The sequence below is a fragment of the Capnocytophaga granulosa ATCC 51502 genome (genome assembly GCF_000411115.1).
GTDB classification, from domain to species: Bacteria; Bacteroidota; Bacteroidia; order Flavobacteriales; family Flavobacteriaceae; genus Capnocytophaga; species Capnocytophaga granulosa.
The window spans coordinates 933886-983603 of the sequence record NZ_KE150242.1 but is presented as its reverse complement, the minus strand read 5'-3'; the positions used below and the strand labels follow the sequence as shown (position 1 = coordinate 983603).

The window sequence follows — 49718 nt, the reverse complement described above, 5'->3', positions numbered from 1 at the left end:
ACCATCAGAAGAAGAATTACATCAAGCATATAGGTTCAGAGAATGCAGGTATACAATGGCTACTAAAAGGTATCTATGTACACAATAGCAAACTCTATGTAGACGTGCAATTGTCCAATCGTTCTAACCTGCCTTTTGAAGTAGATTTTATCACTTTTAAAATCATTGATAAGAAGACCACCAAAAAGAGCATTGTACAAGAAGTGCCCATTGAGCCCTTGCGCGTATACCAACCTATATCCCTACTAAAGGCTCATAAAGAAGCCCGCTCGGTGTATATGTTAGACCAACTCACCCTCTCTGATGACAAGGTTTTGCGGGTAGAAATCTTTGAAAAGAACGGCTCTCGTTACCAATCGTTCCTCATCACTAACGAGGAGATTATAGCCGCTCGCCCTATTGAACAGTTTAACCTTAAATTCTAATGCCAATGTTAAGAATTATCACTTGTATTTGTCTGTGCTTTTTAGGAGGCTCCATTGCCCAGGCACAGCGATTGTTACCCAAGCAAAAAGGTATCTCGCTCTCTTGGGTTGCACCTGCAGAGGCTTTTACTTCCTCTTTTTCTGATGATTTTGGGGTGCAGTTGGGCTATAGTATCAATGCTAAAAGGGGTAACTACAAGCATTTTGCCTTTGAATATCAAAGGCGATTGTACCCTTACAAGAGTCTGAATATACCTGTTGAGAGGTATATAGGTGCAGGAGGTTATAGCTTTGCCTTAGTCAGTGACAGCAGTAAAACGGTAGCTTTGAACTTGGGAGTAGAAGCTCTTTTGGGCTATGAGGTAGTCAATCACAGCAAAAGTCTCCTCCCTGATGGGGCACTATTAAAGAACGAAAATAATTTTCTCTATGGCGCACAAATAGGCTTGCAGGTAGAGACTTACCTAAGTGATCACTTTTTAGTGCTTTGCTCTGGCAAGGTAGCAGCTCTGTGGGGAAGTTCCTTTGAGCTACTGCGCCCCTGTGCTACTGTAGGACTGCGTTATATGTTTTAACCTTTAAAAAGACAATACGATGAAGAAAATAAATCAGAAAATTGTAATAGGACTCATCGCAATGCTATGTGTGAGCCTATTCACCTCTTGTAAAAAAGAGTTGGACGTACAACAAAATTTTCCTTTTGAGGTAAAGGTATTGCCTGTACCTAAAAGTATAGGTAAAACCGATACGGTAGAAATACGCTGTGAGTTGCGCTCTCCTTACCAGTACGAAGAGAACCGCTATTTTATTCGTTACTTTCAGTATGAGGGGAAAGGTAGTTTGCGTACCTCTCCACAAGGAGAAGCCCTGTTTGCCAATGATGTTTATCCACTTGCCTCCAAAGAAGCATTTAGGCTTTACTACACTTCTGTCTCAGAAGCTAACCAGTCTTTCTCCGTTTGGATAAGCGACTCCTTCGGCAATGAACAAAAACTTGATTTTGAGTTTAATGTGAAGAAAGAGTAAAAAGAAAAATCCCGTTAATTCGGGATTTTTTTGTAGCTTTGCAGTCTAAGAAAATATTTCTTGGACATTTGTAAAACAAAAAAATCAATATAAATAGTTTAAAATCAATTATTAACAAAAAATAAAGACATTGCAATTATAGTAACTATTATAAATAGCGAGGTATGACAACAGAAGACTACATAAAACAAAAAGGTCCCTTACTTTCAAGTCAGTTAATAAAGTACTATGAGGATGGAAGCACAGGTAAAGATGCTATAAGAAAAAGATTGGAAAGGCTTCCTAAAAGTATAGGGAGAATTAGAGGATTTTTCAAGGATAATCAAACTTTTTTTTATTATAAAGAGCAGCAATTTACAGAAAGGTATTTTTATGCATTGATAGAAAGTCTGAAAACAAGTGCAAAACAGCATTATTGTATTATTAACTCCTTACAATATCATAAAGGATATATAAAAAAAGATGAGTTAGCTTCTTATTCTTTTAGTCCTATAGAAAATTTGAAATCACATAAGAATTTTTCAAATGTAGTGAGAGACTTAAGTCGTATAGGTTTAATTATTGAAGAAGAGGACTATTACACGCTATCTCCTAATATTAGTTCCTCTAATAAGAGCGCTTACAAAGCAATTGAAATAGTGAAAAAGAATATCTTATCTCATTTTTATGATTTAAATAGAAACATAGGTTTTATATCGTATAATGGTGGTAATTTTAATTCTGAATTTTCAAAATTTCAGTTTTCTTTTACAGCTCCAAGCTATATTTGTGGTTTGAGTAAACCTTCTTTTGTTTTAGCTGATATTATGATAGGAGGAAGTAATGATGAAGAAAACATTAATTTCTTCCTTACAAAAATTAATACTATAAAAAAGACTCACAAGAAAAGTAATTTTATTCCCTATTTAATCACAGATTCTTTATCTAATGAAGCATTCAGTAAATTAAAGGAAAATGGAATAGTTATTGGTCTAATAGATAAACTTTTTGGGAGGGAATATAAAGAGTTAATGGAATCTTTAATAGATGTAATCACTAATATAAGTGTGATACTTAAAAAAGAACCTAATAAATTTATTGAAATAATAAAGAAATTTGATAAGCTAATAGATGGAAAAACAAATAATTTGAGAGGTGATTTATTTGAATTTATTGTTGGGTATTATCATAGTAATTTATGCCAAAGTATTGATATAGGTAAAATTTACAAGGATGATGGGAAAAAGAAAGAAGTTGATGTATATGCGTCCTACCAAGATAAAATAATTTTATGTGAATGTAAAGCTTACAAAACGCCTATAAGTTTAGATATAATAGAGAAGTGGAATGAAAAAATAGCTTTTATATATAAGGTAATTGAGAAAAATCGTAGTTTTACAAGCGATAAAAACAGAGATATAATTTTTGAATTTTGGTCTATTTCAGGTTTCTCAGAAGAAGCTACACAATACCTTCAAGAAAAGAAAAATAACTTAAAAAAATATAAAATTGAGTTTTATAAAAGAGATGAAATTCTAAAAAAAGCAAAGGATTCAAATGCTAATAAAATCACTGATATAATGAATGAATACTTTGCAAATGATGGTATTTAAAGCCAAAATCCTCCTTTCTCTTCCAAAACAAGCCTGCTTTTAAAAGTGGGCTTGTTTTGTTTTACCTTTGCGCAAAATAATGCAAATGGAAGTAGTAGTTATAGAAAAATCTGTTTTTGAACAGATACAAAAAGACGTACAGCAACTCAACAATTCTCTGCAAGTGGTAATGGATACTTACAAAGGTATTTGGCAAAAAGAAAAGTGGTTGGACTCTCAGGAGGTTTGTCTGCTTTTGGGCATTAGCAAGCGTGCCTTGCAGTATTATAAAGACCAAAAACTCTTGCCTTTCTCGTGCATCCACCGCAAGAACTATTTTAAGCGTAGTGATGTAGAACAGCTTTTAACCTCTAACCTTCAAACCCGATGAACTTACTCACAGAAACACACCAGGAACTAAGCTCTTACCTAAGTCAGCTTGAAAACCTAAAAGAACAAATGGACTTTATCCTTAAAAACTTCCGTCCTGTATTTGATGGCGAGGTATTTCTATCAGGAAAGGAGGTCTGTGAGCTGCTGCATATCACTAAAAGAACCCTACAGCAATACCGTGATGATAGGCTATTTCCTTATATCCAAATTGGTGGCAAAATCCTCTTTAAGCAAAGTGATATTCTAAAGATTTTGGAGGCTAACTATAAGAAATAGCTCCTTTTTTTATCTTTAATAGCTATCTTATAAGATTTCTCTCTATCCTAAACCAACAAAAAATCTATCTGTAAGGTCTTTCTTTTGCTTCTTTTCTTTCTCAAAGAAAAGAAGGTCGTGAGCCACGACAAGCAGTCAGTAGCACAGACAAACAATCATAAAAAACACCTCTTAGAAATATTCTAAGAGGTGTTTTTATTAAGGATTAAACCAATAAGGGTTGTGTACGAAAGTCTTTGAGGTTGAGGAAAAAGCCTCTGTAAGGAGTGAGCCCTTCTCTGAACAAGTTCCAAAGTAGGGTGCTTCCCATCTGTGAAAGGGTGGCGTTGATGAACAAATCTTGCTTGATTAAGGCTTCGGCAAGGGAGCAACTTGGGGTATTGTCATTCTGCTCGGCTTGCGTTAATAGTTCTCCAAAGGCTTGGGTAATAGTAGGCAGGGTGTCTATGGGAGTAAAAGTATCGCTATGAGGTTGCTCAATGGCTTGTAAAGTACCTAAAATCACTTGCCCTGAATGGGTGCTGTTGCCAAAATCTAACCAATACTTAGGGTTGTTGTGGTAGTGATGGGCTCGCTCTAAATGAGCGAGTACTTCCCCAATGTCAAAACGTGCCTTTACGCTATCTACACACGAAAGGTAAATGCTTCCTCTCATTGTTTCTTCTTCAGAGGAAAAGGTCTCAGTGCTGAATAGCTGTGTTTGCGCTCTCCAATCTGTACCAAAAAAGCGATTGATACGGCTTATTAGAGCAGTGGATTTGTACATTCCTAACTCACAAGCCGAAAAAAGCTGTCTACCAAGATTAGCAGGACTTACAAGGTCGTTATCCCAAAGGGTTACCAATAACCCTGCGTGTCCTAAAGCAACCAAAGCGTGGTTGATACGTGCTAAAGCAGTGGCTACTTGCGAGCCTGTGCCTCCTGCTCCTATCAGATGTACTTTAATAGGATTGGTAGTGTTGAGCAAAGCAGTATCAGTAAAATGTACCCGCTCTTTGTGTGTTTGGACAGAGGTATTGAAAGGGTTGAGGGTGTTTGAGGAGTTTAGGGTCTGTTTCATTGTTATAGGATTTGTTGTAAGGTGAGATGATTGGGATTAAGCAGTTCACAAGGAAAAGGCTTATTACTTTGAGTGAGTTCCTGCCAAAGGCTTATTAAGGGTATTTTGGTTATAGGATATGAGCCTAATTGATGAGAAAAATAGCTATTGAAAAAATAATCTTCCCATTGGGTGATAAAGTCTTCTAAGCAAGAGGCTTTACGCTCATTTACCTGCACTGACCCCATACACACATTGCCATTTTCATAAACGTTAAAAAAAGGCGCATAGCACAGAGGTGTATTAAGGTGTGGCTTTTGGTTTTTGGCTAAGGCATATATCCAAAGGCTCTTGGGGGTAGCTTTCCACAACAGAGGAGGTAAACTTACTTCTTTGCTTTCTATAGCAAGGGAGGAGGCAAAAAATAACTGCTTTTTTTGTGCTTTAGAGTACCAAACAGCCTGCCCCTCACCTTTATGGGATAGATGGAGCACCCTGCGAGGAATAATACCTTTGGGGACTAAAAAGGCTTGTGCTTGCTCTTTTTGGCAGGTGAGCGTTTTGGCAAGTGCTTGCGCTTGGTCGAGGGTAAGCGGTTGTGCGCTTGTAGGGTTACCATTGCTATCAAGGTGTAAGTACTCTACATAACTCTGTGGGTTGTAGCGGTTACTGCCTTCGTAAAAAACAAGTGCTGATGTAGGGCGATATACTTCCCCTACTTCTGGGGTGAGGTCTGTATATTTCATTTTAAATGCGGTTTAAAAGGGTTATAAGTTCAGTTAAGAGAGGAAAGAAACGCTGTTCAAAATCAAAGTTAGCAAGGGGTGTTGTGCTGTTGAAATGTTTGTAAATGGTAGGGAGTTCTATCTCACTACATTGGGAGTATTCTCCATTGAGCCAATCTAAAAGATAGGTATGGAATAGGTCGCTTTGGTCTTCATAGACAAAAGATAGATATTTCTCTACTTCAAAAAGTTCCTCTTCACCTTGCTCATAGCCCTCTGCTCTGTGCAAATGGGTATAGATAGAGTGGTTAGGAAAATCCTGCCACAAGGTATAAAAGGCTTGTGAGAGGGCAAGGCATTCGGCTTCTAAATCATTCTTAGGAATAAAGTGGTCTATACGCCTTTGAAAAAAGTCTAAATGGCAAGGGTTGCGTATCTTTTTGGAAAGAATAGTACCTATTTGTTGTGCCTGCTTTAAAAGGTGCAGGAGGTGGTCTCTTTCCGCTATTTCTTCATAGTCTTGGCTAATACAATCCTGCAACATTTCATAGGCATAAGCCACAAAACAATCTTCTTGTACATAGTTTGCTATAAAAGCACGTTGGTTTAGATAGGCATATACCGATAAAAATAGTTCATAAAGTGGTTTGTTTTTATGTACTTTCAGAAGTCTATAAAGTGGTTGCAGAGGGACAAAAAACACTTCGTTAGGCAAATAAAAACGTTCTTCGCAAGAGAAAAAAGCATCGCTATTGGGGGCTTTCAATACTTTTAGTTCACAGAAAGTACCTTTGGTATCTCTCTTTTTTATTTGCTCTTGGCTGTAAGAAAGGGCTAAGGCAATCCCACAAGAAAGGTCGTACCGTTCTATGGGAAAGGGAGTAAAGCCGTAATGGTCTGCCATTTGAGCAAGGGAACACTTGAGAGTGGTTTTTAGCTGTGCTTGCTCCTCTCCACTAAAAATGATGTGCTTGCTTGAATGATACACTTTAGGAGGAAAGGTCGTTTTTAAAAAACCATTGGCAAAAGAGTTTTCGGGGCTACTTGTTGCTGTTCTTGACGTATCTGTGAGCGGTCTTTGGAGCGTTGGATTGCTTTGGAAAACTCTCTTAACCTGCGGTAGAGTTCTCTCTGTGCTTCGCTTTGTATGGGTGCGAGGGTTTGTTGGGGTTGCTGTTGCATACATTTTTAGTTTGTTTTTAGTTTTTGATAACGTTTTTAATTTTAGCTACAAGCCTTGTTTTAAGCTGTTTTACAAGGCTTATAGCTTTAGAATTAATAGAGATTTAGCCTTTTGTACCCATTGTGATTTGTAGGGGATAGACAACGCTGTCTCCCTCTACGTAAGGTGTGCCAGCTTTGGCATTGGTGAGCAGGGGGTAATGGGTGCTGTAAAAATTCTTGACTTGCTCTACTGACCACGATGGATTAGGGTCGGCAAGGTGAATAGTTTGTCGGTTTTCTTCAAAGACAAACATTCTTTTCAGTTGGGTAGCTATGAGCATAACAATACTTTTTTTAGGGGTTAATACTTATTCTTCAAACAAGGTAGGGGCAAAGTGTGTGGATAGTTCTGACCTTTTTTTGCGGATTTTATCGGCATAGTTAGGAAACTCATCGGGAGGAGGTAGTTTTGACCACGCTTCTCGGTACTTGCCCTGCGCTTCTAAATCAGCTACTTTTTTCATAGCCTCATCGTATTTCTTTTGTTGTTTCTCGGCTTTTTCTTTCTCCATAGCTGATTGCCTTTGGGCTTGCTTTTGCGCCTCAATGTACTGCTCCATATTCACAAGCAGAGAGGAGGTTTCTTCTAAGGGTTGGGAGATGCTTTGAAAAAAGCCTGCATCTAATTCTTCGGCAGTGCCTCTAAGTACTAAGGGAGGCAAAAGGTGCTTGGCAGGGTCTGAACATTGTTCATTCTCAAGCAATACCGATACAACAAGCTGGCTATTTGCTTCTTGGGTTACAACTAAGTGCAGTTTGCCTTGTATGGCTAACTGAGCAATTTGATTGAAAAAATGGGTTTCCATTGGATACTTCGTTTTTAAATTGATACTTCTGTTTTTATATCCTTATCTTTTAAGGGGGCTTTTTTAATAGTGTTTTCAGTGCGATAACTCACTGTGTAGCCGTTTGCCTTTACGATAGCTTCTAAGGCTTGTCGGGCTTTAAGGGTTGCCTCTCGGTCTTGGTTGCTAAGGTTCATAAAGTGCAGTGGTTCAAAAGTTCGGATGATTATCCCTATATAGGATAGGGCTTGGGTGTCGGTTGTTAGGGGTTGTTTGAGTGTGTTCATTAGGATACTCTTTTTTAGGTTAAACTACTTCTTGGGGTTCTATCTCAAACTCAATGCTTCTTTTGCTACATTGGGTTTGGTCGTACCATTGCAAGTTGGTTAGGTCGTCTTGGGTAAAGGGTAGCTTGTACCGCTTGCAATAGGCTTTTATCACTTCGATTGCTTTGTACTTGCTTGTGCATACTTGCATAAGGACACGGCTACTCATATAGTGCCAGCTATCGGTTTTATAGACTAAGTAAACGCTTTCCATAGGCTGTTAGGTTTTATTAAGGGTTGAGTTTTGGTGGGCTTCTTTGAGTTGCTTTAGTTTAATATATAAGTCCTGCCAATAGGCTTTTAGCCTCTTGTCTAACGCCTTGTGGGTGTTGTCAGTATGCTTATAGCCTCTAAAGCTATCGGCTTGCGCTAAGGCTTTATCAAGGTCGGTTACCTCTATAGGTGCACCATTGAGGTCTGTTATTATCATTTTTCAAAGGTTTTAAAAAGTTCATCAAAACGGATGTCGTCCGTCCAATACTCATCAGAGGAGTATTTTCCATAGGCTTTTATATAGAAATCATCGTATCGAGTAAATACGCTTCGGTAAATATCCAAACGGCTTTCAGGCGCATTGAAAGAGGCTAATTCCTCCTCAGTGAGTTCCACAAAAGCCCAAGTACGTTCTTCCAAAAAGGATAAATCGGGCTGTTCCTCATCGCTGAGGGTATAAAAGTCGGTTCTTGCCTCATAGAAACTAAGGTTCACAAAATCGGGGTCGCTCTTTAGGGTAGATACTTGTTGGGCTACTTTTTTCACTTTCTCAAGCCATTGCTCAGTAAGGGTGATAAGGGCAAAGTAGCAACTATCCCATTCGCTATTGGTATAGGCACGCACCAATAGGTGTGTTGTAGGTGTTTTGCTGATATTCATTTTCTGTTCAATTTTAAAGGGTTATACATTTAGAAAGGCAAATCGTCCTCGTCTTCCTCTGCGACTTGCCCTGCTGTGACTTGGGGCTTTGGCAAAGGTGTTATAGCATTTGCGTTATTTGTCTCACTTGCAGAGGTATTAGGTGTTACTTCTGCTTTCTTGCTAAAGTGGAATTTGATTTTGGAGGTGTGAAAGTTCAAGCCTGCTTGAGGCTCTCCCTCACGATTGAGCCACGCTCGTGCCGATACTCATCCTTCCAATTCAACCAATGTGCCTTTGGTAAGGTACGGAGCAACCCCCGTACTGAGCCAATAAGCACAGTCAAAAAAGGAGGTTTGCTGTACGTTTTCACCTGCTTTGTTTCGGTAATTGTCGTTCACTGCTACAGAGAAATTAACGACTTGTTTGCCATTTGATAGGGTTTGCACTTGTGCATTTTCGGTAAGTCTTCCTACGATATTCATAAGCGTTCTATTTGTTATTAGGTTACTAAATTTCTACTATTTGGTCTATGCGCCCATAAAGATAGGCACGGAGGCTGGTGCGGTCGATAGCATAGTATTCATACCAAGTATTATACTGCTTTACAATGAACTTTCTCAGTACATCGGAAAAGTCAAATCGGTAGCCCAATAAGGGGATAGCATTTCTGAAAAAGCAGTTACTATTGACCGCTTGGGTAATCCAATTTTTCTCTATTCGGTTGAGTTTCTCACCACTATTGAGCTTTACACGGAGCTGATAGACTTGGCAGTCTTTCAGATGCTCTAAGGGACTTATTTCGTGAGACACGAATTTGGTTGCGATACAGGGTTCTTTTTTCATCTTGTTGCATTTTAGGAGTTTTATACGGCTTTACAGCTTGTTTGGACACGATACGCACGATTTTCGGCTTTTAGGTTGTCTTTTTGAAATTTTTTATTCGACAATGGGAGGAAAAGCGGTATTCGTTTCAAAAAACAATCTGTAAGAAGCGGCATTTTTCTCATATTTGACATTTTTTTTATTCGCTTAAAGGTCGGAATGAGCTGGTTTCGTTTCGAGTGCCATAAAAGGTCTGTGTTTAGCTTCTGCAAGGTTTTTCAAAAAATACTACCCGCAGGACAACGGACAAGGGCTGGAGATTTTTTTGAAAACCCATCGGGCTTGACCTTGCAAGAAGCGTTAATAACACAGAAATACCTTTGCACTCGAACAACGAACCGCCATTACGTGCCTTAAGTGTTTAAAACAGGGAAAATAGGTAAGCCTTAATGACGTATTTCTATTTGTGACAAACGAATACCCTTTTCCTTATTTGTTGAAGTCTTTTTCTCTTCTAATAGCTTTCTGTAAGGCAACAAAAAAATCCATTGACACATCTCTTTTTGAAATGTTATCAATGGATTTTAATTCTCAGAGGGAATTTGTTAGTTATCCTATCTTTAAGTTTTTTAATCGTTCGGCTGCAATTTCCATATCCTTGCTAATTTTCTCATTGGTGATTTTAGCATAAATCTGGGTGGTTTTGATATTCTTATGTCCCATCATCTTGCTAACGCTTTCCAAGGGAACCCCTTCTGTTAAGAACAGAGTACCAAAGGTATGGCGTGCCCAGTGAAATGAAATGGGTTTTTCACGAATGATGTTACAATCTTTCATCATCTTTTTGATCAGGAGGTTGCAATTAGTGTTGGAGGGCGTAGGAAATAGTGCCTCTGTACGAGTCGTACCCTCATATTTTTCAATAATTTTCTCGGCTATATCCAATAGGCGTACATTACAGGGCACATCAGATTTCTGACGGCGTTTGATAAGCCATTTGTTGCCGTCAAAGAACGATTGTAAGTGACTTTTTTTGAGCTGCTTGATGTCAATATATGAAAAACCTGTAAAGCAACTAAAAACAAATAAGTCTCGTACTAATTCAGCAGAAGCACTCTTAGGGTGATATTGTAGAAGAGCTTCTACTTCCTCTCTAAGCAAATAGCCTCTATCTTTCTCCTCCATAGAACTTATATAATTCTTAAAAGGATTGCGATAGATAATTCCTTTGTCTATGGCTATTTCTACCATTTTACAAAGGGGCATCATATAAACCCATATTGTGTTGTGAGTAAGACTTTTATTGACTCTAAGGTAAAAGTCAAAATCATTGATAAAGTCTTCTGTAAGCTCTTTGAAAGAAATATCACTTCTGTGGTATTTGTACTGGATAAACTCGCTCAAATGGGTGTATACATTCTCGTATTTATTAAGTGTTCTCGAACTTCTAACACCTTTTTCTACCATCAAGGCAAAGTCCTCTTTGAACTTCTCATAGACTTTTAGCAAGGAATCTTCCATTACTCCTATACCTAGGAAAGTAGCTTTTAGCTTCTGAGCAGTAACCACTCCCTCGTACTTCATCAGCTCCTCATAATGAGTAATCATACGTGAGCGGATCTCTTCCAGCTTTCGGTTGAGTTGGGTAGCTTCTTCTGTTTTACCTGTTACCCTTCCGTACTTCAAATCCCATTTCTGTGGAAGAATTTCAAGTTTGGTACTAAACTGAGCTACCTGATTGTCAATGGTAATACGCCCCATAATAGCAACCTTACCGTTCTTCTTTGGGGCATTCTTTTTAAGGTAGAATAATACCTTAAAGGTTGAGCGTTTTACTTTTTTCATACTCTAATTTTTTAATTTGCGAAAGTACTTTTTATCAAGTTACTGTACAATATGAAAAAAGGTGTAAAACACTGAAATATAACCTACTAATGAAAATATTTTTTCAAGTCATTAGGTAACGATTTAGAAACCTAATTTTGAAAAAACCTGTCCAAATCATCTAAGTCTCTGTCTTCTCTTATCTTCCTATCAAAAAAAATAATCCTCTTTGTATGAGTTAATTACATTATTTTTTGTAGTTTTGCATTTTAAATTAGCTTTTTATTCAAAATGTGATACATTGCCAAGATATATTCAGTATCATATAGATAAGTATAGATATATTTTGGGGCTGCTGCAAGGATTTGGGTAGCTATTTCAGGGTATTGTAATAACAAATCGATGAAAAAAGGTTCTTCACGATAGGAAACATTCTTGTGATAAAAGTTTTCAACGAACAATTTTTCATTAAAAGGTATCAAATCCATTTTATACAGCACCCAAAGCATCTCAAAAGAGATATATTTTGCATTTTCTACATACATTTGTGGCAATTCTTCTTTCAAGTAAGCCCCTTGAGGTGCTTGGATAAGCGCTAAAAGCTCTGGATAAAAAGCTGTGGAAAGGAAATCGTAAAACACCCCTTTTACATACCAAGGACAGATATTATTTTTTCGCTCAAAGTGGAGTATTTCTTCTCTTTGATCACTCAAACACATAAAGGCATAAGCCATTACTATATGATCGTTAGGCACATTCTTAGCCCAACTTTTGGGCAGATCATACATTTGAGTGATGGGCGTATCAAGGAAAAACACCTTTAGCTTTAGGCGTTCCTCCTCAGAAAGACCAAAGCAAATAGTACGTATCTCATTAAAATCGTGTGCTTTAATGGCGGAAAGTAAAAGTTCTTTCATAATTGAAAAGTTAAAAGTTTAAGTTTCGCAAGCTCTATAACTTGCTGATTCTCAAAACATCCCCCCTACCCCCCCCTCAAGGGGGGAGTTAGTAAGTAATAGAGGTTCAATAAGTTATAGAAGAGAAATTTTCTAATTTGATAAACAAATTAGGCTATTTCAACGCCCTCAAAGACACATACTCCGCTCTCGCAACCCATATACTCTGCTCCAAGTATTCGCAGACTATCCTTTGGAGAGTGGGGGGGGGGAGGTTTTTACAAATAATTGATTATTAGTTATTTATAATTGCAATAATAGCCTAAAAACGACTTGCGAAACTTAAATTAACGTGAGTTCGACGTAAGCAAAATTATATTTTTCTCCCACAGATTCCACGGATTTTCACGGAGAGAATGATACAACAACTAAGTATAACTCCTTAATTTCCACGGATAAATAAGGCCTTTGGCCTTATAAAAATCTGTGTAAATCGTAACAGCACAATTACACAAACATAGAAAATCTGTGAAATCCGTGAAAATCTGTGGGAGCTTTCGTTATATCGAACTCACGTTAAATTAGAAAATGATGATTAAGGGACAAAGATAGTTATTTTATTTGGTTAGGAAAATAATTTTGAAAAGAGAAAGGAAAAAATTTGTATATTGTGGAAATCTACAGTATCTTTGCAAAACAAAACTCATACTAAAATGAAACTTACAGAGAAGGAAGAAGAGTTGATTATTGCTATTCGTAATTTTAGAGAAGCTCAACACAATCCATCGTGGGAATTGGAATGGTATGCACGTAGGATTTTTGAAGAACTTTTAGACGGGGAAGATGATGAAGCACGCAAAGCCCTTCTTAAAAAAGAAAGAAGTAAAAAGAAAAACAATAATTGATAAAAACAAAAATTATGGGATTAGAAATTGTTATTAATAAAAAACTTTCTACAAAACAGCAAATACAAGATATAGGTCTTGATATATCATGGGCAAAGATTTCCCAACGCTATTTTGGGAAATCAGCTTCTTGGATCTATAATAAATTATCCGATAGCGATGGCAACGGAGGTATAGGAGGCTTTACAGAGGCCGAAAAAGAACAATTCAAAGGAGCTTTGTATGATTTGGCAGAGCGTATACGCAGAACTGCTGATAATTTTGAATAATCAATGGCTAACAACAGAACGCTACTAATTTCTTATGGTTGGTAGGTTTCTTTTCTTGTTTTTCCGCCAAAGGTAAATAGGCTTCTACTACTGCTTTTTGGAAAGCCTTTATTTTAGGGTCGCGGGTGGGGAGGTCTAGGAACTCTATAAAACGAGCGATAGGGGCGTACTTATGGGCTAAGAGTGTCCCGATGGCCTCGGCGAGATAGGTGAGCATTTTCCCTCTTTGCAGGCTTAGAAGTATATATTCAGTAGTGAGGTCGCGCAGGTTTTTTCTTTCGGCTAAAAGACAAGTAGCTACCATCAGCCAACCGCCGTGATAGATAGGCAAGTGGTGCTCAAGTAGCAAACTCATTACGCGGGTGGCTTCGGTGAGGCTCTCGCCCTCCATGCCTTGGGCATAAGTGAGTAGGTATTTGCACAGCCAACCGTCAATATAGCGAGGGTTTAGACTGAGTTGGTAATCAATATCTTCATCTGTTGCCTTGCTCATAGGAGATACATTGTAATAATTGGCTCCAAGGTCATTGTAGAGCGAATAAGTACTGTATTTTTTATCCCAATCGTCTTCCAAAATGATTTTATTTCGTTCTAACCCTTTGATTTTGGTGGGTTTTACTTCATATTCCAGATAAAACGGACGTACTAAGCCCTGTAAGTTGGGTTTTTGTGGGATTTCCAATTCAGGAAATACCCCATCAATGTCTTTCAGGCGCAAGACTTGTCCCCAGAGCACCCTTGTAGCATCGGTTACGGTGATGGTTTTGCTCACTTCAAAGTAATATTGTAAGGCAGGGGCATACTCACCTGTAAGGGAAAGGGCTAATTGCTTTTGTACTTCTGTAATCTCGGTGGGGAGCAGGCGGTTAAGCCCCACAACTACATCTTCCCACATAGGGGGTTTGCCAGCTTTCTCATATTGTGCGATGCGTTCTAAATACACCTGTGGGTCTATGTAAAAAGGACTATGAGTGGGGGTACTGACAAACGGCAAGGTATTTCCTTGCTTGAGTTTTAGAAGCAGTCGCTTGGTCTTCTCGCGGAGGAACGGTATAGGATTATAGAGTTTTCCGCCGAAAATATCATCGGAAAGAGAGGCTTTGCCTTCCCAGACATCGATCACCCAGCGCATACACTTTCGGTAGGTAGTAAATTCAAAAGGCTGGTTGCCCAACTGCTTTTGGTAGGGGCTTATCTGCTGAGAGAAATCTGCGGGGATCTGCGCTTGTAACTGGTTCAAGCCCTCAAAGAAAAGATCTAAGACAAGGGGCGAGCGCTCACGAATGCAATCGCCAATGAGGAAGAGCAGATCGTCCCAAGTGCGAGGAGTGTGAGTTTCACGGGCACTTTCGGAAGTGCGAGCCACACGGGCACTTTCAGAGGTGTGAGCCACACAGGCAGTTTCAGAGGTTTCTGATGAGTTGGGTGAGGGTAAGGATTGGAGAAGCTCTTGTGCCTTTCCTTTTAGGTAATCCTGATACGGTGCTACAACTTCCGGCAATCCTTCTCCTCCAAAATAAGTGGTTAGCAAGCTGGCGACTTTCTCCTGTAGCTTTGCATCGGGGACGGTGAAGAGTACCGCCAATTGTTCGCGGTATTCTATATTTACAGGAGGTTGCTGTTTGTAATGCTTTGCTAAAATATCCAAACCTATGAGTTGTGATTTGGCTATTTTTTGGGTAGCAAAACACAGGGTAAAGTTGTCGGCAAAAGCTTGAAAATCAAAGTATTTTTCGTCGGCGATCTCTTTGATGAGCTTGAGGGCAAAGTTGATTACCGAGGTTTTATCGCTACTAAGGAGGGCAAAAAGGGTGTGTTGGTTAGCTAAAAGCTCTTTGGGGGAGGGTTCGAGGGCTTCTATCCAACGGCAATACATATCCAAGACATTTTTCTTCCAAGGGTTGAGTAGGGCTTCTATAAAAGCGTGGAGGATAGAGTTTCTGTTAGTGAAATATCCTTTTTCGTTTAGCGTATGATATATTTTTTTCCATTCCTCGGTAGCAAATATAGTATCTTGGATATATGCTGGTACAGAAGGGAAAAGAACAACTGTCTCTGGGTATTTCAGTAGGTATTCCGTAAGATGATCTTCTGACTTAAACCAACAATTGAAGCCATACATTTTATGTATAAAAATTTCCTCGTTAAGAGCAATATACCCAGCCTTGTATGCTGACCAAAGTATTTGAAAAGACATCTTCAGTGGATTGTCCTTGTACATTAGCTGGATACCTTCTATCATATAAGCCCCTTGCGGAGACTGGACGAAATCTAATAAAATCTCGTCTTCTAAAGAAGATAGGAAATAGTAGTAATTCCCCTTTACATAAGGTTCTATATTCTGGAAAAGTTCTATTTTTCTTACCTCCCTTAGGGTATTGCACACACACATAATAGTGTATGAGATAAGGGCTAATTCCTTATTAGAGAAATGGTATCTTTTCTCTTTTTCGAGGACTTCCCGAAAGATAAAGTTGAAGTTTTTTCGGGCAAGATAACTCTTTAGCTCTTGTCTTTCTTCCTGAGAGAACGCAAAGCAAATGTTGCGTATAGTAGCAAAATCGTGAGCCTTAATAGCGGAAAGTAGGGAATCGTTCATAGGGGGAAAATTAAAAGTGAATAGTGAAAAATGAATAGTGAATAGTTTTTCACTCACATAGCCAGCTCCAAGTATCTGCTAGCTTTACGCTTCGTTTATCATTCCCCGAAGGCTCTTCGGATAAGGGCATCGGCTGTGGGGTCTTGGCCACGGAAACGCTTGTATAGCAGGCTTTCCTTTTCGCTACTGCCCTTTTCAAGTATTTCTCGGCGAAAGCGGGTAGCAACTTCTATGTTGAAGATACCTGCTTGCTTAAAGACTTCAAAAGCATCAGCATCCAATACCTCCGACCACTTATAGCTGTAATAGCCTGCGGCATAGCCTCCGCTGAAAATATGAGAGAAGGCGGGGGAGATACACATGGTTTCAATAGGGGGATAGAGCTGGGTTACCTTGGTGGCTTCTTGTTCAAAAGGGCGTACACTTTCCAAGCGCTCCAAATGAGGGTAGGTATGCCAAGCCATATCAAGGAAACCAAAATTGAGCTGGCGTACGCTTAGGATACCTTCCATAAAGGCGCTGGCTTCTTTTATCTTTTGTACCCATTCTATAGGCAGAGGCTCGCCCGTTTGATAATGCGAGGCAAAAAGTCTCAAAGTCTCTTCTTCATAACACCAGTTTTCCATCAGTTGACTGGGGAGTTCCACAAAGTCACGGGCTACATTGGTACCGCTCAGTGAAGGGTAAGTAACCTTGGAGAGCATGCCATGGAGGGCGTGGCCAAACTCATGGAAGAGCGTTGTTAGCTCGCCGAAGGTGAGCAAAGAAGGGGCAGAAGTGGTGGGACGGGTGAAGTTGCACACTATGGATATATGAGGGCGGGAATCATTGCCCTGCTTATCAATATACTGTTCTTTGTAGGAGGTCATCCATGCCCCGTTGCGTTTGCCTGCACGAGGGAAGAAGTCGGTATAGAGAAGGGCGAGGTAATGGCCTTTCTCATCGGTTACCTTGTAGGTTTGCACTTCGGGGTGGTAGGTCTCTACCTCATCGGTAAGGGAGAAATGAAGTCCGTAGAGCTTATGTGCTACGGCAAACATACCCTCTATGGCCTTGTCCAGAGCCAAGTAAGGCTTGAGCAGGGAGTCGTCAATCTGGTAACGCTCCTGCTTGAGTTTTTCCGCATAGTAAGCAAAATCCCACTGCTCAAAGTCAGTAAGGCCAGAGAAAGCTTTGAGCTGTTCTAACTCTTTGAGCGCTTGTGGTTTGGCTTTGCTTAACAGCTCATTGAGGAAGCTCATCACCTTTTCGGGAGTTTCTGCCATACGCTCTTCCAAGGCGAACGCCGCATAAGAAGGATAGCCCAAGAGGGTAGCACGGGCTTGGCGTAGCTCGGCAATACGCAAGACATTGGCCTCATTGCTAAAGGCAGACTCTCCTGCACAGCGACTGTGATAATCGGTGAAGAGTTTTTGGCGTAGGGCGCGGTTGTCAGCATACTTCATTACGGCTGTATACACCGGCATATCTAGGGTAATGACCCAGCCTTTTAGTTGGTGCTTTTGGGCTTCTTGAGCGAGCATTTCAAGGACAAAATCGGGCAATCCACTGAGTTGTTCTTTGTCAGTAATCACCCATTGGTAGTGCTGAGTTTCAGAGAGTACATTCTCGGAAAATTTCAACTTGAGCGAAGCCAATTGCTTGTCTATTTCGCGCAAACGTTCTTTGTCATTAAGCGACAAATTAGCCCCATTGCGGGTAAACCCTTTGTAGGTTTTCTCTAAAAGAGTTTGTTGTTCGGCGGTGAGTGATAAGTCTCCACGCTGGTCATAGACGGCTTTTACTCGCCTGAAGAGCGCTTCGTTCAGGCGGATATCGTTGCTATAGTCGGAGAGTAGGGGAGAGATACGCTGGGCTTCTGCCTGTAAGGTTTTGTTGGTCTCGGCACTATTGAGGTTGAAGAACATGGCCGTGAGTCGGTCAAGATCTAAACCTACATAAGCCAAAGCCGCTATTGTATTTTCAAAAGTAGCAGGTTCTGGGTTTTTGGTGATGTTGTCAATTTCAACAAGGCTCTCGGCTATTGCTTTTTCAATAGCAGGGCGGTAGTCGGTAGGTGTGAAATGCGAAAAAGGAGCGGAATCAAACATAAGTGAAAAATTAATAGTGAAAAATGAAAGGTTAATTACTATAATAAAAGGGGGCGAATGGTAATTCGCCCCTATGATATAGAATTTGGAATTTTAAAAAGTTTTATCGTTTTCCTCTGGGGTTATGCTTGCATAACCCTTCATAATACCGTGTTGGGAACGGCGGACGAACTGTAGGATCTCGTCGCGCTCCACAGTAGCTTCCATTTCGGCCTCTATATAGTCTAAGGCGTGGGAGGTGCTGAGTTTCTTTTGGAAAAGAATACGATAAATGTTCTGTATTTCACGGATTTTTTCAGTAGAGAAACCACGACGATGTAGCCCAATGGAGTTGACCCCTACATAAGAGAGTGGATTGCGGGCGGCCTTGACATAAGGAGGCACGTCCTTACCTACTAAGGAACCCCCAGTAACGAAAGCATAGCTTCCGATAGAGCAGAACTGATAGACAGCCGTCATACCAGCCATTACAGCACAATCACCCACGGTTACGTGTCCGGCGAGGGTGGTGCCATTGGAGAAAATACAATTGTCCCCCACGATACAATCGTGTGCGATATGGGAGTAAGCCATGATCAGGCAGTTGTTACCCACTACAGTACGCATGCGGTCTATGGTTCCCTTGTTGATAGTCACACACTCGCGAATGGTGGTGTTGTCTCCAATATGAGTGGTGGTCTCTTCCCCCCTATACTTAAGGTCTTGGGGAATGGCAGAGATGACCGCCCCAGGGAAGATCTTACAATTCTTCCCGATGCGCGCGCCCTCCATAATAGTAACGTTGGGGCCTATCCAAGTCCCTTCGCCTATTTCCACATTTTTGCAGATGGTAGAGAAAGGTTCTACCACTACATTCTGAGCTATTTTGGCTTCGGGGTGTATATTGACTAAGGGATACATCATATTACTGTTGGTTTTCGTCACGTTTTACAATTTTGGCCATGAGTTCCCCTTCGGTAACGAGTTTGCCATTGGCGTAGGCATAGCCCTGCATGTGACAAATACCACGACGGATAGGGGTGAGTAGTTCCAATTTGAATATCAGTGTATCGCCAGGGAGCACAGGGTTTTTGAATTTGACATTGTCAATTTTCATAAAGTAAGTCAGGTAATTCTCAGGGTCGGGAACGGTGCTGAGGATCAACACCCCTCCGGCTTGCGCCATAGCCTCAATCTGTAGTACCCCAGGCATAACAGGTGCTCCAGGGAAGTGTCCTACGAAGAAAGGCTCGTTCATGGTTACGCTTTTGGTAGCGATCACATGTTTGTCTGAAAGTTCAAATACCTTATCCACTAAGAGCATAGGAGGACGGTGGGGTAGTAGCTTCATGATGCCCACAGTATCAATTAGTGGTGCTTGGTTGATATCCACTTTAGGAATATCGTTTTTGCGCTCATTAGCGATGATTTTAGCCAATTTCTTAGCGAACTGAGTATTGGTAAAGTGGCCAGGCTTGTTGGCTATCACCTTTCCGCGGATGCGTACTCCCACTAGAGCAAGGTCGCCAACGACATCAAGGAGCTTATGGCGGGCAGCTTCATTGGAATAGTGCAGGGTGATATTGTCCAAAACTCCGTTAGGTTTTACCGTTACATTATCGCGGTTGAAGACCTTTTTAAGCTTATCCATAGTCTCAGCAGAAGGCTCTTTATCCACATAGATAATAGCATTGTTCAGGTCGCCCCCTTTGATAAGGCCTCTGTCTAGGAGTACTTCCAACTCATGTAGGAAGCTAAAGGTACGCGCGGAGGCGATATCGTCCTTGAACTCGGAAAGGGTATTCATATAAGCATTCTGAGTGCCGAGAATCTTAGTGCCGAAATCTACCATGGTGGTTACCTGATATTCGTCGGCAGGGATAACAGTAATCTCAGAGCCAGTTTCTTCGTTTTTGTAAGAGATGACCTCACGTACTATATATTCGTTGCGTTCGGCCTGTTGTTCCACAATGCCCACTTTCTCAATAGCCTCTACAAAGTATTTGGCAGAGCCGTCCATGATTGGTGGTTCAGGAGCATCCAATTCGATAGAGACGTTGTCCAAGTTCATACCCACTAAAGCGGCTAAGACATGCTCACAAGTCTGAATTTTTACTCCCTTTTTCTCCAATACGGTACCTCTTTCGGTGCTGGTTACATAAGCCGCGTCGGCTTCAATGATAGGGCTACCTTCCAAATCCACACGTACGAATACAAAACCTGTATTCTCGGCGGCAGGTTTGAGTGTGAGGGTTACATTTTTTCCAGTATGAAGCCCTTTTCCTTGTAGGGTAACGGGGGCTGCTAATGTATATTGTTTCACAAGCAAATTATTTTAAATTACGTAATTTAAGTTATATTATTTTTCGTTGAGTTTCTTTTCTAATTCGTCAATTTTCTTAAGCAGTTCAGGAAGTTTTCTAAAGACCACATAAGACTTATTGTAATCCATATAAGTAAAGGCAGGGGAGCCTTGTATTACTTCATTGTCTTTGACATTGCGGCCGATACCCGATTGGGCTTGAATCTTGACATTGTTTCCTATGGTAAAGTGTCCTGCGATCCCCACTTGTCCGCCTATGCTACAATGTTTACCTATTTTGCTAGAACCAGCAACTCCCGCTTGGGAGGCAATCACTGTGTGAGCGCCAACCTCCACATTGTGAGCGATTTGTACAAGGTTGTCAATCTTGACCCCTTGGCGTATAATGGTGGAACCCATGGTGGCACGGTCAATAGTAGTATTGGCACCAAGTTCCACATTGTCTTCTAGGACAACATTGCCTATCTGGGGGATTTTCTTGTAAGAACCATCTTCCTGAGGGGCAAAGCCAAAGCCATCAGCTCCGATAACTACTCCTGAATGGAGGATACAATTAGCTCCGATAACTGAGTCGGCATAGATAGCTACATTGCTGAAAATGATTGTGTTATCAGCAATAGTTACATGGTCACCAATGGTGGTATTGGCATATATTTTTACATTATTACCTATTTTGCAGTGCGCCCCGATAGCGGTAAAAGCCCCTATATATACATTCTCCCCAAGAGAAGAAGAAGGGTCAATAGAGACAGGACTTTCTATTCCCACTTTAGAGGAGATACGCATTTGGTTATAGAATTCGAGTAGTTGTGTAAAAGCAGAATAAGGATCTGCCACTCTAATGAGGGTAGATTGTAGCGGTTGTTCAGGTTGGAAATCATCTTTTACAATCACAACAGAAGCTGTAGTGGTATAGATAAAAGGGCGATACTTAGGATTGGACAAGAAAGTAATGGCACCAGGGCTACCCTCTTCTATTTTAGCCAGCTTATAGACTTCTACTTCAGGGTCGCCATCAAGTGTTCCATTGAGGACTTGGGCAATTTGACTTGCTTTGAATTTATGTGACATAAAGACTTAAGTTCTTGTAATACAGTTGTTTACCTGTATAAAAGGCGTTGTATGGGACAAACACCTACTTTTGATGGCACAAAAATAAAAAATAAAATTCATATAGCAGCTATTTTTTTGATAATTTTCTTCACAAATTTAGTGAAGTAGGGGGCGAATCGCCTCACATGCTCCGCTTTCGCGGACTTTGCCCCTACGAGATTAGTTTAGAAATCAGAGGGGTAGAGCAGGTATTTTCGTCTTATTTTAGCGAAGTCCTTAAGGGATTTCTGCCAACTATCCCTGATTTCCTTCTCAGTTTTGTGCTGTAGGAGTTGCTCTTTGAGGGTTTTGTTGCCTGCTAATTTGTCAAAAGAAGAGGTAAAGAAAGGCGTTTTGACCCCAGAGGTTTGCTCGTAGGCCTTGATAAGCCAAGAGAGGTTCAGCTGGGAGAGGGGAGGGGTCTGGGTGAGGTCTTCCCCATAGCAGGTACGCCCATTGAATTTTGGGTTTTTGTCTCCAGCATTGGGCTTAGGAACAAAGGTAAAGGCTGTTTTTTCCAAGTAAGGAGAGCCATAAATCTGGAATTGCCACTTGGTACCGCGTCCCATACTCACTTGAGTACCCTCAAAGAAGCATAGGCTGGGATAGAGATTTACGGCTGTTGCATTGGGCAAGTTGGGCGAAGGCGCTACAGGGAGCGGATAGATGGCCTTGCGGTCATAACTCTTTAGTGGAATAATCTTCAGGTTGCATTGCAAGCCCCCTTTGAGCCATTTCTCTCCGTTAATCATCTGGGCATATTCGGCGATGGTCATGCCATAGACGACAGGGACGGGGTGCATGCCTATAAAACTCTTGTAGGCAGGCTCCAGTACAGGCCCATCCATAAAGTGTCCGTTTGGATTGGGGCGGTCGAGTATCACCAAAGGGATATAATTCTCAGCACAAGCCTCCATGACATAGTGTAGGGTAGAGATATAGGTATAGAAACGTACCCCCACGTCCTGTAGGTCAAAGAGCATCACCTCAATCCCCTTGAGCTGTTCGGCAGTAGGCTTCTTGTTCTTGCCATAGAGAGAGACGATAGGCAGTTTGGTTTTGGCATCCACTCCGTCCTTGATTACTTCGCCTGCATCGGCAGTGCCGCGGAAGCCATGTTCGGGGGCGAAAACCTTATCGATTTTAACTTTCTTTGAAAGCAAAAAATCCACTAGATGCTCATTCTGCACAGTGATGGTACTATCCTTCTGATGGACAATCTTTTGGATAATTCCAGTATGATTGGTAACCACTCCAACATGCTTGCCTGCAAGCATAGGGAGGTATTGGTAATGCTGGCTGGCACCTGTTCCTACATATTCGTATTTCTTAAAAGAAATATTTTGAGCAGAAAGTTGGCCAAAGATGCCCATAAATAATAAAAAAAGTGTAATTTTGCTCATTCTAAATTTGCGTTTTTTATATTTTGAATATTGAGTTTTTTATAGCCCGTCGTATGGTGCATAATTCGGGGGGCAAAAGTAGTATTTCTTCTCCAATTATCAAAATAGCCATTAGTGCTATAGCCCTTGGGGTGGTGATGATTCTCATAGCCATAGCCACAGGGCGTGGTTTGCAAGAGCGTATTCGGCAGAAAATAGCCTCACTGAATGGTCATATTCAGATATTTAACTACGACACCAACCGCTCGGAGGTATCGGTAGCGCCTATCTCTATGGAAGAAGACTTTTATACGGATCCCCAATTCTTCAATCGGGGTGGGCAGAAAGTAGTTCATATACAAGCCGTTATTACCAAAGGGGGCATCATACGCACTGAGAAGACTTTTGAAGGCATCATCGCCAAGGGGGTAGGGAAGGACTTTGATCCGCAATATATGCAAGGCTATCTCAAGGCAGGAAAGCTCCCCAATTTTGCTTCTGACTCCATTTGTAACGAAGTACTTATATCCGAGTACTTAGCCAATCGCTTGGAGCTTTCAGTAGGAGATACATGCAATACCCTTTTTCTAAGAGAGGACAATATGGGTATCCCCAACCAACGCAATTTCACCATAGCAGGGATATACAGTTCTGGTTTTCAGCAGTTTGATGCAACTTATATACTTGTAGATATCCGTCAGTTACAGAAGATAAATAAGTGGTCAGCGCAACAAGCAGGGCTTTTTGAGGTCTATATTAAAGACTTTGACCAAATGGAGCCTACGGGAGCCTATATCTATGATCATATACCAGCGGAGTACGACTCACAGACTATTGCTCAGAAATACCCCACAATCTTTGAATGGTTTCACACCTTTGATCTTAACATACTGATTATCATTAGTATCATGGTGATTGTAGGAGGGGTGAATATGATCACCGCTATACTAGTACTTATCCTAGAGCGTACCCCAATGATAGGCATGCTCAAGGCCTTGGGGGCAACTTCCTGGAGTATTCGCAAAATTTTTCTCTACAATGCTGCTTACCTCATTGGTTTAGGGCTGTTTTGGGGCAATCTTATAGGGCTGGGATTGCTTGGGGTACAGTATTATTTTACACCACTGAAGCTCGACCCATCCATCTATTATGTGTCGGAAGTGCCTATCTATATACACTTGTGGTATATATTGGCGCTCAATATAGGGATATTGGTAGTCTGTCTGCTGATGCTACTGATTCCTTCCTATATCGTAAGTAAGATTTCGCCTATTAGAGCTATCAAGTTTGAGTGATTAGTTGTTAGTGATTAGTTGTTAGTGGTTAGTCTCTGACCACTAACCACTAGCAACTAACCACTACTGAATGAATACCCTTTTGATACGTCGGGAGAGGGAAGTGATCAACTCATAGGAGATCGTTTTGGCGGTTTCGGCGAGGGTTTCGCTGGTGTGGCGCTCGTCAAAGATGACCACTTCGTCGCCTTCCTCACAATCAAGTCCTGTGATATCTACCATAATCATGTCCATACATACATTGCCAACGATAGGGCAGCGTTTGTCCTTGATGAATACAAATCCTACTTCTTTACCATAGATACGATTAAGCCCATCGGCATGGCCTACGGAAATGGTGGCTATCTGCATAGGTTTTTGGGCTTGGAAGCCAAAGTTATAGCCCACATAATCCCCCGCTTTGATCGTATGAATCTGAGAGATGATACTCTTGAGCGTGGTGATAGGCTTAAAGTCCTTCTGCAGGCGCGGGTCGTTGGCAAAGCCATACATACCGATACCGCTGCGCACCATATCAAAATGTGCCTCAGGGTAGTTGAGTATGCCCGAAGTATTACAATTGTGGTAGATAATCTTATGAGAGAAGTGAGCTTCCAATTTCTTTTGGAAAGCCTTGAATAAGGCAATCTGTTTTTCCATAAAAGGGCGCGCTTCGAGGTCTTCTGATGCCAAAAGGTGAGAGAAAGCCGTTCTTACTTTCAGCTCAGGGTGTCCCTTGAGTAGCTGGCAAATCTCATCTATCTCCTCAAGAGAGAAGCCCAAGCGGTTCATGCCAGAATTGCACTTGAGGTGAAAGGGATATTCGTGTAATCCTTTCTGCTGGGCAAAGTCTATAAAGTGAGTGATGAGCCTTTTGGAATAAAGTGTAGGGGCAAGGTTGTACTGGACAAGCTGCTCGAAATCTACCAGTTGCGGGTGGAAGACCAGAATCGGACGGGTAACTCCCGCCTCTCGTAGCTCGATACCCTCGGAGGTGAAAGCCACGGCAAACTCGTCCGCTAAGTCGTTTTCTTCTAAGTATTTGGCTACTTCTACGGAGCTATTGCCGTAAGAGTTGGCCTTGACCACAGCCAAGAAGCGTGTGCCTGGCTTGAGGTATTTTTTGAGTTGGCGTACATTGTGTTGGAGATAGTCCAAACGAATCTCCAAAGTAGTTTCTTGTACTGACATTTTTATTGTTTTTTATTTTTATAGTAGGAAAACAAAAGATACCCCAGTATGGCCAATACCGCAAAAGGCAAGAGACTCCCTATGAGTATGCCTATGGCATAACCACTATCGGGGGCATGAGCGATTTTCTCCTGTATTTGTTCAATGTTCTGCTGGAGTGGAATCATGAATTTTTAGGTTTAAGTTTGTCTTTGGTATAAGCAGATAGCGCCAAGCGTCCTGTAACGGAGGCGTTGTCAAAGAGAAGCGGCTCCCAAGAAGGGCACCCCTTCCAGAGCATGTGCTTGATTTCCACAAGGGCCTCCAAGGGGTAGGACGATAGTTTGTCGGTAAAATAGCCCAATTCCTTGTCAAGGTCGGCTGTATTTTCAAAAACACGCGCATAGAGTCCCTTTTTCTCTGCCCAATATGCATTTTTCCACTGGTCAGGCGTAAGGGAGAGTTCAGCGAGGGCACCCACGCCCATTTTTCGTTCAATGGCGGGGGCAATCACAAAAGGGCCTATACCGATACTCAGTTCAGGCAAGCGGATAGCTGCCGCCTCGGTAGCAAAGACATAATCACAAGCGGCCAGTACGCCTACCCCGCCGCCGACAGCCTTGCCATGAGCCCTGGCGATGACTGGCTTTTGGCAGTTGCGAATGGCACAGAGTACGCGAGCAAAGCCACTGAAGAAGCGTTGGCCACTTTCGGGGGAGTCTACTTGCACCAATTCGTTAAAGAAAGCTCCCGCACAGAAGGCTTTTTCTCCCGCACTTCGCAAGACGACAGCCTTGACGTCTTCACGGGTAGAGAGGGAGTCTAACTCGTTCGCCAAACGCTGGAGTAGATCCATAGAAAGCGCATTGGCCTGCTCAGAGGCAAATTCTACGGTAGCGATGCTACCGGAGGTAGTGGTGAGTACGTAATCCATAGTTGTTAGTGATTAGTGATTAGTGATTAGTGATTAGTTGTTAGTTGTTAGTTGTTAGTTGTTAGTTTCTAATCACTAACTACTAATCACTAACAACTGAGTCATACTTGATGATTCTTTCAGTTACTAAATAAATGCCACTATCGGTGGAAGCAATTTTTTTAATCCAGTTGTCTTGAGTGTCGTATAGGTAAGCATAGTAAAAAAACTCCTTACTCTTGACTTTGGGGCGTTCTAATAAATCGCCCTCTTCCTTGAGTTCAATGGAGAGGTCACCTTTTTCATTGTACTCATAGGAATATTTGATAAAAGACGTATTGTCCCACCAGTGTTCCTTCCGTATGACCCTTCCTTGGCTATCGTACCTGTAAATATCACTATACAACACATCGCCAGAGGAGGTGGCCTCCCAACGGACTTTGGTTAGTTGTCCCTGTGGGTTATAGGTATAACTGAGGCAAGTACCATAAGAAGAGACTTTGTCCCTATCATGCTCTACATGGGTGATGTTCTCCTCGATGAGCAGTCCTGTGCTGTCGTAGGTATAAGTACGATGTTCGTTTAACAAATCGCCCCAATAGACAAGAGCGGAGATGATATTGGCCTTGGGGTCAGGGTCATCTTGAGGATAGGTATAGACGGCAGACCAATAGTTATCTCGCTTTCGGTAATTCAGTTCGCCCGTATCATAGAGCTCATCATAGCCTATGGGTCGGGAAAGACTATCGTATAGGAACACCTTTTTCTTCAAACAATGCTGGGGAGTATCGTATTCCTCAAAAATCCACGCTCGCCCCAGCTCATCAAAGGTCAGGCAGCGCTTTACAACCTCCAAGGTTTTGTACTGCTTCTCATAGGTACGATTGCGGTAGTGCTCCAAGGAAGTATAGTAATTCTCCTCTACGGAGCGTACTTTACCTTTGAGGTTTTTGAACTCTTCATAGGAGGACTCCTGCTGGGCTTTTGCACAAAAACTCAGCAGGGAAAAGAGACAAAAAATGCTCCGAATAATCCCCTTAATCCCCGAAGGGGGAACTAACGACCAAAGACGCATATCCCTTTCCATAATACCTAAAAATAATGATTTAAGTTTCGCAAGCTCTATAACTTACTGATTCTCAAAACATCCCCCCCTACCCCCCCTCAAGGGGGGAGTTAGTAAGTAATGGAGGTTCAATAAGTTATAGAAGAGAAATTTCTAATTTGATAAACAAATTAGGCCATTTCAACGCCCTCAAAGCTCCCCCTTTAGAGGGGGGTGGGGGGTTACAAATAATTGATTATTAGTTATTTATAATTGCAATAATAGCCTAAAAACAACTTGCGAAACTTAAATAATGATTAGTGACTAGAGACAAATTTCGTGCCATTAATCATTAAATATTACCCATTAAATGGTTCTATTCATAAGGCTGCTACCAAATTCTTTTAGAATATCCTTTTTCTCCTGAGGAATATCAAGAGTATCTAAGATAGCGAATGCCTCCATAGTATAGGCTTCTACACGTTCTCGGAGGTAAGTATGGCTTTGAGTAGCTATGAAAAGCTCGGTTACACGGCTGATTTTTTCATCTTCGTTCTTAGGTTCATTGGTATAGAGCGCGTACAGTTCCTGTTTTTGTTTAGCAGTACCTTTCTCTAAAGCCTTGAGATAGAGGAGTGTTTTCTTGTTTTGGAGAATATCCCCTCCGATTTTTTTACCGAAAGAATCATCGCCAAAGGTATCCAAATAATCGTCCTGCAACTGGTAAGCAATACCCAAGGCAAGGCCAAAGTCATATATCTTTTGCTTGTTCTCTTGGGTTGTCTGAGCGATGATAGCCCCCATTTTGAGCGCTGCCCCCACGAGGACGGCTGTCTTGTAAGCAATCATCTTGAGATATTGGTCAGTGGAGACTTGTACTTCTCGTTCAAAATCCACATCGTACTGCTGGCCTTCGCAAACCTCAATGGCTGTTTTGCTGAATATCTTGGCCAATTCTTGAAAAATATTTGGCTCATATTGCTCAAAATACTGATAAGCAAGAATAAGCATGGTATCGCCAGAGAGGATACCCGTGTTGAGGTTCCACTTGGTGTGCACTGTGGGTTGTCCGCGCCTTAGAGGCGCCTGGTCCATAATATCGTCATGCACAAGGGAGAAGTTATGGAAGATCTCCACTGCGAGTGCCGCATAGAGTGCTTTGTGATAATCCGCCCCAAAGATGTCCGCACTGAGCATGGTAAGGGTAGGGCGCAAGCGCTTCCCTCCCACGCGGAGGATATAGTGGATAGGATCATATAGGTTCTTAGGTTCTCGCTCTGTAAGATGCTTGTTCATAAAGGCGAGGAACTCATTTTGGTAGTGGGTAATCAGCTGCATGGTATTTTATTTCTTATTCTCTTCGTCTCCGTAGAAATGTACTCCAAATTGGATACGTTCCTGCCCCTTCTCCACACGGCGCTTATTGGCATCGCGCAGAGAGTAAGCGCAACCGCAGTATTCCTGCTTATAGAAGCGTTCGCTCTTGCAAATTTCCATATTGCAAGCACTGCCGCCCTTTTTACGCCAGTTGTAGTCCCAGAAGGTAATACCCTCGTACTTTTGAGCAGCCTGAAAGCCTGCTTCATTGACCTGCTCAAGGCTCTTCCATCGGGAGATACCAAGGGAAGTGGCGATGGTGTCAAATCCATGTTCAAAAGCATAGAGCGCGGTACGCTCCATACGCATATCAAAGCACACAGCACAGCGGCTGCCCCGCTCAGGTTCGAACTCTAAGCCTTTGGCACGAGCAAACCAATTGTCGGCGTCATATTCCGCATCGATGATAGGCACGTTACACTTTTCAGCAAAGCGGATATTTTCTTCCTTGCGGATATCATATTCCTTCTTAGGATGTATATTAGGGTTATAGAAAAAGATAGTAAAGTCAATCCCTGAGTCCTGGATGGCCTTGATGATACCTCCAGAGCAAGGCGCACAACAGGAGTGTAGCAGGAGTTTCTTGCCCCCATTGGGGAGGACTAATTTTTCACGGGTGATTTCCATAGGTTCTTCATTTAATCTAAAAAAGACTTTCACGCAAGATGAAAGCCTTTTCCAATTTTCATATTATGAGCAACTATATTAAACAGATCAAACTTGATGCAAAGGTACGATATTTTTTGAGAAATACAATGCCTTTCTCAGAATTTCTTTTTAAGCAGAAAAAACCGCTACATCTTTGTTGATTTTCTTCACCAAGCCCTGAAGTACCTTCCCAGGTGCAAGTTCGTAGAACTCTGTAGCACCATCGGCAATCATTTGTTGGACGCTTTGTGTCCATTTGACAGGAGCGGTGAGCTGAGCGATGAGGTTTTTCTTAATCTCTTCAGGATCGGTTACCGCAGTAGTGGTCACATTCTGATAGATAGGGCAGAGTGGTTTTTGGAAAGAGATTCCCCCGATAGCCTTGGCCAGTTCCTCCTCGGCAGGTTTCATCAGAAAAGAGTGGAAAGCGCCCCCCACAGGGAGGATTAGTGCACGCTTAGCTCCTGCGGCCTTGAGTGTTTCGCAGGCCTGCTCTACGGCCTCATAGGCACCAGAGATCACCAGTTGCCCTGGGCAGTTATAGTTGGCTGGAGTTACCACGCCCTCGGTATCCTTGCAGGCTTGTTCTACTACGGTATCGTCTAGGCCTAAGATAGCGGCCATAGTGCCACGCTGAAGTTCGCAGGCCTTTTGCATAGCCTCAGCACGCTTGGCTACCAAGCGCAAACCCTGCTCGAAGGTCAGTACGCCACTGGAGACCAAGGCGGAGAACTCTCCTAAGGAGTGCCCAGCGACCATATCAGGATTGAAAGCATCGCCCAAGACCTGGCGCTGAATGACAGAGTGTAGGAAGATGGCTGGCTGGGTAACACGTGTTTGCTTTAGTGCCTCTTCATCACCGGCGAACATGACCTCAGTGATAGGGAAGCCCAAAATAGCATTGGCTTCTTCAAAGAGCGATTTGGCAAGGGGACTGCTCTCATATAAGTCCTTTCCCATTCCCACAAACTGGGAACCCTGTCCAGGGAAAATATAAGCTTTTTTCATGGTGTATCTTGAGTTTGTGTATTTGCGGGCAAAGATATGTTTTTTTCGGGAGATAGGCAAGAGTATTTTGACAGTCAAATTTTTGTAAGAATCAGGTTTGTTTGTTTAGTGGAAAAATAGTAAATTTGCGCCTTGGAAATAGCCATAACCACACCTCTCCATGAAAATATCAGTTGTTATTAACACCTATAATGCTGAAAAACACTTAGCTACTGTCTTGGAAACAGTTAAAGATTTTGATGAAGTGGTCATTTGTGATATGCGCAGCAGTGATCGTACCATTGCTATAGCGGAGCAATATGGCTGCAAGATAGTCTATTGTGAACGCTTCCCTTATGTAGAACCCGCTCGAAATTTTGCAGTAGCTCAAGCGCAATACCCATGGGTGTTAGTGATAGATGCTGATGAGACAGTACCTGAGAAGCTTAGAGAGTACCTCTACCAAATTAGTGAAAATCCAGCTATAGGAGGGGTATATATTCCCTTTAAAAATTACTTTATAGATCAGTATATGCGTTCTGCTTTTCCTGATTTTAAATTGCGTTTTTTCAGGAAAGAGGGAGCTGACTGGCCTAAAGAAATTCATTCTACAGTAAAGGTGCAGGGAGAGGTTATCAAGCTGCCACGCCATAGGACAGACTTAGCATCAGAGCACTTAGCTAATGATTCGGTAACGACTATTCTCAATAAGAACAATAATTACAGTACCCAAGAGGTAGAACGCCACAAAGGCAAGCGAGTGGGCTGGGGCAAACTGCTCTTTTCTCCTTTCTTTTGGTTTGTAAAGTATTATTTTATCAAAAAAGGCTGCTTAGATGGCAAGAGAGGATTTATCTTTGCCGTTCTTAAAGCCCAATACAAATTCTCTTGTTTAGCAAAAATATATGAATACCAGCAAAGAAAAGGAGTATAAAGAATTTTTAGGAAAGAAAATCATATTGGTAATGCCTCCTGATTTTGAGCTTTATAAAGTATTTGAACAACAGTTGAGGTATATGGGCTTTGATCAAGTAGAGGTAATAGCACCTATATTCCGTTATGATATCAAAGGGAGATTCCTTAACTTTGTTCAGAAGACGTTTTTGAAAAATAAGGCCTATAAGAAAGAATTGATAGATGCCCACTATAGCAAAGAAGTATTCAAAACCTTGGACAAGTTTCCAAAAGGAAGTTTAGACTATGCTATTGTGATTCGTCCTGACAAATTGGATATGCAAACAGTAGAAAAAATACACCAAGTGACAAAGAAAGTGGTTGCTTACCAATGGGATGGACTTGCACGTTTTCCGAAAGTATTTAGAGTGCTTCCTCTTTTTGAGCGTTTTTTTGTGTTTGATCCTGAAGATTTTCATTTGTATAAGAAACAATATTCAAATATACTTCCTTGTACTAATTTTTATATAGACATTCCTCAGAAAAATGTTACTCCTCAAGAGAAAGAGGTCTTATATGTAGGTATGTATATCAGTGATAGACAACAATCACTTTTGAGAATTGTAAATGAACTAAGTAAGTATAATCTGAACTTGAATATTAATCTTTTTTATGGAAGGAGAACCGTTCCTTTCTCTCATTCTAGAGTTACATTTACAACAAAGGGAATGAATTTTCAAGAGTATTTGTCTCTCGCTCAAAGAACAACTATCCTATTGGATATAAAAACAGTGGAGCATAATGGACTTTCTTTTAGAATATTTGAAGCAATAAAGTATGAAAAGAAACTGATTACCAATAATAAAACAGTTAAGCAATACGATTTTTATCACCCCAATAATATTTTTGTATTTGAAGAAGATAATTTTCAAGGTTTGGAAGATTTCCTAAAGGTAGCCTATACTCCATTGTCTGAAGAGATAAAACAAAAGTATAGTTTTACCAATTGGTTGAGATATGTATTGGACATACCTCCGTATAAAACGCTGAATTATTAATATATGAAGATATCTATTATTGTAACTTGTTACAATCAAGAGGCATTTCTTGGAGAAACACTTAACAGTATTGCCCAGCAAACCTATTCTGATTGGGAGTGCATTATTATTGATGACGGTTCCACAGATAATTCTGCTCAAATAGCCAAAAAATGGCGAGAGAAAGATAGTCGTTTTTTGTATTTTTATCAAGAAAATAAGGATAGGAGCGCCGCACGTAATGCAGGAATAGATAAAATATCAGGAGAATTTGTACAATTTTTAGATGGAGATGATATGCTCCAGCCTACCAAATTCGAAGAGAGTATAGCATTATTTACAAAAGAGAAGTGTGATATAGTGATCTCTAATTTTGAAGAAATCAAAGAAGGGAAGAGACGGCCTCCTTTTTGTAATCTTGGAAAATATGAATTTACCTATGAAAACATCCTGCTTAAATGGGATATAGATTTTAATATTCCTATTCATTGTTTTATTTTTAGTAAAAAGTCTATAGAAGGCATCTTTTTTGTAGAGGAATTTTCTGTAAAAGAAGATTGGGTAATGTGGCTTGAAGTATTTAAAAGGACTCCCAAAGTATTATTCATTGATAAGCCCCTTGCTGTCTATAGAATTCATAATAGCAATACCTCTCAAAACAAAAAATTAATAGAAAAAAATATAGAAAAGGTATTGTCTTATATCTTGAAAAATGAAACCTTGTATTTTGATGCTTTCTTTTTGAAAATAATAAATTATTATAAAGAAAAAATACATAAAATACAGTCACGTCCTTGGTATAAGAAAGTATTTTATGCACTTATTGGTAAAGAATAAAAGAGATACTATTGTAATGTTGAATATTTGGGAGCAAATATTATAAAAATTATCAAAGGCATTAGAATATAAGTGCATTCGAACACATAGAATAGTACGTCTGTATTCATAATAGGGAGAAAGACAAGAAGTAGATATTGCTTAATAATATTCTTAGAAAAAGCAATACTACCTAACCATAGTATAAAGATACTTAACCCTAAAATTCCGGTATCTACAAGAGTGGCTATAAAATCATTATGTACATATCCTATATGGAGGTCTTCCATTATATATCGCTGATATCCTGAACCATTTCCTATCCATAAGTTTCCTTGCCCAATAGCTTTAAAGGCTCTAGCATATATTTCGTTGCGAATAGGATCGGAAAAATAAACTGTATGTGTAACCAAATACCACACGCCTCCTATAGCTGTTATTCCTAACAAAGAAAACAAACTATACTTCACAGTCTGGGTAAGATATTTTTCTATAGAAAGATATATGAAGAAAGCTATTACTATAAAATAGCTAATAATAGTTACTCGTGCTTGTACAATGAAAGCAAAACAAAGGATTAGTAACGCATAGACAGTTAGCTCATAGGTAGTTATTAACTTTCTATCTTTTCTGCATATCAGTCCTCCTAATCCTCCTATAAGTAGAATAATCCAAGAGATAAAACTGGGGTGCTTGAACTTAGACCAAAAGAGGGCTTCATAATAAAAAAAATACCCTTTGTTTAAAGTAATAAAGCTAAAAAAATCTATTTTGGCTGCTTTTGAAGCGAAACTATAGAATACCATATTGGCTATGAGCAAAAGTAGAAAACTCTTAAAGCAAATAGCTGTAAAACTTATTTGCTGTCTTTGGCTTACAGAAAAACCTAATAAAATAATTGGTATCAATAGGAAGAAAACAATACTCTCTTCTTCAAAAAGTATTCTTACTCCATAATCAAAATACTTTGCCCACGAAAGAGCTATGATTCGTATAATTATAAAGATGAAAAATAGAATAGAAATAACTGTAGGCTTTATGATTTTTCGATAGATAATGCCATATAAAGTACATAAAAAAAGGAGTAAAATATCCAAACGAAAAGTAATCTTGTGCTTGTAAGTCCATAAGAGAATAACCCCACAGCCTACAATCGTAATTGTATTTCTAATCCATTCGTCTTTTTCAAACAATGAAGAATGATTATGATAGATCCATAAAAGGATAAGCGCTATATCATAGCTAAAAATACTATAAAATAATATATTTGTAGTAGTATTATTCCAAAGAGGAACCCATATTTGTAGGAGTAGAAAGGTAATTACAAGAGGTAATAAAGCGAGAAGTAAAAACCATTCTTTCTGTAAAAAAGTCTTTATATTCATTTGTTTCTTCTATTAATAAAATCATTTAAACTATCTAAAATTTCTCTATCTACATCCATATCAAACTTTCGTGCAAAGAAATATTCTTTTTGGGAAGTAAGTTCCTCAAAATCATTTTGTGTAAAAAGCACAGGTAAAGGTACCCCTTTCCTTTCCCAATTCACATAAGTAAGCGAAGGTTTTATCTTTATTTCTTTGTGAGTAGCCTGAAGATTTACAAGAATGGAATGAAAGTAAATCTCATCAGGGCAAGAAGTGTATTGATAATAATCCTCTAATAATTGTCTTTTTTCTTGAATATAATCTAACAAAATATAGAAAGTATTTTCTTTGAAAGCCCACCATTGACTACCTGCATACTGCTGGGCAAAAGGAGCTTTTCTTTCGCGGGCATGGTAAATGAACTTAAAGTTTTTCTTCGAGATTCTTCTTTTGAGCAAGTGCCATAAGATTGTTATTTTTTGTAAAATAGAACTACGAAAAAAGGGAGGATAACAATCACTATTTCCTCGTCTTTCAGAATGCAAGATTTGATAATGTTCTAATTTGTCTTTTACCATTTTATCTTTCCAGTCACATCCTTCTAAACAAGTAAATTTCATAAAATCCAAATCCTTATTTTGTTGTAAGAAGTTATCTAATTCTTTGATGGGTTTTATAGGATAATCCTGCCCACTTATTAGAATAAAAAAGCCTTTACTATGTACTTCGGCGGCAGCTTCCATTAGGTGTATTGTAGCTTGTACTATTGAGAAACCTCCCCACACACAGCGTTCTCTTTTGTCTATAAATATGATGTGTTCTTCTTGAAATAAAGCTGTAAAGGGTTCTATAGCTGTTTTGGCATCTACATGAATAAAAAACTGAGACTTACCATCGTCTAAAGCCTTTATCAGGCGATAAAGTTGTTGAGGATTTTTATGGGCGAGTATCAGATAATTTTTCTGCATGACAAAAATTATTTGTTGTTTAAGAAATTATCTAACCTATCTAAAATAGCAGTGTCTATCTCCGTATCAAACTTTCGTGCAAAGAGTTTCTCTCTTTGATAGGTAAGTTCTTTAAAATCATTGTCTTTAAATAATACAGGGAGAGGGACTCCTTTTCGCTCCCAATTTACATAGGTAAGAGAAGGTTTTAGCTTGATGTCAGCATCTGTTGGTTGTAGGTTGAGTAGGATAGAGTGAAAATAGATTTCATCAGAGGAGGAAGTATAGCGATAATAGTCTTCCAAGGTAGTGTGATGTTCCCAGATATAAGCCAGTACTTTATAGAAAGTTTTCTCTGAGAAAGCCCAAAATTGACTCCCTGCATACTGTTGGCTAAAAGGAGCTTTCCTTGCGGGTAACTTACATAATAACTTAAAATGTTTCCAAGAGAGTCGTCCCTTAAGTAAGTGGAATAAGGTTCTACCTTTTTGAGAGGCGGCACAATGGAAGAAAGGAGCATAGCAGTTACTGTGTCCTCTCTCTCCAGAATGTAGGATATGATAATGAAAAAGTTTGTCCTTGACCATTTTGGCTTTCCATTTGTCCTCTATAGGGAGGAAATCTATAAAATCATAGCCATCGTATTGTTCTAAAAAAGTGTTTATCTCCTTTTGAGAAGCAATAGGATAATCCTGCCCACTCATAAGGATAAAGTATCCTTTTTTATTTTCCTTAGCAGCTGCTTCCATAAGGTTAATTGTAGCTCTGACTATTGAAAAATCTCCCCAAAAACAGCATTCCCTTTTATCAATAAAATGGACAGGTAATCCTTGTAGGTGTTCCTTAAAAGGAGCTATAGGGCTTTTAGCATCTATATGGATAAAGAAATGAGAAACATTGTCATTTAGGGCGGTTATCATTCTATAGAGCTGGTCAGGGTTTTTATGAGCAAGGACGAGGTAGTTTTTCTGCATTAGAATTTTACTTAGATTCAATCAATTTTTTATATCTTTCAACTTTCCAATTTTTCTCTTTAGCAAAGCTAAGTAGTTTGTCAAAGCGGGCAATCATAGCTTCCCCCGTGTTGCGCATGACATAGAAAGGAAAATTAAACTCTTTTTGGTGTAGGTCGGTAAACTCCCATGGGTGAAAGTAGAGGGCGGCATAACTTAAGCTCCCAACGGTACGGCTCAAAAGGTGCTTGTAATACCATAGAGGGAAGTTATGGAAAGAAAGCCAAAAGAGTGGAATACGCCAAGGGCTTACTGCGGCGGGTATTTGCCAGAGGCCATCTTCAAGGAATATGGCTCTGGGGACATGTAGCTTGTTGTACCTACCAGGGAGGAAGGTAGGATTGACCGAGGAGTTGTATAGGTAGCCTGCCTGCTTGACATCAGACACGGCAACTTCCAGCATACGCGGCATACGGAGACCCTCAATAGTTACACCAAACTGAGACTCCAAGGCCTCTTTGGAAGAGAGTAGGTGCTCTATAGCAAAGTCAGAATGGTAATAGGTGTGTGAGGCCAACTCATGTCCTTCACCAAGAAGTCGCTCTATAAGGTCAGGGGCGTTTTGGGCAAAAACTACAGTAGAGAAAAAAGTGGCTTTAGCCCCGTGCTTTTTGAGTAAGTCCAAGATAGCAGTAAGACCCTCACGGGAAATGGCCATCTGTCGCTCAAAAGGAATGTCAAAGCCGTATTCCTTGGGCATGTCAAACTCTTCTATGTCAAAACTAAGGTAAATCATTTGTTAGGTTGTTTCTATGTTATAAATGTTTCTCTTGGATAATATAGGCAGGCCTTTCCTTGGTTTGAGTGAATATTTTGCCGATATATACTCCGATGATGCCTAAAATAATCAGTTGTAGGCCTCCGAAAAAGACAATAGTCATGATAAGGGATGCCCAACCAGAGATTTCCGAGCCATTGAGGAAGGAATATATCACATAAGGGACATATAACACCGAGAGGAGGGAAAAGAAAAAGCCTAAGAATACCGCAAAGTAGAGGGGTTTTACACTGAAAGAGGTAACCCCACTGAGGGCAAGTTGGAACATTTTCTTGATTGTATATTTGGTCTCTCCTGCATAGCGGGCTTGGGCGGTGTAGGGTACATATACTTGGGTAAAGCCCACCCAAGGAACCATACCACGTAAGAAAGGTTCGTTTTCTCTCATATGGCGAATGACCTCTACCACTGCCTGATCAAGCAGGCGGAAGTCAGCCGAACCTTCTTTGATTTCAATGTCTGAAAGCAGGTTGAGCAGTTTGTAAAATTGCTGGGAACTTTTGCGTTTCTTCTTAGAGATTTCCTCAGGATAGGTACGTAGGGTCGCCACCACCTGAGCACCTTCTTCCCATTTGCGAATGAGGGTAGGAATCAGTGCAGGAGGGTGTTGTAAGTCGGCATCCATGGAGATAACCGCAGGGGCAAAAGCATGGTCTAAGCCTGCTTTTACGGCTAATTGATGGCCGAAATTGCGAGAGAAAGAGAGGTATTTTACCCGATTGTCTTCCTTGGCCAATTGTTGGAGGACAAGGAGAGAGGAGTCATGACTCCCGTCATTTACCAATAATAAGTTGAAGTCATAGTCGGGTAGCTCTTTAGCGAAAACTTCCTTAATGGCCTCATATAATGGGCGGATATTCTCACTCTCATTATAGCAAGGAACGACGATATCTATTTTTTTCATAGGGTGACTTCTTTAGGGTTAGTGTCCTCTTTTCCATAGTCCAAACTACACATTTCCCAAATGAGGGTGAGCCATATAAGCATGACAGGCACCGATCTGAGGGAATAGCGAATGATATAAGGCTCTTTGAGTGGCTTGAAAAGGTCAGTAGGCGAAAGTGAAGCTAAGAAAGCTAGGACTAATAACGTGATTTTTAGAGTATTATTCCTATTAGGAGAGACCATAAACCAAATTCCAATTCCTACATAGGCGATGATATAGGTGCTATTTTCGGTTCCTGTACTGAACAGACATAAGAACATACTCACCGAGACTAAGAACATGAGCCTAAAGCGTAGGTGTTTGTATTGTCCTATACGCAGATAGGGGAGAGCAAAGAGGAATAAGGCAATAGCAAGAACTACTAAGTTATTGTTATAAATGCCTGTACGCTGCAAGAAACCTAAGAAGGAGAGGTTCTGTAGGTTGTAGTGAGAGTTGTCCATATTCTCTCCATTCTTTTCAGATAAAGAGATGTACCAATCATGATATTGGGAAAGCACATATTCGGGGGAGGAATATAGTATAGGTAAGCAGAAGAGTAGTGCCAACCATAATAAAGCTGACCACACAAAGCGTCCCTTGTCCTTGGCAAAGAAAAAGAAAGCTAAACCAACAATGCCATAGAGCTTGGTCAAGGTGCCTATCACAATAAAGAGAGTCGCCCAGTGGCTTTTTCCTTTTTCTACAAAGACGAAAGCGGCGACTAAAAGGGCAATAACACTGATGTTGAACTGTTGCATAGCGGCAGCTGTATACATATCGTGTGCAGCTATAAGGAGAATGCCTATCAAGGCACCTCTGGAGAGTGGCAACTGGCGGATAGCCCAATAGAGGAAAGCTACATTGGCCAAAATCCATAAGGTGCAACCCACTCCTGAAGGGAGGAGTGCAAAAGGAGCTATAATGGCACTAAAGAATACTCCATAGTGGTTCATATCTCCATATTCCTCAGGATAAGGAATAAAGAGAGGCAGCTGTTTTAGGGTATGGTTAAAAACCCCCTCGAAGATAAGATAATTGTTATACCTACCCCGAATGACTACATTTTGGAGGATAGTAGCCAGTGCTAATCCTGCCCAAAGAATAGCTGTAAAACGCTCATTATAAAATAGTTTCTTTAGCATCTGAGTTGGACAAATTACACACTTTTCCTCTTAAAGAACAGCAGAAACACCCCAGCGAGGATAAAGGGGATACTTAGCCATTGGCCTGTGGAGAAAACACCTAAGGTGTCTTCGATACCGCCTTGGCTGTCTTTGACATACTCTACAAGGAAACGTATTGTCCAAAGAGCAATGAGAAATACCCCAAAGATAAAGTAGGGCTGGTCTTTCTTGTTGGTTTTCCAATAGAGGTAGTAGAGCAACCAGAAAAGCAGGAAATATCCTACAGCTTCATAGAGTTGGGCAGGGTGCCTATAGGGGATTTGGTTGTAGATTTCTACAAACTGGGGGTTGTGGGCGATAACCTCAAAGGCTTTCTGTGGGGTATTTTCTCCTGTGAGCTGCATAGCCTCACCAGCAGAGAAGTCGCCTGATTGTAAGAACTTTACCGCAAAAGGGAAAGACTTATCTACGACCTTACCTACAATTTCGGAGTTCATAAAGTTACCAAAACGGACAAACATTCCCCCTATGGTGATGGCAATGACAATGCGGTCAAGCACCCAAGAGAGTTTCATATCGGGGTATTTGCGTATGTAGAGCAGCATGGCAATGATAATCCCCACTGCCGCCCCATGACTGGCCAGACCTGCAAATCCTGTTACTTCAAAGCTCGGAGAGAAGCGGAAAGGCAGGATAATTTCCAGAGGGTGCACCTTGAAGTAGTCCCAATCATAGAAGAATACATGTCCTAAGCGTGCACCCAAAAGCGTTGCTATGGCTACATAGATGACCAAGGTATCGAGTTTCTCTAAGGGTTTGTTTTCTGCTAAAAAGATTTTTTTGGTGATGTAAAAGCCTAAAGAAAAGGCAATAACAAACATAAGGCTATAGTAGCGTATTTGTATAAAATGCAGGTCAAGTAATACCTGATTGGGATTCCAGTCCATATAAAGAGTTTTATAAGGGACAAAAGTACGAAATCAATGATTAATTTCCTAATGATTAATGATTAATTATTTGTTACAGGTTATAGTTTTATTTGTTATTTATAGGTTATTGATCATTAATCATTAATCATTGAATCATTGTCTTTTGATAAAGGTTGCCCTAATAGGATAGTGGTCGGAGTAGTGGATTTGGTTATAGACCTTGTGGGAGGTGATTTTAAAATACGGATCGGCTAGTATATAGTCAATACGGAATGGGAAGTAAGGGAAGTCATAAGTGCTACCAAAGCCTGAACCACATTCCTGAAAACTATCTATCCAGCCCCTATCCTGAAACTTTTGGTAGAGGTAGGAGAAAGCGGTGTTATTGAAATCCCCACAGATGATAATAGGATAAGGACAACTATCGGCATGGGCATTGAAAAGCTCTACCTGTGCCTGCTGTATGGCAAATCGGCGGGGGAGTTTTAGGAAAATACGCTTGGAGTTCTCTTGGCTGATTTCGGTATCTTCTATATGGAAGGATTCGAAATGAAGGCTATATAGCCTGAGGGTATCACGCCCTGCTACTATATCAGCAAAGACCCCATTGTTACCTGTATGAGGAAAATCCAAGGAACCACTATGTATAATAGGATAATCACTGAGGATGGCTTGGCCTATCTTGTCTTTTTTGTTTTTGTAGATGAATTTCTTGTACTTATAGAAAGGAAAACTTCCACTTTCCTTAGTATAAAACTCCTGTAGAGCAATGATGCTGGGGTGCTCTTGGGCAATAAAATCAATAATCTTATTCCTTAGCTCGCTGTCCTCACTCCATTTGTAATGATTGAACAATCGTACATTGAAACTCATTATGCTCAAATCATCTTTAGGGGCAGGTTTGCTCTTGCTAAATTGTACAAAACGATGCATAAAGGGCAATCCGATGAGAAATAAGACCGCAGAGAAAAGGAATAACCACTGGCGACGCAACAGCCATAGGACAATGAATCCTATATTGACCAGCATCAGCAAAGGGGTGAAAACACTTAGGGAGGCATACTCAAAATAACGAGGAGGGATAAAAGGGAGTAGGTAGGCGAAAAGTAAGATTCCGCCTACCACTCCATTGATCAGAAGAATTATTTTGTTAGCAAAAGAGAGTGTGCTCCAAAATTTTTTCATAGAGTTAGTTTTTTACTCACGAATAACGAGTATTTGTCCCATATTGAGGTTGAAGTTGCTCATATTGTTACGTGCCATTAGGTCATCTACACTTACTCCAGAGCGACGTGCGATGCTATAGAGCGTATCGCCTTTCTTTACGATATACATTTTGATTACATCCATCGCTACTTCTTCTGCTGGGGTATTATTTACTTCTTTTTGCGCCATGCGTGTGGTATCTGCCTTTTGTGCGATGGCGCTTGTGTCCTTTTTTGGGCTGTTATCCTTTTTAGCTACTACTTTTTGCGTGTTTTTTGCTACAGTAGTAGGTGTATTTGCTTTTTTAGCTACTGTGTTTTCCTGTTTTGCAGGTGTATTTGCTTTAACTATCGTCTTGGTCACTTCTTTTTTCTTCTCTATTGTAAGAGGAGGCGTGTTGGGAATAGGCGAAAGCGGCTTCTCTTCTTTGTATGCGTAGCCGAGAACCTCAGTGTCGTACTGTTGGAGTTCGTATTTTTTGATAAGGAACAGTAATTTCTGTGGATAGCCAGGGTCTGTGGCATATCCAGCTTTCTTAAGTCCATACGCCCAGCTCTGGTAGTCACCGGCCTTGAGAGAGAAGAGGAAGGCATAGCGAGAGCGGTTCACAAGGAATTGAGAATGGTCTTCGAAGGAGGCTTCGGGGTGTTCGTATTTTCTGAAGCATTCGCCTTTGGCATCATCATCATGGGTGATGGTGTCTCCCTCCCAGTCATAATGGCACTTGATACCGAAGTGGTTACGCGCATGGCGCGCCAAGCGACCTTGTCCAGAACCACTCTCAAGGATGGCCTGAGCCAGGGTGATACTTGCAGGGATTCCATAACGCTGCATCTCTACCATAGCGATGTCCTTATAGGTAGCTATATATTCGCGAATCAGTGCTGGGGTTACTTTCACCGCCGAGGTTGCTTGTAATTCCTCAGGTGTTTCGGGTTCTTCTTTATTAATGTACGCTTCAGTACGTTTGCTCTCTACAAGCACTTTTTCAGGGATACGAGTGATAGGCTTCTTCGTTGTAACGTTCTTATGCCCTGTGCTACAAGAAGAGGCTATTGCCATAAGGCCTATGAAGCTAACTAATTTCTTGTTCATAATCCAGAGTTTGTTTTTTCTTTCTACTAAGTTGTTGGTTCATTCCATATATACCTTGCAATCCACCGGTGTGGATGGCTAATATTTTACTGTTTTCAGGGAAAAATCCCTTTTCAATAAGACAAGTAACTCCATAGATCATCTTGCCCGTATAGACAGGGTCTAGGGGAATACGTGTTTGCCTAAAGAAATCATTGAGAAAGCGGATAAAGGGTTCATTCACCTTGGCATAACCACCTAGGTTATAGTCATGTATCAGCTGCCAATGGTCGGAGCCATGGATCCATTTTTTGATTTCTTCCTCAAGAAACTTTCCACATAGGGCAGGGAAGCCTAAGACCTTTTGGTGAGGTAAGGCGCTGTTAATCAGCCCTGCGATGGTACCACCTGTACCTACCGCAGTGGTAATAAAGTCATAGTCCGTATCTTCGGGAGTGAGAATCTCCTCGGTACCCTTGATAGCCAATGCATTGGTACCTCCTTCAGGGACATAGTAATAAGGGCCAAAGAGATTGGCCAACTCCTCCTTGAAAGCCTCTGTATGCTTTAAGCGAAAACGCTCGCGAGAAACAAAATGAAAACGCATACCGCATTCCTTGGCAAAGCTAAGGGTAGGGTTGTGAGGGACTGCACTGGCTAATTCGTCTCCACGAATCACACCAATGGTCTCTATACCAGCCACTTTACCTGCGTAGGCGGTAGCTGCGATATGGTTTGAGTATGCCCCTCCAAAGGTGATCAATTGCTTGTATCCCTTTTGGGAGGCTTCCAACAGATTGTACTTGAGCTTCCGGTACTTGTTACCAGAGATATGTACATGGGTTTTGTCCTCGCGCTTGATATACAGAGTGATTCCATGAGGATAGCTGATAGGGACTTTTTGGGTCTCTATGACAGGAATCGCAATCATACTTACGCGTCTAATTTCTTGAGCAAAATTACGTGCTAATTGTTTACCTTGTGTTTTTTCTATGGGCGCAAGAGGGAAAATACCTTTTTTCTTTAAGAAATAAGCAACTGAAAGTTTTTTTGTAAATGATTGACAATCATAATTTAGTGCCATAAAAAAGAAGCGTTTATACAAAAAAATTAGTAATCAAAAAATAATTTTCAACAAAAGACAGTATGTTGTTAATTAGTTGGTTTTAACGAGAAATTACATTAATTAAACCGTAATTGTTTATAATTGTTTGTTAGTGGATGTTGATAAGTTGGTTTAATGATTAATGCCGACAATGTTTCACATACCCAGCTGTGAGCACTCACTGGCTTTGTGGGAGGATGTAATTTTGTTTATGGCGAACTCACGTTAATCATTAAAAAAAATATTCTTTTCTTTATTTTAGTTTTGAAAAAAGTCGTATCTTTGCGGAATTAATTTATATAAAATCAATCTAATTATTAATAGTAAAAAGACGAAAAAAAAATCTTTCCTTATGAAAAAGAAATTGCTACTGCTTATCTCAGCCTTGCTGTTCTGTGGGGCGGGGTATTTTGTGTATCAGCGGTTTGTCTCGCCTACACGTATTGCCTTGGTAAATTTCCTCAGCTATCAATCTTCGAATATTATCCTTTCCAACAAGGACAAGTTTATTAAGTTTGAAGAGGTATCCACTGATGAGTTGGATAAGCTCAAGGGATTTGACTTTGTACTGATTTGGGGTATGGGTATGAAAATCAGTGAGGAGCAGCGTGATAAGCTCATCGAGATTTCTCGCAGGGTACCTTTTCACAGTTTTGCGGTAACTAATCCTGATAATGACATCAGTACTTTGAGCGAGAAAGACCTCAAACGGGTGTCAGAGTATTTGGATAGTGCCAATAAGGACAACTACCAAAACTTAGCGCTTTATGTACGCAAGTATATAGACAAAAAATGGTTTGCTTCGGAGCCTGCCCCAGCGATAGAGCGCAAGGAGAATGTCTATTTTCACCTAGATGATGAGCTTTCTTTCAATAACTTGAAGGATTATGAGAACTATCTTAAGGAGCATGGTTTCTACAAAGAGGGGGCTCCACGTGTAGCAGTAGTGGCAGGCTTGCATGATCCTTTTGCGGGCAACAAAGAGCACCTCAATGGGGTGATTTCTGCCCTACAAGATGAAGGTATGAATGTGTATCCCTTTACAGCACAGGCCAAGCGAATAGAATTCTTGGAAGAGATTGCCCCTGATGCGATTGTTTATTTTCCACATGGACAGATGATGATGGGGGCTCCTGAGAAGTTTATCAATTGGATAAAGCAAAAAAATATTCCTTTCTTTACAGGACTTTCAGTGCTGACCCTCAAGGAGCAATGGGAGAAAGACCCGATGGGTATGGCAGGCGGTTTCTTAGGTCAAACAGTGGTAATGCCCGAATTGGACGGAGCGCTCTACCCCTATGTGGTTATTGCACAAGACAAGAACAAGGACGGCTATTATTTTCTCAATGCTATTGGTAACCGTGCGGCAAAGTTTGCCAAAATCATACACCGCTTTACCCAACTGAAAAAGCAGTCCAATGCGAATAAGAAATTGGCCATAGTTTATTTTAAGGGAGTTGGGCTTAATCCCCCTGTAGCACAAGGATTGGAAGTGATAGAATCACTTTATAATTTCTTAGGACAACTCAAAAAAGAGGGCTATAAGGTAGAAGGACTCCCTGCTACGGTAGAGGAATTTCATACCCTACTGAACAAGTATGCCAATACCTACCGAGCCAGCGCTAAAGGCGAGATAGAACGTTTTTTAGCAGAGGATAATCCTGCTTTGGTAGAGGCTAATGAGCTGGATACTTGGCTCAAGACAACGCTGCCCCAAGACCTCTATAAAGAAGTGGTAGCACACAATGGGGCAGTACCAGGCAACTACTTAGCTACCCATAAGGATGGCAAGGACTATTTGGCAGTGGCACGCCTTACTTTTGGCAATGTAACTATATTGCCTCAACCCCCTGCGGCTATCAGTACCGAAGATGATTTCAAGGTACAGCATGGGGTTAAGGAAATTCCCCCTTATGCCTATATAGGGGCTTACTTATGGGTACAAAACGGATTGAAGGCCGATGCGCTTATTCACTTTGGTACCCATGGCTCTTTGGAATTTACCCCCAATAAGCAGGTTACCCTCTCCGACTATGATTGGGGAGATATCTTGGTAGGTACGGTGCCACACTTCTATTACTATACGATAGGCAATATAGGGGAGGCGATGATGGCCAAGCGCCGTTCGTATGGTTCTATAGTGTCCTATCTTACTCCTGCCTTTACTGAGAGTGATATGCGCAGCACTTTCAATGAGCTAGAGAACACGATTCTCTCCTACCAGAAGTCAAAGAATCCAACCGATAAGAATGCTATTTCGCTACATATCAAAAAGTTAGCTGTAGGTATGGGCTTACATCGTGATTTGCGTTTGGATAGTATCCTCACCCAGCCCTATACGGAAGCAGAGATAGATCGCTTGTCCAACTTTGCCGAAGAGATTGCCACAGAGAAGATTAACGGAGAGCTTTATACCATGGGGATACCTTATCCAGCGGATAAAATCAACTCTACTGTAGTGGCCATGTCAGCCGACCCAATAGCCTATAGTGTAGCCGCACTTAATAAAATAGATGGTAAGGTAAGTGAGAAAGACCTCAAACGTAAAGTGTTTTTCTCTGAGCAATACCTCAATCCAGCTAAAAATCTTGTGAATCAGGTACTTGCAGGGAAGCCTGTAACCACTGAGCTTATCTGTAGTTATGCCCATGTCACCCCAGAGGAATTGGCCAAAGCCAAGGAAACCGTGGCCGCTGAAGATCAATCAGGGATGCCTTATTTCTTTAAAAAGCAGATGGATAAGGAAGCAGTACAAGCCAAGGATTCCTCTGCCCACGCCAAGACAGATACAGTCAAGGGTAAGAAACCCGATGCGGTAGGTAAGGCTACTAAAACTAAGAAACCAGCGGTCAAGAAAGAGGAGCGCAAACCCCTTACTGAGAAGGAATTGGCCGAATTGGCTGCCAAAAAAGCGAAGCTAGACCGAGCTCGTGCCATAGTAGCAATAGAAGAGGCTATTACCCATATTGTTTTCTACCGAGATGGTCTACAACAAAGTCCCCATTTAGAGGAAAAAGCCTTTTTCAATGCGCTTAATGGTGGTTATACCCCTCCATCTTCAGGAGGTGATGCTGTAGCCAACCCTAAAGGAGTACCTACAGGGCATAATCTTTATTCGGTTAATGCCGAGAGTACACCGAGCAAATTGGCTTGGGACAGAGGGGTAGCCTTAGCCCAAAATGTGCTGAACGAATATAAGGAAAAACACGGCACATATCCTAAGAAAATCGCTTATACCTTCTGGAGTTCTGAGTTTGTAGAGACCGAGGGGGTATCCATAGCCCAAGCCCTCTATATGCTGGGAGTAGAACCCGTGTGGGATACCTTTGGCCGAGTGGGTGATATACGCTTGATTCCTTCAGAGGAGCTGGGTCGCCCACGAATAGATGTGGTGATACAGACCTCTGGTCAGTTCCGTGACTTGGCCGCCTCTCGTTTGTTCCTTATTACCAAGGCCATAGAGATGGTCAGTGCGCTCCCTCAAGAGCCTTACGCCAACCAGGTCAGTGCAGGTACTGTGGATATAGAGAAGGAGTTAGTAGAGGCAGGGGTACCGCCTAAGGAAGCCCGTGAGATGTCCACTCAGCGTATCTTCGGAGGGCTACAAGGTAGGTATGACACAGGTATTAAGGAGCTCATCAATGCAGGAGATAAGTGGGAGAGCCAAAGCGATATTGCCCAAGTGTATATGCACAATATGGGAGCATTCTATGGCACTAAAGAGAACTGGAGTCAGTTCCAAGAAGGCATGTTTCGTGCTGCAATCAAGCATGCCGATGTACTTATTCAGCCACGCCAGAACAATACTTGGGGTGCCTTGAGTCTTGACCACGTATATGAGTTTATGGGAGGTATGAATGCCGCTATCAAAGAGGTAACAGGCAAAGATCCTGATGCCTACTTGGCTGACTATCGCAATCATAAGAACATGCACCTGCAAGAATTGAAGGAAGCCATAGGAGTAGAGGCACGCGCTACCATACTCAATCCTAAGTATATCAAGGAGATGATGAAAGGAAAGGCCTCTGCAGCAGGACAAATCCAAGAGATAGTAACCAATATGCACGGCTGGGAGGCTACCCGTCCTGAACTGATAGATGATGCCCTATGGAATGAAGTCTATGATACTTATATAGAAGACAAGCAACAGTTGGGCGTGACCGACTTTATCAAGCGGGAGAATGCCGTATCCTTGGAAGAGGTAACAGCGGTGATGCTGGAGGCTACTCGTAAAGGTATGTGGAAGGCATCAGAGGCACAGATTGTCCATTTGGCGAGTCTCCATACCGATTTGGTAAAGCAGTATGGGGTAACCTCCTCTCAGTTCTCTTCTGAGAATAAGAAATTGCAAGAATATATCTCGCAAAAAGCTCCTGCGGCCAATGCGCAAGTATATCAGAAACAACTTTCTGCTGCCAATAATGCTTCAGAGGAGGTATATGACACCAAGAATAGCCAAGTACTCCAGAAAGAAGAAACGACTACAGGACAGGAAAAGAAGCAAGTCTCCTTAGATGGTTTGTGGATAGGTGTGGCGGTACTAGTAGCCCTTGTGGGACTGGTAGTGTTTGTAAGAAGGAGGAGAAAATAATTACTAATTGTCAATTGTTAATTGTTAATTGTTAATTGTTAACGCGAAATTAATAGTAGAAAAACATATTGTATAGCCCAATTCATTAAGACACAATAAACTCACGTCTCTATGGGAGACTATGCTAAGCAAGGAATTGTCTTAGTTAGCGCTTGTGTAGGGACATGAGTTTATTGCGTCTTAATGAATTAGTTATACACAAATAATTTTCTATCATTGATGGTCATTAACAATGAAGTTTTCAATAAAAAGAATTGCTAGATAAAATATTTGATGTACCTTTGCATCAACTTTATTATATACCACTATGGTAACGACAATACAACCAGGAGTAAGATATTCCTTCAGTCTGAAAAATAAAGAACAAGTAGCTCTGTTAGATAGTTTTTTAAAAGCACTCAATGTGACTTTGGTAGAGGACAAAAGAGAGAAAAAAGAGGCTCAAATGTCTCAGGAGGAATATTATGAACTTATGAAAAAATCAATGGAGAGCTTTGATAGCAGTAAAGAATTGAGAGGGGAAAAAGAGATTTTGGAACATCTTAATTCATTGAGATAATGGAATATACTCTCAAGCTAAGCCATATCTTTGAGGAGCAATATATAGAATTTCGTAATTCGGGAAAGGTCAAGGTTTTAGAAAAAATCAATAAACTAATACTTGAACTATCAGTCTCACCAAGAAAAGGAACAGGAAAACCAGAACGTTTGAAAGATGTAGATAAGATAGACCCTACTTTAGACCCTCAAGAAATTCATATTTGGTCAAGGAGGATTACAGATGAACACAGACTTGTCTATAGAATATATGATGAGGAAAAGCTCATATTTGTAATGCTTTGTAAAGGACATTATACAGAACTGAATAAGTTTTATGGTTTTGATTTTCTATTTGAAAACTAATTTTTCTATGCTGGCATCGGAGCAGGAGATAGCCAGTAACAATTAACAATTAACAATTGATAATTATAATTGTATTATCGTATAAAATTTGTAATTTTGAGCCGAAATTTTGAGGCTATCCGATGAAGCATACATTTGTTGCTAAAATAGTATTCTTACTCTTTGCTTTGGCTTATCTGCTGGGGTGTAATCCTACAAAAAAAGTGCCGGAGGGAGCGTATCTGCTGCGTAAGAATACGATTTCTGTTAATAATAAAAAACCTAAAAATGCCAATATTTATGGCTATCTACGCCAGGAACCCAATTCGCGATTGTTGGGGATTCCACTGGGATTGCTTATCTATAACTTGGCCGATGACCATGCTCTGGAAAACTATCAAAAATGGCTTGTGAGGCATCCTAAGTGGCATCGCTTCTTAGATGGCTTTCTCTCTAAAAAACAAACCCAACGCTTGGGGGAATCCTTTTTGGTTTCGGGCAAGGATCGTATGCTCCAGCGAATGGGACAAGCACCTGTGATTATAGATACAGTGGAGACTCGCAAATCGGCACATACCCTCCATGCTTACTACAACAGTGTGGGCTATTTTAATAATATAGGCCACTATGAAATCACTCCTACAGACAAAGAAAAACAGGCTTCAGTAACCTACCATATAGATAGGGGGCGCCGCTATTATATTGATTCTTTGGATACCCAAATCCTTTCCCCAGAGATTGATTCCCTCTACAAAAAGCGTATAAATGAACGTATTATTAAGCCACG

51 protein-coding genes and 1 pseudogene (1 of these 52 running past the window's edge) are annotated in these 49718 nt (G+C 40.9%); 16 read left to right on the top strand and 36 right to left on the bottom strand.

The window, feature by feature from the left end:
• From HMPREF9331_RS04410 to HMPREF9331_RS04385, 6 genes are all read left to right on the top strand, one after another.
• A partial coding sequence (locus HMPREF9331_RS04410; RefSeq protein WP_016419927.1) for a DUF4138 domain-containing protein occupies positions 1-425 on the top strand: 425 nt, incomplete at its 5' end.
• 5 nt (positions 426-430) lie between these two features.
• Positions 431-1000 carry a conjugal transfer protein TraO gene (locus HMPREF9331_RS04405; RefSeq protein WP_016419926.1) on the top strand — a complete coding sequence of 190 codons (570 nt, stop codon included), beginning with the start codon at positions 431-433 and terminating at the stop codon, positions 998-1000.
• A gap of 19 nt (positions 1001-1019) precedes the next feature.
• Positions 1020-1451 (top strand): TraQ conjugal transfer family protein, encoded by a 432-nt coding sequence (locus tag HMPREF9331_RS04400; protein ID WP_016419925.1) that lies wholly within the window; start codon positions 1020-1022, stop codon positions 1449-1451.
• 164 nt (positions 1452-1615) lie between these two features.
• Entirely contained in the window at positions 1616-3043 is a 1428-nt protein-coding gene (locus HMPREF9331_RS04395) for a hypothetical protein (protein WP_016419924.1), read from the top strand.
• 85 nt (positions 3044-3128) lie between these two features.
• Positions 3129-3413 (top strand): helix-turn-helix domain-containing protein, encoded by a 285-nt coding sequence (locus tag HMPREF9331_RS04390; protein WP_016419923.1) that lies wholly within the window; start codon positions 3129-3131, stop codon positions 3411-3413.
• Positions 3410-3691, top strand: a complete 282-nt coding sequence (locus tag HMPREF9331_RS04385) for a helix-turn-helix domain-containing protein (RefSeq protein WP_016419922.1) — start codon at positions 3410-3412, stop codon at positions 3689-3691. Before HMPREF9331_RS04390 ends, HMPREF9331_RS04385 begins: the two co-directional genes overlap by 4 nt.
• 205 nt (positions 3692-3896) lie before the next feature.
• Here the strand turns inward: HMPREF9331_RS04385 and HMPREF9331_RS04380 are convergent, their stop codons facing one another.
• From HMPREF9331_RS04380 to HMPREF9331_RS04320, 13 genes and pseudogenes are all read right to left on the bottom strand, one after another.
• The gene (locus tag HMPREF9331_RS04380; protein WP_016419921.1) at positions 3897-4751 is read right to left on the bottom strand and encodes a PRTRC system ThiF family protein; all 855 of its coding nucleotides are present in this window, start codon (positions 4749-4751) and stop codon (positions 3897-3899) included.
• Positions 4752-4753: 2 nt separating this feature from the next.
• Positions 4754-5476, bottom strand: coding sequence for a PRTRC system protein B (locus HMPREF9331_RS04375; protein WP_016419920.1), 723 nt, complete (start codon positions 5474-5476; stop codon positions 4754-4756).
• Between the two features lies 1 nt (position 5477).
• On the bottom strand, positions 5478-6641 hold the full coding sequence (locus HMPREF9331_RS04370) for a hypothetical protein (protein ID WP_016419919.1): 1164 nt from the start codon (positions 6639-6641) through the stop codon (positions 5478-5480).
• A gap of 100 nt (positions 6642-6741) precedes the next feature.
• Positions 6742-6960, bottom strand: a complete 219-nt coding sequence (locus tag HMPREF9331_RS04365) for a PRTRC system protein C (RefSeq protein ID WP_009744763.1) — start codon at positions 6958-6960, stop codon at positions 6742-6744.
• A gap of 27 nt (positions 6961-6987) precedes the next feature.
• Positions 6988-7485 carry a PRTRC system protein E gene (locus tag HMPREF9331_RS04360; RefSeq protein ID WP_016419918.1) on the bottom strand — a complete coding sequence of 166 codons (498 nt, stop codon included), beginning with the start codon at positions 7483-7485 and terminating at the stop codon, positions 6988-6990.
• A gap of 14 nt (positions 7486-7499) precedes the next feature.
• Positions 7500-7751: a hypothetical protein gene (locus HMPREF9331_RS04355; RefSeq protein ID WP_016419917.1), complete on the bottom strand. Its 252-nt coding sequence runs from the start codon at positions 7749-7751 to the stop codon at positions 7500-7502.
• Positions 7752-7770: 19 nt separating this feature from the next.
• A complete protein-coding gene (locus HMPREF9331_RS04350; RefSeq protein ID WP_009389118.1) occupies positions 7771-8004 on the bottom strand; it encodes a hypothetical protein in 234 nt (77 codons plus the stop codon).
• A 6-nt stretch (positions 8005-8010) separates the two neighbouring features.
• On the bottom strand, positions 8011-8220 hold the full coding sequence (locus HMPREF9331_RS04345; RefSeq protein ID WP_016419916.1) for a hypothetical protein: 210 nt from the start codon (positions 8218-8220) through the stop codon (positions 8011-8013).
• Positions 8217-8663, bottom strand: a complete 447-nt coding sequence (locus tag HMPREF9331_RS04340) for a hypothetical protein (protein WP_016419915.1) — start codon at positions 8661-8663, stop codon at positions 8217-8219. The genes HMPREF9331_RS04345 and HMPREF9331_RS04340 overlap by 4 nt, the downstream gene beginning before the upstream one ends.
• Before the next feature lie 29 nt (positions 8664-8692).
• Positions 8693-9127 (bottom strand): annotated as a pseudogene (locus tag HMPREF9331_RS04335) (single-stranded DNA-binding protein).
• Between the two features lie 25 nt (positions 9128-9152).
• Positions 9153-9488, bottom strand: coding sequence for a hypothetical protein (locus tag HMPREF9331_RS04330; protein ID WP_016419913.1), 336 nt, complete (start codon positions 9486-9488; stop codon positions 9153-9155).
• A gap of 588 nt (positions 9489-10076) precedes the next feature.
• A complete protein-coding gene (locus HMPREF9331_RS04325; RefSeq protein WP_016419912.1) occupies positions 10077-11312 on the bottom strand; it encodes a site-specific integrase in 1236 nt (411 codons plus the stop codon).
• A gap of 248 nt (positions 11313-11560) precedes the next feature.
• The gene (locus HMPREF9331_RS04320) at positions 11561-12208 is read right to left on the bottom strand and encodes a hypothetical protein (RefSeq protein ID WP_016419911.1); all 648 of its coding nucleotides are present in this window, start codon (positions 12206-12208) and stop codon (positions 11561-11563) included.
• A 692-nt stretch (positions 12209-12900) separates the two neighbouring features.
• Between HMPREF9331_RS04320 and HMPREF9331_RS04315 the strand changes: the two genes are divergently transcribed.
• Together HMPREF9331_RS04315 and HMPREF9331_RS04310 are read left to right on the top strand one after the other, a co-directional pair.
• Positions 12901-13092, top strand: coding sequence for a hypothetical protein (locus tag HMPREF9331_RS04315; protein ID WP_016419910.1), 192 nt, complete (start codon positions 12901-12903; stop codon positions 13090-13092).
• A 14-nt stretch (positions 13093-13106) separates the two neighbouring features.
• Positions 13107-13361, top strand: coding sequence for a DUF5053 domain-containing protein (locus HMPREF9331_RS04310; protein WP_016419909.1), 255 nt, complete (start codon positions 13107-13109; stop codon positions 13359-13361).
• 7 nt (positions 13362-13368) lie between these two features.
• Here the strand turns inward: HMPREF9331_RS04310 and HMPREF9331_RS04305 are convergent, their stop codons facing one another.
• From HMPREF9331_RS04305 to HMPREF9331_RS04280, 6 genes are all read right to left on the bottom strand, one after another.
• On the bottom strand, positions 13369-15960 hold the full coding sequence (locus HMPREF9331_RS04305) for a DUF6493 family protein (protein ID WP_016419908.1): 2592 nt from the start codon (positions 15958-15960) through the stop codon (positions 13369-13371).
• Between the two features lie 98 nt (positions 15961-16058).
• On the bottom strand, positions 16059-18050 hold the full coding sequence (locus HMPREF9331_RS04300) for a M3 family metallopeptidase (protein WP_016419907.1): 1992 nt from the start codon (positions 18048-18050) through the stop codon (positions 16059-16061).
• 93 nt (positions 18051-18143) lie between these two features.
• Positions 18144-18953, bottom strand: coding sequence for an acyl-ACP--UDP-N-acetylglucosamine O-acyltransferase (gene lpxA, locus HMPREF9331_RS04295; protein ID WP_016419906.1), 810 nt, complete (start codon positions 18951-18953; stop codon positions 18144-18146).
• Position 18954: 1 nt separating this feature from the next.
• On the bottom strand, positions 18955-20352 hold the full coding sequence (locus HMPREF9331_RS04290) for a bifunctional UDP-3-O-[3-hydroxymyristoyl] N-acetylglucosamine deacetylase/3-hydroxyacyl-ACP dehydratase (RefSeq protein WP_016419905.1): 1398 nt from the start codon (positions 20350-20352) through the stop codon (positions 18955-18957).
• 36 nt (positions 20353-20388) lie between these two features.
• Positions 20389-21423 (bottom strand): UDP-3-O-(3-hydroxymyristoyl)glucosamine N-acyltransferase, encoded by a 1035-nt coding sequence (gene lpxD / locus HMPREF9331_RS04285; protein WP_016419904.1) that lies wholly within the window; start codon positions 21421-21423, stop codon positions 20389-20391.
• 206 nt (positions 21424-21629) lie between these two features.
• A complete protein-coding gene (locus HMPREF9331_RS04280; RefSeq protein ID WP_009642691.1) occupies positions 21630-22847 on the bottom strand; it encodes an exo-beta-N-acetylmuramidase NamZ family protein in 1218 nt (405 codons plus the stop codon).
• A gap of 23 nt (positions 22848-22870) precedes the next feature.
• Between HMPREF9331_RS04280 and HMPREF9331_RS04275 the strand changes: the two genes are divergently transcribed.
• The gene (locus HMPREF9331_RS04275) at positions 22871-24121 is read left to right on the top strand and encodes an ABC transporter permease (protein ID WP_016419903.1); all 1251 of its coding nucleotides are present in this window, start codon (positions 22871-22873) and stop codon (positions 24119-24121) included.
• 63 nt (positions 24122-24184) lie between these two features.
• On the opposite strand, the gene alr is transcribed toward HMPREF9331_RS04275, so the two are convergent.
• From alr to fabD, 7 genes are all read right to left on the bottom strand, one after another.
• Entirely contained in the window at positions 24185-25291 is a 1107-nt protein-coding gene (alr, locus tag HMPREF9331_RS04270; protein ID WP_016419902.1) for an alanine racemase, read from the bottom strand.
• Positions 25292-25293: 2 nt separating this feature from the next.
• Complete coding sequence (locus HMPREF9331_RS13075; RefSeq protein ID WP_009642682.1) at positions 25294-25458, bottom strand: hypothetical protein; 165 nt, start codon at positions 25456-25458, stop codon at positions 25294-25296.
• Positions 25455-26204, bottom strand: coding sequence for an enoyl-CoA hydratase/isomerase family protein (locus tag HMPREF9331_RS04265; protein WP_016419901.1), 750 nt, complete (start codon positions 26202-26204; stop codon positions 25455-25457). Before HMPREF9331_RS04265 ends, HMPREF9331_RS13075 begins: the two co-directional genes overlap by 4 nt.
• Before the next feature lie 82 nt (positions 26205-26286).
• On the bottom strand, positions 26287-27270 hold the full coding sequence (locus tag HMPREF9331_RS04260) for an RHS repeat domain-containing protein (protein WP_040356952.1): 984 nt from the start codon (positions 27268-27270) through the stop codon (positions 26287-26289).
• A gap of 324 nt (positions 27271-27594) precedes the next feature.
• Positions 27595-28566, bottom strand: a complete 972-nt coding sequence (locus HMPREF9331_RS04255) for a polyprenyl synthetase family protein (protein ID WP_016419899.1) — start codon at positions 28564-28566, stop codon at positions 27595-27597.
• Between the two features lie 6 nt (positions 28567-28572).
• The gene (locus tag HMPREF9331_RS04250; RefSeq protein WP_016419898.1) at positions 28573-29232 is read right to left on the bottom strand and encodes an epoxyqueuosine reductase QueH; all 660 of its coding nucleotides are present in this window, start codon (positions 29230-29232) and stop codon (positions 28573-28575) included.
• A 150-nt stretch (positions 29233-29382) separates the two neighbouring features.
• Positions 29383-30261 (bottom strand): ACP S-malonyltransferase, encoded by an 879-nt coding sequence (gene fabD, locus HMPREF9331_RS04245; RefSeq protein WP_040356950.1) that lies wholly within the window; start codon positions 30259-30261, stop codon positions 29383-29385.
• 160 nt (positions 30262-30421) lie between these two features.
• Here fabD and HMPREF9331_RS04240 point away from each other — a divergent pair, with 160 nt between their 5' ends.
• Genes HMPREF9331_RS04240 through HMPREF9331_RS04230 form a run of 3 tightly spaced genes read left to right on the top strand, consistent with a single transcriptional unit; the run spans position 30422 to position 33008 of the window.
• The gene (locus HMPREF9331_RS04240) at positions 30422-31174 is read left to right on the top strand and encodes a glycosyltransferase family 2 protein (protein WP_016419895.1); all 753 of its coding nucleotides are present in this window, start codon (positions 30422-30424) and stop codon (positions 31172-31174) included.
• The gene (locus HMPREF9331_RS04235) at positions 31146-32192 is read left to right on the top strand and encodes a WaaS/CpsH family glycosyltransferase (protein WP_016419894.1); all 1047 of its coding nucleotides are present in this window, start codon (positions 31146-31148) and stop codon (positions 32190-32192) included. The genes HMPREF9331_RS04240 and HMPREF9331_RS04235 overlap by 29 nt, the downstream gene beginning before the upstream one ends.
• A 3-nt stretch (positions 32193-32195) precedes the next feature.
• The gene (locus HMPREF9331_RS04230) at positions 32196-33008 is read left to right on the top strand and encodes a glycosyltransferase family 2 protein (protein WP_016419893.1); all 813 of its coding nucleotides are present in this window, start codon (positions 32196-32198) and stop codon (positions 33006-33008) included.
• 8 nt (positions 33009-33016) lie between these two features.
• Here the strand turns inward: HMPREF9331_RS04230 and HMPREF9331_RS04225 are convergent, their stop codons facing one another.
• From HMPREF9331_RS04225 to HMPREF9331_RS04180, 10 genes are all read right to left on the bottom strand, one after another.
• On the bottom strand, positions 33017-34372 hold the full coding sequence (locus tag HMPREF9331_RS04225) for a hypothetical protein (protein ID WP_016419892.1): 1356 nt from the start codon (positions 34370-34372) through the stop codon (positions 33017-33019).
• Positions 34369-35322 carry a beta-1,6-N-acetylglucosaminyltransferase gene (locus HMPREF9331_RS04220; RefSeq protein WP_016419891.1) on the bottom strand — a complete coding sequence of 318 codons (954 nt, stop codon included), beginning with the start codon at positions 35320-35322 and terminating at the stop codon, positions 34369-34371. The genes HMPREF9331_RS04225 and HMPREF9331_RS04220 overlap by 4 nt, the downstream gene beginning before the upstream one ends.
• A gap of 8 nt (positions 35323-35330) precedes the next feature.
• Positions 35331-36275 (bottom strand): beta-1,6-N-acetylglucosaminyltransferase, encoded by a 945-nt coding sequence (locus HMPREF9331_RS04215; RefSeq protein ID WP_016419890.1) that lies wholly within the window; start codon positions 36273-36275, stop codon positions 35331-35333.
• A 7-nt stretch (positions 36276-36282) separates the two neighbouring features.
• The gene (locus tag HMPREF9331_RS04210) at positions 36283-37050 is read right to left on the bottom strand and encodes a polysaccharide deacetylase family protein (RefSeq protein WP_016419889.1); all 768 of its coding nucleotides are present in this window, start codon (positions 37048-37050) and stop codon (positions 36283-36285) included.
• A 19-nt stretch (positions 37051-37069) separates the two neighbouring features.
• Positions 37070-37996, bottom strand: coding sequence for a glycosyltransferase family 2 protein (locus HMPREF9331_RS04205; RefSeq protein WP_016419888.1), 927 nt, complete (start codon positions 37994-37996; stop codon positions 37070-37072).
• Positions 37993-39162, bottom strand: coding sequence for a glycosyltransferase family 87 protein (locus HMPREF9331_RS04200; protein ID WP_016419887.1), 1170 nt, complete (start codon positions 39160-39162; stop codon positions 37993-37995). Before HMPREF9331_RS04200 ends, HMPREF9331_RS04205 begins: the two co-directional genes overlap by 4 nt.
• Before the next feature lie 14 nt (positions 39163-39176).
• The gene (gene lgt, locus HMPREF9331_RS04195; protein WP_016419886.1) at positions 39177-40091 is read right to left on the bottom strand and encodes a prolipoprotein diacylglyceryl transferase; all 915 of its coding nucleotides are present in this window, start codon (positions 40089-40091) and stop codon (positions 39177-39179) included.
• Positions 40092-40226: 135 nt separating this feature from the next.
• The gene (locus tag HMPREF9331_RS04190; RefSeq protein ID WP_016419885.1) at positions 40227-41258 is read right to left on the bottom strand and encodes an endonuclease/exonuclease/phosphatase family protein; all 1032 of its coding nucleotides are present in this window, start codon (positions 41256-41258) and stop codon (positions 40227-40229) included.
• Between the two features lie 12 nt (positions 41259-41270).
• Complete coding sequence (locus HMPREF9331_RS04185) at positions 41271-42374, bottom strand: glucosaminidase domain-containing protein (protein WP_016419884.1); 1104 nt, start codon at positions 42372-42374, stop codon at positions 41271-41273.
• Entirely contained in the window at positions 42355-43437 is a 1083-nt protein-coding gene (locus HMPREF9331_RS04180; protein WP_016419883.1) for a 1-aminocyclopropane-1-carboxylate deaminase/D-cysteine desulfhydrase, read from the bottom strand. The genes HMPREF9331_RS04185 and HMPREF9331_RS04180 overlap by 20 nt, the downstream gene beginning before the upstream one ends.
• Positions 43438-43810: 373 nt before the next feature.
• Between HMPREF9331_RS04180 and HMPREF9331_RS04175 the strand changes: the two genes are divergently transcribed.
• The 4 genes from HMPREF9331_RS04175 to tamL form a co-directional block, all read left to right on the top strand.
• On the top strand, positions 43811-48049 hold the full coding sequence (locus HMPREF9331_RS04175; RefSeq protein ID WP_016419882.1) for a cobaltochelatase subunit CobN: 4239 nt from the start codon (positions 43811-43813) through the stop codon (positions 48047-48049).
• 307 nt (positions 48050-48356) lie between these two features.
• Positions 48357-48608 carry a hypothetical protein gene (locus tag HMPREF9331_RS04170; protein WP_016419881.1) on the top strand — a complete coding sequence of 84 codons (252 nt, stop codon included), beginning with the start codon at positions 48357-48359 and terminating at the stop codon, positions 48606-48608.
• The gene (locus HMPREF9331_RS04165; protein ID WP_016419880.1) at positions 48608-48952 is read left to right on the top strand and encodes a Txe/YoeB family addiction module toxin; all 345 of its coding nucleotides are present in this window, start codon (positions 48608-48610) and stop codon (positions 48950-48952) included. Before HMPREF9331_RS04170 ends, HMPREF9331_RS04165 begins: the two co-directional genes overlap by 1 nt.
• A 122-nt stretch (positions 48953-49074) precedes the next feature.
• Positions 49075-49718, top strand: the start of a protein-coding gene (tamL, locus tag HMPREF9331_RS04160; RefSeq protein ID WP_016419879.1) for a translocation and assembly module lipoprotein TamL. 1933 nt of this gene lie beyond the right edge of the window; the window shows 644 of its 2577 coding nt (coding positions 1-644); it begins with the start codon at positions 49075-49077; the stop codon falls past the right edge of the window.

What these genes read in the sequence shown, in the direction of transcription:
- HMPREF9331_RS04405 (WP_016419926.1), top strand. Translation starts at nt 431, where the DNA reads ATGTTAAGAATTATCACTTGTATTTGTCTGTGCTTTTTAGGAGGCTCC.
- HMPREF9331_RS04400 (WP_016419925.1), top strand. Translation starts at nt 1,020, where the DNA reads ATGAAGAAAATAAATCAGAAAATTGTAATAGGACTCATCGCAATGCTA.
- HMPREF9331_RS04395 (WP_016419924.1), top strand. Translation starts at nt 1,616, where the DNA reads ATGACAACAGAAGACTACATAAAACAAAAAGGTCCCTTACTTTCAAGT.
- HMPREF9331_RS04390 (WP_016419923.1), top strand. Translation starts at nt 3,129, where the DNA reads ATGGAAGTAGTAGTTATAGAAAAATCTGTTTTTGAACAGATACAAAAA.
- HMPREF9331_RS04385 (WP_016419922.1), top strand. Translation starts at nt 3,410, where the DNA reads ATGAACTTACTCACAGAAACACACCAGGAACTAAGCTCTTACCTAAGT.
- HMPREF9331_RS04380 (WP_016419921.1), bottom strand. Translation starts at nt 4,751, where the DNA reads ATGAAACAGACCCTAAACTCCTCAAACACCCTCAACCCTTTCAATACC.
- HMPREF9331_RS04375 (WP_016419920.1), bottom strand. Translation starts at nt 5,476, where the DNA reads ATGAAATATACAGACCTCACCCCAGAAGTAGGGGAAGTATATCGCCCT.
- HMPREF9331_RS04370 (WP_016419919.1), bottom strand. Translation starts at nt 6,641, where the DNA reads ATGTATGCAACAGCAACCCCAACAAACCCTCGCACCCATACAAAGCGA.
- HMPREF9331_RS04365 (WP_009744763.1), bottom strand. Translation starts at nt 6,960, where the DNA reads ATGCTCATAGCTACCCAACTGAAAAGAATGTTTGTCTTTGAAGAAAAC.
- HMPREF9331_RS04360 (WP_016419918.1), bottom strand. Translation starts at nt 7,485, where the DNA reads ATGGAAACCCATTTTTTCAATCAAATTGCTCAGTTAGCCATACAAGGC.
- HMPREF9331_RS04355 (WP_016419917.1), bottom strand. Translation starts at nt 7,751, where the DNA reads ATGAACACACTCAAACAACCCCTAACAACCGACACCCAAGCCCTATCC.
- HMPREF9331_RS04350 (WP_009389118.1), bottom strand. Translation starts at nt 8,004, where the DNA reads ATGGAAAGCGTTTACTTAGTCTATAAAACCGATAGCTGGCACTATATG.
- HMPREF9331_RS04345 (WP_016419916.1), bottom strand. Translation starts at nt 8,220, where the DNA reads ATGATAATAACAGACCTCAATGGTGCACCTATAGAGGTAACCGACCTT.
- HMPREF9331_RS04340 (WP_016419915.1), bottom strand. Translation starts at nt 8,663, where the DNA reads ATGAATATCAGCAAAACACCTACAACACACCTATTGGTGCGTGCCTAT.
- HMPREF9331_RS04330 (WP_016419913.1), bottom strand. Translation starts at nt 9,488, where the DNA reads ATGAAAAAAGAACCCTGTATCGCAACCAAATTCGTGTCTCACGAAATA.
- HMPREF9331_RS04325 (WP_016419912.1), bottom strand. Translation starts at nt 11,312, where the DNA reads ATGAAAAAAGTAAAACGCTCAACCTTTAAGGTATTATTCTACCTTAAA.
- HMPREF9331_RS04320 (WP_016419911.1), bottom strand. Translation starts at nt 12,208, where the DNA reads ATGAAAGAACTTTTACTTTCCGCCATTAAAGCACACGATTTTAATGAG.
- HMPREF9331_RS04315 (WP_016419910.1), top strand. Translation starts at nt 12,901, where the DNA reads ATGAAACTTACAGAGAAGGAAGAAGAGTTGATTATTGCTATTCGTAAT.
- HMPREF9331_RS04310 (WP_016419909.1), top strand. Translation starts at nt 13,107, where the DNA reads ATGGGATTAGAAATTGTTATTAATAAAAAACTTTCTACAAAACAGCAA.
- HMPREF9331_RS04305 (WP_016419908.1), bottom strand. Translation starts at nt 15,960, where the DNA reads ATGAACGATTCCCTACTTTCCGCTATTAAGGCTCACGATTTTGCTACT.
- HMPREF9331_RS04300 (WP_016419907.1), bottom strand. Translation starts at nt 18,050, where the DNA reads ATGTTTGATTCCGCTCCTTTTTCGCATTTCACACCTACCGACTACCGC.
- lpxA (WP_016419906.1), bottom strand. Translation starts at nt 18,953, where the DNA reads ATGATGTATCCCTTAGTCAATATACACCCCGAAGCCAAAATAGCTCAG.
- lpxD (WP_016419904.1), bottom strand. Translation starts at nt 21,423, where the DNA reads ATGTCACATAAATTCAAAGCAAGTCAAATTGCCCAAGTCCTCAATGGA.
- HMPREF9331_RS04280 (WP_009642691.1), bottom strand. Translation starts at nt 22,847, where the DNA reads ATGAGCAAAATTACACTTTTTTTATTATTTATGGGCATCTTTGGCCAA.
- alr (WP_016419902.1), bottom strand. Translation starts at nt 25,291, where the DNA reads ATGTCAGTACAAGAAACTACTTTGGAGATTCGTTTGGACTATCTCCAA.
- HMPREF9331_RS13075 (WP_009642682.1), bottom strand. Translation starts at nt 25,458, where the DNA reads ATGATTCCACTCCAGCAGAACATTGAACAAATACAGGAGAAAATCGCT.
- HMPREF9331_RS04265 (WP_016419901.1), bottom strand. Translation starts at nt 26,204, where the DNA reads ATGGATTACGTACTCACCACTACCTCCGGTAGCATCGCTACCGTAGAA.
- HMPREF9331_RS04260 (WP_040356952.1), bottom strand. Translation starts at nt 27,270, where the DNA reads ATGGAAAGGGATATGCGTCTTTGGTCGTTAGTTCCCCCTTCGGGGATT.
- HMPREF9331_RS04255 (WP_016419899.1), bottom strand. Translation starts at nt 28,566, where the DNA reads ATGCAGCTGATTACCCACTACCAAAATGAGTTCCTCGCCTTTATGAAC.
- HMPREF9331_RS04250 (WP_016419898.1), bottom strand. Translation starts at nt 29,232, where the DNA reads ATGGAAATCACCCGTGAAAAATTAGTCCTCCCCAATGGGGGCAAGAAA.
- fabD (WP_040356950.1), bottom strand. Translation starts at nt 30,261, where the DNA reads ATGAAAAAAGCTTATATTTTCCCTGGACAGGGTTCCCAGTTTGTGGGA.
- HMPREF9331_RS04240 (WP_016419895.1), top strand. Translation starts at nt 30,422, where the DNA reads ATGAAAATATCAGTTGTTATTAACACCTATAATGCTGAAAAACACTTA.
- HMPREF9331_RS04235 (WP_016419894.1), top strand. Translation starts at nt 31,146, where the DNA reads ATGAATACCAGCAAAGAAAAGGAGTATAAAGAATTTTTAGGAAAGAAA.
- HMPREF9331_RS04230 (WP_016419893.1), top strand. Translation starts at nt 32,196, where the DNA reads ATGAAGATATCTATTATTGTAACTTGTTACAATCAAGAGGCATTTCTT.
- HMPREF9331_RS04225 (WP_016419892.1), bottom strand. Translation starts at nt 34,372, where the DNA reads ATGAATATAAAGACTTTTTTACAGAAAGAATGGTTTTTACTTCTCGCT.
- HMPREF9331_RS04220 (WP_016419891.1), bottom strand. Translation starts at nt 35,322, where the DNA reads ATGCAGAAAAATTATCTGATACTCGCCCATAAAAATCCTCAACAACTT.
- HMPREF9331_RS04215 (WP_016419890.1), bottom strand. Translation starts at nt 36,275, where the DNA reads ATGCAGAAAAACTACCTCGTCCTTGCTCATAAAAACCCTGACCAGCTC.
- HMPREF9331_RS04210 (WP_016419889.1), bottom strand. Translation starts at nt 37,050, where the DNA reads ATGATTTACCTTAGTTTTGACATAGAAGAGTTTGACATGCCCAAGGAA.
- HMPREF9331_RS04205 (WP_016419888.1), bottom strand. Translation starts at nt 37,996, where the DNA reads ATGAAAAAAATAGATATCGTCGTTCCTTGCTATAATGAGAGTGAGAAT.
- HMPREF9331_RS04200 (WP_016419887.1), bottom strand. Translation starts at nt 39,162, where the DNA reads ATGCTAAAGAAACTATTTTATAATGAGCGTTTTACAGCTATTCTTTGG.
- lgt (WP_016419886.1), bottom strand. Translation starts at nt 40,091, where the DNA reads ATGGACTGGAATCCCAATCAGGTATTACTTGACCTGCATTTTATACAA.
- HMPREF9331_RS04190 (WP_016419885.1), bottom strand. Translation starts at nt 41,258, where the DNA reads ATGAAAAAATTTTGGAGCACACTCTCTTTTGCTAACAAAATAATTCTT.
- HMPREF9331_RS04185 (WP_016419884.1), bottom strand. Translation starts at nt 42,374, where the DNA reads ATGAACAAGAAATTAGTTAGCTTCATAGGCCTTATGGCAATAGCCTCT.
- HMPREF9331_RS04180 (WP_016419883.1), bottom strand. Translation starts at nt 43,437, where the DNA reads ATGGCACTAAATTATGATTGTCAATCATTTACAAAAAAACTTTCAGTT.
- HMPREF9331_RS04175 (WP_016419882.1), top strand. Translation starts at nt 43,811, where the DNA reads ATGAAAAAGAAATTGCTACTGCTTATCTCAGCCTTGCTGTTCTGTGGG.
- HMPREF9331_RS04170 (WP_016419881.1), top strand. Translation starts at nt 48,357, where the DNA reads ATGGTAACGACAATACAACCAGGAGTAAGATATTCCTTCAGTCTGAAA.
- HMPREF9331_RS04165 (WP_016419880.1), top strand. Translation starts at nt 48,608, where the DNA reads ATGGAATATACTCTCAAGCTAAGCCATATCTTTGAGGAGCAATATATA.